The organism is Mucilaginibacter lutimaris, from assembly GCF_042676625.1.
In the GTDB taxonomy this organism is placed as follows: domain Bacteria; phylum Bacteroidota; class Bacteroidia; order Sphingobacteriales; family Sphingobacteriaceae; genus Mucilaginibacter; species Mucilaginibacter lutimaris.
In genome coordinates this window covers 346,029-403,699 of the sequence record NZ_JBHTIA010000003.1, presented here as the reverse complement: position 1 = coordinate 403,699, position 57,671 = coordinate 346,029, and the positions used below count along the sequence as shown (strand labels likewise).

Sequence of the window (57,671 nt, the reverse complement as noted above, 5' to 3'; positions counted from 1 at the left end):
TCTAACAATACCGGTTTACATTTTGGCAATGCTTCGCGGTAAGCAGAACGACCAGCGATCTCGAATGATAACGCGTCCGAATCGACAGCGTGGAATGAACCATCTATCAAACGTACTTTTAAGTTGGTAAGCGGGTAACCGGCCAATACACCATTATCCATAGCAGCTTTAAAGCCTTTCTCTACAGATGGGATAAACTCGCGAGGGATAGAACCACCAACAATTTCGTTAACAAATTCTAAACCTTCTTTACCTTCTTCTCCCGGAGAAATAACAACCTGTATATCGGCAAATTTACCACGACCACCGGTTTGTTTCTTGTAAGTTTCGCGGTGTTGAGTAGAACCGGTAATAGCCTCTTTGTAAGCTACCTGTGGGGCACCTTGGTTAACCTCTACTTTAAACTCACGTTTTAAGCGGTCCATCAAAATGTCGAGGTGTAACTCACCCATACCAGATATAACAGTTTGACCTGTTTCCTGATCTGTTTGTACGCGGAAGGTTGGATCCTCTTCGGCCAGTTTACCTAAAGCGATACCTAATTTATCAACGTCGGCCTGAGTTTTAGGCTCAATTGCCAAACCGATAACCGGATCAGGGAATACCATTGATTCCAGAACCAATTTGTGTTTCTCATCGCAAAGGGTATCACCGGTTTTAATATCTTTAAAGCCCACTACCGCAGCAATATCACCTGCACCTACATTAGGTATAGGGTTTTGCTTGTTAGCGTGCATTTGGAATATACGGCTAATACGCTCTTTGTTATCAGAACGCATGTTATAAACATACGAACCTGCATCAAGGTTACCGGAGTAAACACGGATAAAACACAAACGGCCTACAAATGGGTCTGTAGCGATTTTAAATGCTAAAGCTGCAAACGGCTCTTTAACATCCGGTTTAACTAATATCTCGGCTCCCGTGTCAGGGTCAGTACCAACAACACCTTTTGAATCCAGTGGCGAAGGCATTAACTCCATCACGTAATCCAACATGGTTTGTACACCTTTGTTCTTGAATGAAGAACCACAAGTCATCGGAACAATTTTACCGGCCAATGTAGCCTGGCGTAAAGCGTCTAATACTTCGCGCTCGGTAATAGTGGTTGGGTCGTCAAAGAATTTCTCCATCAACGTATCATCAAAATCAGCTACGGCTTCAAGTAATTTTTCTCTCCACTCGGTAGCTTCTTCCAGCATATCGTCAGGGATTGGCACTTCGGTAAAGGTCATACCTTTATCGTGCTCATTCCAAACCACACCACGGAAGTTGATCAGATCAACCACACCTTTAAACTGGTCTTCGGCACCAATAGGTAATTGCAACGGGATAGCAACACTGCCCAACATTTCTTTAACCTGTTTTACCACGTTAAGGAAGTCTGCACCGCTACGGTCCATTTTGTTAACAAAACCAATACGGGGCACGTTGTAGTTGTTAGCCAAACGCCAGTTAGTTTCTGACTGTGGCTCAACACCGTCAACCGCGCTAAATAAGAACACCAAGCCATCCAATACACGTAATGAACGGTTTACCTCTACGGTAAAGTCCACGTGTCCTGGCGTATCAATAATGTTCATGTGGTAATTTTGGTTGCGGTACTTCCAGTTAACGGTAGTTGCAGCCGATGTAATGGTAATACCACGCTCCTGCTCTTGTGCCATCCAGTCCATAGTAGCTGCACCTTCGTGCACCTCGCCTATTTTGTGGCTTACACCGGCATAGTATAATATACGCTCGGTAGTGGTGGTTTTACCGGCATCAATGTGAGCGGCAATACCAATGTTTCTTGTATATTTTAGATCTCTTGACATTTCTTTTATTTTTTGGATCTCACTGATGTTACTTAATGATTACACCGATAATGCAATCATAACAAAATCGGTGTAATCGAATATTAAATCTGTGTAATCCTTTTTTTAGAATCTGAAGTGTGAGAACGCTTTGTTGGCTTCAGCCATTTTGTGCGTATCTTCTTTTTTCTTCACAGCAGCACCCTCACCTTTAGCGGCAGATATGATCTCACCTGCTAATTTCTCCATCATGGTTTTTTCACCACGACGACGGGCATAGCTGATCAACCATTTCATACCTAAGGCTACTTTACGCTCGGGGCGAACCTCGGTAGGTACCTGGAAGTTAGCACCACCAACACGGCGGCTTTTAACCTCTACAGCAGGCATCACGTTGTTCAAAGCTTTTTTCCAGCTGTCTAAGCCGTTTTCGCTTGTTTTTTTCTCTACAATTTCAATAGCGTTGTAGAAAATGGTGTAAGCGGTAGATTTTTTACCGTCAAACATCATGTTATTTACAAACCTGGTTACCAAAATATCATTGAATTTTGGATCAGGAAGAAGGATTCTCTTTTTTGGTTTCGACTTTCTCATTTTTACTATCCTCCTTTAATTATTTCTTTTTACCTTTTGCTGGAGCCGCTGCTGCTTGTCCTGGTTTAGGGCGCTTAGTTCCATATTTTGAACGACGTTGGTTACGACCGGCTACGCCAGAAGTATCTAACGCACCACGGATGATGTGGTAACGTACACCCGGTAAGTCTTTAACACGACCACCGCGGATCAAAACAATAGAGTGTTCCTGTAAGTTGTGGCCTTCACCAGGGATGTAGGCGTTAACTTCTTTACCATTTGTAAGGCGCACACGTGCAACTTTACGCATTGCTGAGTTTGGTTTTTTAGGGGTAGTGGTGTATACACGGGTACACACGCCTCTTCGCTGTGGACAGCTGTCCAACGCTGGCGACTTACTCTTGTCAACCAGAGCTACTCTACCTTTTCTAACTAATTGTTGAATAGTAGGCATTCTTTGCTTTTTGTTTTTACAGTTTTATCCTTATTTTAAGGACTGCAAAGGTAGGTACTATTTTTTGATTTTCAAGTGCTTAAAAGAAAAAGTTTTTTGTAATGGGTTGAGGGAGTGGAGGGAGTGAGTGGATGTTATTAGAAATTGCTTGTTAACAGCCTTTTTCAGCGATAGTGAATAACTTTAAAATCGAATGATATGTAAAGCAGTTATAGTGGTGCTATCTTCCGCCAGCCCCGCTTTTCGCTTTTACTGCACAGGCTTGGGGCGCTGGCCGGTATCCGCTGCAATAGGGTTTAGTTATTCAAGGGTTACTTAAATGGTAAATGAGAAATAAATACATCTGGATTGAACCCTTCTTGATCTAAAGTATAATAGAAAGCTGATGCCCACTCATCGGCTTTTTCAACTTTGGGTCCAAATGTTATTTTTTTAATTAGCGGATTGACCTCAACTAACTCCAAATATACTCTTGGTGGCACAAACTCATTATTAATTATTTTATTTAAACCAGTTCCTTTAACTATTAATCTTAATTCGTGTTCATATTCGTATTCAGCACTTTTAAATAAAAAGGCGATTCCATTTAACAACGAAATTATATCTTTTAAATCTTTATTATCATTTTCATCTAAAAATCCTTTTACAGTTTTTAGCAATTCAACCATTAATTTGTTTAGACTTGCCTCATCTTTCTTGGGAGCACCTGGAATTGTAAAATGATCCTTGGTACCCTTTCTTCTATATGCAACTTTAAAAAAACTAAACTCTTCATCAATCTTCTCAGCATTGTTGTTGTCAACATTTAATAATTCTCTTACACTTTCTAAAAAGCCTATCCTATCAATTGTTATCGCACACCCTCGTGCCTCTACTTTATCCTCTTTCCCATACATTCTCCATAGAGTCAGATCATCATGTTTACTTTCCGAAACGAAACTGCCTATAAATGGTTTAATTGCAAACGGTTGAGCTACTGTATCACCGTATTTAAAAACTTTAGTATTAAAGGAGGGTAAGAAGTTAAATAATTCACGCCCTTCTGATGTATCATTGAGATATGTGCCTTCTGACAATCTAAATTTACTCTTGTTAAGAATTAGTGCTTTGGTTACAGAAAACCCTGTATAATGTGTCACACATACCTCTTTATAAAGCAATAGTTTTTTTATTGAGTCTACCAATTCATTTACAACACTGTAGCCTGGGCTTTTTAAAACTTTAGTTAAATCAATTAATTTATTTTTTGCCAATGATCCAAAATAATCTCTTTCGCCTTGTGATAATTCTATCCTTTTCTGATAATTTAAGATTGCCTTGTCATACTCTTCAATCTTTTCATACAACTTAGCTCGATTAAAGTACGCAGCCTTATATTTAGAATCGATTTTTAATGATTTATTGTAAAACTTCAAAGCATTTTTGTAATCTTTCAAGTCGCTGTAAGTATTACCTAATCCATTGTAGGCGTATGCCGCACTACCATCAAGTGAAATTGCCTTTTTGTAGCTATCAATCGCTTTTTTATAATCTTTAGCTTGCCTATATAAATTCCCTAAACTATTATATGATGTAGAAAAGCTTGGATCAATTTTTAATGCTTTGTTATAAAATTCTACAGCTTTGCTATATTCTCTTAATTTGGCATAAGCATTACCCAATCCATGCCAAGAGTAGGGAGATTCTGGGTTTATTTCGATTGATTTTTGATGATAAAGAATTGAATTATTGTAATCTTTTAAATCAAAATAAATACTTCCTAATCCACTATACGAAAAAAATGAATATGGGTCGTAGGAAATTGCCCTGTTATACATTTCAATGGCTTTATCGTATTTTTTTTCTTGCCAGTAACATCCACCTTTCAGGCTTATTGCTTTAGAATTTTGAGGATCAATCTCTAACGCAAACTCAGCCATTTCAAAACATAAATCATATTTTTTTAATCTCCAAAATGCTAAAGCTTTTTCTGCATATAAATCAGGGCTGTTGAATTTTTTGAGCAAAGCATCGGTTAGAAAATTAGTGATTTCTAAATACTCTTTACGATGCATTAGTGCTATTACTTCATTTAGCAAATCTTTAAGAGATAACATAAATAGCTTGAGATAAGGTTACGAATGTTAAATATAAAAAACAACAGACAAATTTCATAAATGTCATTTCAAGATTACAATAAACTTTGCTTGGACTTAAAGTCAACAAATATTAACCTCATAATGCATTTCCATTTTTTAATTTTTTCAAATATTTTTTTGCTATTTAAACTAAAATTATACTTTTGCCACCCCAACGCGAAAGTAGCTCAGTTGGTAGAGCACGACCTTGCCAAGGTCGGGGTCGCGAGTTCGAATCTCGTCTTTCGCTCAAAAGCCACCGTTAACACCGGTGGCTTTTTTATTTATTGCGTCTGCAATGCATTGCTTTTTAACTATCATCATGAATAAACCATTAAAATCATGAAGACAGACCTATACACTAAGATCATCCTGACCATTATCGCCGTAGCTTTAACCCTTAACCTGGCAAAAAGCAGCATTACACCTGCCATGGCGATAGCAGAAAATTTGTTACCCTGCCAACCAACCTTGATGGCAGCATTAACGTAAATATTAATAAGATGCCCGAAACAATGGATTTAAACATTAAAAACGTTGATAGAAGCGCGTTTTACTATGTTACACCTATTCCGGTTAAAGTAACTCAGTAAGCTACTCTTTTTGAGGCAATTGTAACTATATTGTAATTTCAAATACTTAATAAACTTAATTTTAATGATACAAATTTTATTATTAGGATAATTATTATATTTGTATCAACTAACAGATTTAATCAACTGTCGGTTATTAGTTAATTAAAAGAATTCTGAGAGCAGGTATAGCGCAAGGCCAAGCCTGCTCTTTTTGTTTAAAATCCTTCCGCTACGATATATTTGTAATAAGGTGAGGTTTCAGGTGTACAATCCTTAGCTTTCATCATCCATATTTTGTATTCGGGTAATTTCTCTTGCCGTTTATAGATTCTGGCGGAATTGAAAGCCGCCTCGCCTTTGGCTTCAGATTTTTGTTCCGTAAATGCATTGTATGCACGTAAATAAACTGCTAATGCCTGTTCAAGGGCGTTCAATTTCAAATAAGCATACCCAAGCTCTTTGATCAAAAGCGGATTATCAGGATTTTTATCTATAGCAGGTTTTAAAACTTTAACGGCATCTTCATAACGTTTTAAAACATTATACGCATACGCCATCTCAAACTCAACGTCCGCCTTGTGTGGGTTGATCTGATAAGCCTTTTCAAGATATTTTAGCGCTGTATCGCATTCGTTCGCGTCGTTATAAACCCAGCCCAAACGATAATTGTGGTACGCTGTATCAGTATAATGATAGTAATTTTTTATCCAGGCAGGTTCTATAGGCAACTTAAGTTCTTGCAAGTGTTTAACCGGAAGTAATGCGAGCGGCTTCCAGTTAGGGGCAATCCTATATTTTATAGAGCCCGTTTTTTTTAAAAGCATTGTATCGCCAACATACCTGCCTTTTTCATCTACAGCAAATGCCCCTTGCAAATCAAATGTAAATCCAGCCTGTTCGTCAATATATACATAGCCATAATTGTATTTTTTTGCTGTATCAACTTTTGATAACACTACCCATTTTTTCTCACATTGTGTGTAACGTTTATCAAACTTTAAAGCAGTATCAGCTTTTTGTGAATAAGCCTGCTGTATCCAGCAAACAAATAGAAATAGTATTACTTTTTTCATATCATAAATATAATCATTGCTTCTCTAAGTATTCCATTCAACAAAAAAGGGCTTGCAGTAAAACTGCAAACCCCGGGTATATAATTGATCAGTATAGTTTCTTACTTTAACACCTCGCGACTGATCACGATCTTTTGTATCTCTGATGTTCCCTCGCCTATGGTACACAATTTGGCGTCACGGTAAAACTTCTCTACCGGGAAATCTTTGGTGTAACCGTACCCGCCAAAGATCTGCACCGCCTCGTTAGCGCAGCGTACCGCCACTTCTGATGCGTAATATTTTGCCATGGCAGATTGTTTAGTAACAGGCAAATGGCGGTTCTTAAGGTCGGCGGCTTGCATGATAAGCAGTTCGGCGGCTTCAATTTCGGTAGCCATATCGGCCAGCTTAAATGCAATACCCTGGAAGTTGCTGATGGGCTGCCCAAATTGATGGCGTTCTTTAGAGTAGGCAACTGCCGCCTCGAACGCGCCTTTTGCAATCCCTAATGATAGCGCAGCGATAGAGATACGGCCACCATCAAGCACCTTCATGGCTTGTTTAAAGCCTTCGCCTTCTAAACCTAAAAGGTTCTCTTTTGGTACACGGCAGTTATCAAAGATCATCTCGGTAGTTTCTGACGCGCGCATGCCCAGTTTATTCTCCTTTTTACCGGCGCTAAAGCCCGGCGTGCCACGCTCTATCACTAATGCAGAAATCCCTTTGCTATCTCCCTTTTCGCCGGTACGCACCATCACTACGGCAATATCGCCGCTTTTACCGTGGGTTATCCAGTTTTTAGATCCGTTTAAAATATAATGATCGCCATCTAAAACGGCGGTGGTTGCCATACGCATGGCATCGCTGCCTGTGTTAGCTTCGGTTAAACCCCAGGCACCAAGCCACTCGGCAGTAGCCAGTTTTGGTAACCAGCGTTGCTTTTGTTCTTCGTTGGCAAATGCCAGGATATGACCGGTACAAAGTGAATTATGCGCCGCGACCGATAAACCTATCGATCCGCAAACCTTAGCGATCTCTACAATTATGGTAACATATTCAGCGTAACCAAACCCCGAGCCGCCGTACTCTTCAGGTACCAGCACGCCCATCATACCCTGTTCTCCAAGTTGTTTAAATAACTCTAACGGGAACTTTTGCTCCTCATCCCATTGCATTACATTTGGGCGGATGTGCTTCTCGGCAAAATCTTTGGCCATCTGGCCTATCATTTTTTGGTTTTCGCTTACAGAAAAATCATAGCCGGCAGGGCTATCAGTTAACAAATGCTCCATGTAAAAAGTAGATTTATAATTGGTTTTTGGTAAAGCTAACAATTAATTTGCCCAAAGTTTTATGCTGCAAATGCCGCAAAATCAACACCAAAACGGTATATGGTATAAATAATAGCTTTAAACGCTGTGAGATAAATTTATTATGCATGCATAGCAAATAATAAATTTTGAAAAAAAATATGGGGGAATTATATGTCCTCGCTTTTTAGAATAGCCTTGATATCATCTTTCTCAATAGATGCTTCTTCAGATTTATCAAAAATAGTTATAAGATAAACTTCTGTAGAATCAGATGTTTCTTCGATCAGATAAGTGATTACCCTGAAGCCGCCGCTTTTGCCTCTTCCTTTAGATGGATCAGCAAGGCGGATTTTATATATACCCGCACCATAACTTTCACCTGTTCTGGGATTGGCAACTAGCGTTTGTTCTAATTTTTTTAAGCTATCGCCTAACGAATGATACTTTTTTAGTAAACGTTTAGCTTTCTTTAGGAAATATGAAGTAAGTATTATTTTATTTGCCATCAAGCAGGTCTGACATTGAATAAGAATCAGCCTTACCGTCGCGTATTGCTTTTACCTCTCTTATCCCTTCTTTTATCTCTTTTAAAAGCTTGGCCTTTTTTAAAGCAGGTTTATCAGATGTTATCGAAATTATTTCACCGCCAAGTTCTTTTACCATTTCTGATAATTTGCTTTGGGCTTTTTCAGGTAGTTGTATGGTAATAGTGGTCATATTCAAAGATAGTTAAACTTTAACATTTATTTTTACTAAATATGCCTGTTCTACTCAACCGTTAACTTCACAATAGTATCTACCCCATCCATCCCCAGGCCGGTGGTATAAATAAAGACACCCTCCGGCTGCTGCTTATACTTAACTGCGCTGCCATTGCTTAATAAAACCGCCTTGCTTACTTTCTCCTTTAATTTGGGGATAAAAATATAGCCCTCGCCTTGCGGGCTGGTAATATGGGCATAAACAGTTTTAGCTTTTACAGTAAGCACACCCCATGGTTGCGGTGGTATGTAGCTGCCGCGGGTGCCATAAATACTTTCGCCGTTCTTTTTTATCCAGGCGCCCACAATAGCTAATGTGTCGGTAAATTCCGGCTGGATCTTTCCGTTAGGCATGGGGCCAATGTTGAGCAAAAAGTTGGCATTGCGCCCGGCATCGCCCACTAAATAATGAATGATCTGTTTAGATGATTTAAAGCTTCTGTCTGTAATGTTAAAGCCCCAACTGTTGTTGATGGTCTCACAGGTTTCGAGCGGTAGTGTACCTATCGATTGATCCGGCGCGAAGCCTGTTGTGTTGTTACCCGGCAAATCCTTTTCAAACATCTGGAAATCCTCGCCATCCTTTACGGCGACGTGGTGATTGTTACCTATCAGTATCGCCGGGTTTAATTTGTGGATCAATCCGTAAATTTCATTATAACGCCAGTCAACTTTGGTGCGTTCCCAGTCGCCGTCAAACCAAATACCTTTTACGCCGGGATATTTGGTTATTAACTCCGTTAACTGGGCTTTCATAAAATTAATGTAGCTATCCCAGTCGCCTTTTGCAGGTTTACCATTAACTATAGGGCTGCCAAACGCGTAATCGGGCCTGCCCCAATCCAGCAGCGAGTAATAAAAGTGCAGCTCAATGCCTTCCTTTTCGCACTCTTTAGCCAACTCCATCAGCGGGTCTTTATGGTAAGGCGTAGCATCTACAATATTATAGGGCGACATCTTAGTGCCAAACATGCTAAAGCCATCGTGGTGGCGCGAGGTAATGGTGATGTATTTCATCCCCGCTTGTTTGGCAAAAGCTACCCACTCTTTGGCGTTAAACTCCTGCGGGTTGAAAAACGCGGCTAAGCGCTTATAACTATCATAAGGGATATTCTTATTATGCATTACCCATTCCCCATCGCCCAAAATACTGTAGATGCCCCAGTGAATGAACAGGCCAAATTTCATATCCTGAAATTTTTGCCTTTGTGCAAGGTTATCGGCAGTAGGTTTATATTGCGCCAATACATTAATGGTAACGGCACCTATAAGGCATAACGTTAAAAAAACTCTTTTCATAATTAAGATAGAAGTTGGTATAGCTATATTTTTATAATTGAAAGATCTTATCCATCAGCACCCACTTTTCGCCGGCAAATGCGCCTTTTATTGGTTGCTGGTACTTCCACATCAGGTCTTCCCACTCCTGCACTTTGGCATTTCCTGCATCCATGGCTGCTTTTTTAGAAAAGCTGAAATCGGCGTTGGCCTCAACTACCATAAATAGCCTTGTACCCAGCCGGTATATTTCCATATTGGTGATGCCTGATGCTGTAATATTATCTAATATTTCGGGCCAAACGGCTTTATGGTGTTCATCGTACGCGGCCACAAGGTCGGCATCATCTTTAAGGTCGAGGGTAAGGCAATATTTTTTCATGGGCATGCGGCTAAATAAACAAGATGGGGTACAACGTTAACACAAGTACGCAAATGTTTGTGGCAAAAACAAGCCTTTAGGGCACATGCAGTCATTGAAATTTATAGCTTAGTATTAATGAGCAATATTTTACATACTTCGTTAAACATAAGCCTCCGCCGCTTTACGCCTAACGATGCGTCGTTTATATTTGACCTGTTAAACTCGCCCACCTGGAAACAGTTCATTGGCGACCGCAATATCCTTACCCCGGGCGATGCTGTTAATTATATTTTAAACGTATTAACCCCTATTTATATCCAATACGGGTTTGGACCATGGCTGGTGGTACTAAACAATACCCATGAGGCCATCGGCCTGTGCGGCCTCTTCAAACGCGATTACCTTGACCGGCCCGATCTTGGCTTCGCCTTTATGCCCGGTTTTGAAGGCCGGGGGCTGGCTTACGAAGCGTGCCGGGCAGCGTTAACCTACATAATTCAACAATATCCTATAGATAAACTTTACGCTACAACCAGTGATGGTAATTTACGATCGCAGCGGTTATTAGAGCGCTGTGGTTTTGCCATATCAGGCTCGGTAACGCCACCCGGGTGCAATGCGCTTTTGCTTTATACATTAAATTTAAAATAACATTATCTTTCCGTTACAATACATTACAGATATTTGGGCGGTTTATAAGTTATCACCATGTCAGATACACGCAGAGATTTCCTTAAAAAAGCGGCTATGCTTGCCGGTACCGCGAGCCTTGCCCATATATTACCGGCCTCTATCCAAAAAGCAATGGCAATAAACCCATTGCCCGGCACTACCTGGGCCGATGCCGAACATATTGTTTTCTTAATGCAGGAAAACCGCTCGTTCGATCATTGTTTTGGTTCGCTAAAGGGCGTAAGGGGTTTTAACGATCCGCGTGCTATAGAGCTGCCTAATGGTAACCCTGTTTGGCTGCAATCAAATAACGAGGGCGAAACTTACGTGCCGTTTCATCTTGATATACATAACACACGCTCTACCTGGATGAGTTCGTTACCGCACAGCTGGAGCAACCAGGTTAATGCCCGTAACGATGGCAACTTTGACCAGTGGCTAATAGAAAAACAGTCGGGCAATAAAGATTATAAGGACATGCCTTTAACGCTTGGCTTTCATAACCGCGCCGATCTCCCCTTTAATTATGCCCTGGCAGATGCCTTTACCGTTTGCGATCAAAACTTTTGTTCGTCGTTAACCGGTACTACGCCTAACCGAAACTTTTTTTGGACGGGCACCATCCGTAAAGAGCAAAATGAAACATCGCGCCCAAATGTTTGGAATGAGGATTCGGACTTTGAATCATTAACCTGGACCACCTTCCCCGAGCGGCTGGAAGAGGCAGGTATATCATGGAAGTGTTATCAAAACGAGATCTCAGTTGGTGTGGGTTTTGAAGGTGAAGAAGATGCGTGGCTATCAAACTTTACCGATAACAACCTGGAGCTTTTTAAACAATATAATGTTAAGCTGCACGATAAACACATTGCTTATTTAAAAAAGCAGCTTACTATACTACCGCAACAAATTGCCCAAACACAGGTTAAAATAGATGGTTTGCCGACTGGCGATGCAAGCCTTGCCAAACTTAAAAAGCAACTAAAACGACAAAAGGCCGAATTGGATAGCATAAACAGTAATAAAGCTATTTTAGAGCCCGGCGCATTTGACAAGCTGAGCGCTAAGGAAAAAAACCTTCACTTAAAAGCCTTTACTACTAACAAAGCCGACCCTAACTACCATAAATTAACCACCCTTAAATACAACGACAATGGGATACAGCGCGAAATGCTGGTGCCCAAAGGCGATGTGCTTTACCAGTTTAGGCAGGATGTTAAAACAGGCAAGCTGCCAACTGTATCGTGGTTAACCGCGGGCGAGAATTTTTCTGACCACCCCGGTGCGCCGTGGTATGGGGCCTGGTACACATCAGAAGTCCTGGATATTTTAACACAAAACCCCGAGGTTTGGAAAAAGACCATCTTTATTTTAACCTACGATGAAAACGACGGATATTTTGACCATATCCCACCATTTACAGCCCCTCATTCGCACAAAAAAGGCACCGGAAAGGTATCTGACGGTGTTGATACCCGGGTTGAGTTTGTAACCGTTGAACAGGAGCAGGAACGTAAAAATTTCCCTATGGACTATGACCGCGAAAGCCCTATTGGCCTTGGCTACCGGGTGCCCATGGTAATAGCCTCGCCCTGGAGCCGCGGCGGGTACGTAAACTCCGAGGTGTTTGACCATACCTCGTCGCTGCAATTTTTAGAAACCTTCCTGGCTAAACAAACAGGCAAAAAAATAAAAGAACATAACATCAGCGATTGGCGCCGTACAGTTTGCGGCGACCTTACATCGGCATTTCGTCCGTACCATGGAGAGCAATATGCCAGGCCAACCCCCTTAAAGAAAAACGAGTTCGTAGAAGGCATCCACAAGGCGCAGTTTAAGAAGCTGCCTTCGGGGTATAAAAACCTATCGGCAGACGAAATAGCTGTTATAAAAAAACATCCGGCTACCTCACCCTATATGCCCAAACAGGAACCGGGCATTAAACCCGCCTGCCCCCTGCCCTATGAACTTTATGCCGATGGAAGTTTGAATGATGATAAAACCGCATTTGAAATAAAATTTAAAGCGGGTAATAATGTTTTTGGCGACAAAGCGGTTGGCGCACCATTTAATGTGTATGCACCGGGCAAATATGCCTCTTTTAACAATCCGCAGAAAATGGAAGCTGTACGTACCTGGAGCTATGCTGCCAAAGCGGGCGATACCCTTACCGATGCCTGGCCGTTAAACGAATTTGAAGGCGGCAATTACCACTTGCGTACCTATGGGCCAAATGGTTTTTACCGCGAGTTTAAAGGCAATGTCAATGACCCGGGCATTGGCATAGAAGCATCATACCAGACAGTAGGCAAAAAGCCGAACGGCGACATTACCCTTACCTTTTGGCTAATTGGCGGCAAAACGCCGCTTGCTGTAGAGGTGGTTGATAACTCCTACAAAACAGGCACTAAACAAATGACCATTCAGCAGGAAAGCTTTGCGCCCCAAACCATAAAACTCGATTTAAGCAAAAGCCACGGATGGTATGATTTTACCGTGAAAGTAAAAGGTTTTAGTGAGTTTGAAAAACGCTATGCCGGCAGGGTTGAAACCGGGCAAGCCAGCTTTACAGACCCATTGATGGGCAGGGTTATTTAGAAACTTTTATGACTTCCATTTGCGCAACCTCTTGCTTGCGGGTGGCCGCATTTAAAAACTTGGGCTTAAGGCGCGATATATGGTAACGCTGGAATTGCGCCAGCTTTTCAACCTTAAATCCTTTAGCTGTGAATGATTCGGCAATTTCTTTCGGGCCATAAAAAATAAATGGTGTTGCAGGCAAGTTGCCGCTGCCATCTTCGTTCAATTCAATAATTGGCTGCTGTAGGTAAAACTCCATCGGGAACGATGCGAACTCAAAGCTGCGGGCTACGGGTAACTGGTCGGTATTATGCTCTTTAATCCAAAAGGCCGCCTCGCTCCCTGCCTGGTATTTTAACAGCGAGGGGTAAAAAGCAAGATTCAGATATAGGTTTACCACAAATGATATAATAAGTGTTCGGAATGCGGTTTGCCTGAAATCGGCATTACCAAAATTACCGGGCAGGATAACAAGCAACCCCAGCCAAACCAATAGTGTAAGGCCAATATCCCAGCTAAACTGCTGCGGTTTAAAAAAATAATGCAATGTGCCTACTACCAGCAACATCAAGACAACCAGGCCAATTTGAATTATACGGATGGTATTTATGGTGCGTGCCGATTGTAAACCCACCAGGTACTGCGCGGTTATAATAGCGAAAAACGGGAATACGATGTTGAGATAATGCGGCAGCTGGAATTTAGATGCCGAGAAGAGCAGGAAGGTTAGCAATGCCCCGCTTATACAAAGCCATTCGCGCTTTTGCACATTTTTTAAGCCTGTTTTAACAAAGTGCCATATAGCAGCAAACAATATTAACGACCATGGCAAAAAAGCCCATAACGTGGTATGGATAAAAAACGACGGATCGCCGTGGCCTTTAATGGGGCCGGTATTAAAAAAACGTCCAAACTGGCTATCCCAAAAAAAGAATTTAATGCCCGATACATTGTGCGTATCAAAAACAAGCTTTTCGGGGTGGCTGTCAAACTGTACATACAGGCAGTAGATCTCGGGAAAGATAAATACCAGTATCAGCAAAGCGGCCAACAACCAGCGCAGCTTAAAAAGCTGCTTCCATTGTTTGGTGATGGCTAAATGCCCCGCAATAGCGCCACCTATAGGTACTAAGGCGAACATCCCCTTGGTCATGATAGCACAAGCGGCAAATAGCGAGCCCAGTACCAATTGCCAAAATTTATTGCGCGTGTAAGCTATATAAAAATAGTATACAGACGCGATGATGAGGCCTGTTAAATATGGCTCGGCACGCGCATCGTTATTGGATAAAATAATATGCTGCGAAGTAAGCAGTATCAGTACCGCCCATAGTGCTATTTGCCTGGTGTAAAGCTCTTTTGCCAGTTTATAAGTGTACCATGCCCCCATCAGCATAAACAGGATACCCGGCAGCTTATACGCCCAGGTGGTGATCCCGAAGATCTTAAGGGATAACGCGGCCACCCAAAACGGGAAGTGCGGCTTATCCAGCCAGTCGGTGTTGTTTACAATGATATTTACGTAATCGTTACGCTGCACCATGGTTTTGGCAATAACGGCATACAGCGTACCATCGGGCGCCAGGATAGGGATAAACAAACCGGTAAAGTTTAACAGCACAGCCAAACCAATAAACAGGTACAGCCATTTGTATTTATCTTGCCCGGGTTGTTGCATGCGGGGTAAAGTTAAGGAATGTTTGCTGATAGCCCTATATGTTCGTCAAAGCAGCATGTGCGTACTTCAGGCTATATCATTTTTAACGTTACTTGTGGTGACGCTACGCTGTCACCACTTTAAAGTTCAAATAACTGATTATCAACTCATCCGAAAAAACAGCCTGGTTGTGCAAACGTGAACGTGAACATTTTCTGCCTAAAACTGATTTTTTGGGGATGGAAAACCTCATTTTTAAAATTTACGGTCCATTTTCATTTTACATCAATTTTTCTATTTAAATTTAACCTATGCAATATCCCCTATTGCACAACCAAACAATTAATCTCTAACCCACATATGGAACGCCGTAAATTTTTAAAAAACACCGCTTTAACAGCAGGCTCACTGGCTTTATTAGGTAATAAAAGTATTGCAGGCATACTTGCCATGCCCGAGTATAAACTAACACCGCTGCGCAACAATGTGGGTATTTTTACCGAGCAGGGCGGTACCATCATCTGGATGGTGAATAAGGAAGGCATTGTTTGCGTTGATGCCGAGTTCCCTGATCCGGCCACACACCTCATAACCGAACTTAAGAAGAAAAGCGAAAAGCCCTTTCAATGGCTCATCAATACCCACCACCACGGCGACCATACCAGTGGTAACATCTCCTTTAAGGGAATTACGAAGAATGTAGCGGCTCACGCAAACTCGTTGACTAATCAAAAAGCCGCTGCTGCCAAACAAAAAACAGAGGATAAACAACTATACCCCGATACTACTTTTAACGATAAATGGAAAGTAAAAGTAGGCGACGAACATATTACAGCCCATTACTTTGGCGCGGGCCATACCAATGGCGATAGTTTTATCCATTTCGAAAACGCCAACATTGTGCACTGCGGCGATCAGGTGTTTAACCGTATGTATCCATACATTGACCGTAGCGCTGGTGCCTCTTGCAAGCACTGGGCAATAGCTTTAGAGCAGGCGCAAAAACAATTTAACAAGGATACCATATTTGTTTACGGGCATGCCTTTGACCCGGCAAAAGTTACCGGCATCATGGATGACCTTAAAGCCATGCAGAACTTTATGGAAAAATTGGTGGCTTTTGTTGACAGCAGTATTAAAGCCGGCAAAACTAAAGAACAGATCCTGGCTGCTACTTCAATCCCGGGTGTTCCCGACTGGAATGGCGACGGTATACAACGCGGACTTACTGCTGCATATGAAGAATTAACCGCTTAACTATGAAACACCTGCTCTCTATCATCACATCAATTGCTACCCTCTTATCGGTATGGGGGTTTACATCGCCAAAGCAGTTAACATCTGCCGATGTAATAAAAAGAATGTATGCCCGCTATCATAACAAGTGGCATACATCATTAACATTTACCCAAACTACCGGGCGTTACCGTAACGATACTTTGGTAAAAACAGATGTTTGGCACGAGCGCATTGTTTACCCCGATATGTTGCGGATAGACTTTGGTGAAAAAACAGGCAATGGCGTAATTTACCGGGGCGATTCTTCCTACTACTTTAAGGATAATAAGGTAGTGCGCGCCAATAAAGATGAGAACGAATTGATCTTCTTTTTAGGTGGGATGTATTTCAGAACCATCGATAAGGTATTTGAGCACTTTAAAACATTACAGTTTGACCTCAACAAATACCACGAAAGCACATGGAAGGGTAAAGCAGTTTACGTATTAGGGGCTGCGAAGGACGACGACAAAGTAAACCAGTTATGGATAGACAAAGAAAAACTTGTGCCTGTACGTTACTTTAAATACGACCCGCATGGCAAAATGGAAGCAACCTTTGAAGAGTACAAACCGGTAGCAGGCGCGTGGAGCGAAACCCTTTGCAAGTTTTACGTTAACGACAAATTGCTCCAAACCGAGGTGTATCATGATATAGTGGCTAACAAACCTATAGACAAAAGCGTGTTCGACCCGGCTATGATCGGGAAGTAGTAAAGTTACTATCTGGAATGCGATGGGTTAAACACTGAAAGTATTTGATCAGTAACCAGCAAATTCTTTTTGATTGATTACCACCTGGCCTTTGTTTTCGGTGGTGCTGATGGTCATGGTTATAAAGTAAAACTCGTTGTCAAATTTGTAGATATTGTTGTATTGATCCTGCCCCTGAAACTTCAAAACCAGCTTAGAGCGGCGGGCTTGTGCTATAAGATTTACAATATGCTGCGGGTCGGTAGTATCATAGGTGACCGTGCGTAGCACAGTGCCGTTAGACAGCTTTGTATTTTCGCCAATAGTTATGCTTTGCAATTTCACCTTTGGTGATATTGAGCGGAAGTGTTCGATCTTTTTACCATCCTTCTCTTCTAAGTACTGATGTTTAAAAACATTACCAAGGGTAAGATAGGTATGTGCCTGTCCATCGCTTAAGTTGGTAAGGTTTGTAAGGTCGAAAAAAGAAATGCTCTGTGCCCGCGCTCCAACAAACAGGCTAATGAATAATATAATTAACGAGAATCTTTTCATGTACTTGAAACTGAAACAAATATAAACTATTTTTTTAAGCCCATATGCTCACCCTTATCCCTTTTAAGAATAGACACTGCATTGTTGCGGCCAGATAAATATTGGTTATTTCAAGTTATTATTACACGCTATGTATATTTTAAAGGGCGTCCCATCTCTTTATTAATTTCCTTAAATAATTTATTCAAGTTTTAAAAAAAATATAACTGTAGCACATACATTTGTCGCTACGTATTAATTAAACTGTATTTTTCACAGTTTTGTAACTTTTACATGTTTAAACAGTCTTTTAGTAGAATAAGTTTTATGATACACGCTCAATGTGTATATTTGACACTTTAAAAATTAGGAACACTTTTTGCACAGTAACTAGCACAAAAAGAATATATTAAGAAAAAGCAACCCTTAGGTTTGCTGTAAGGGCTTGGGTAATTTTTTAGACATGTTATCTGAGGTTTAGTTGATCAACATTATTTGAATAGTGTTGTAATGCGTTCCGGGGTGAGATACGGAACGCATTTTTTATTTAGGTCTATCGATTTGGCTTTTCGCAGATTGATTATATTGATCTCACAGATTTAAAATCACTCACTATTCATTTTTCTCTGTACATCGCCATTACCAATAATACCATGCGGTTATAGGTATCTAAGCCCTGGGGTTGGTTATTGGCTTTTAAAAAATTATCGTAAAACACGCTGGTTATGGTATTGATCTTATTTTGATAAGATTGCCAGTACAGGCGTTCCTCTTTAAAATCGGCCAATACTTTGGGGGCAATGCGTGTTTTTAACTGCTTAAACACCACAGTATCCGTATAACGCATAGTGTGCATAAACTCGTTTACGGCAAGATTATACGCCGAGTACCTTAGCAGCCTGTCTGTAGAGCCTGTTGCCGCCACAAATCCCACAAAGTTTGCTTCATCTTCGGGCCCGTAACCCATCTGGTGGCCCATCTCGTGGCTGGCTACAAAAGGGCGGTTAAACACCGGCATCTGATAATTCATTTGCGCTTCGCCGGTAAAAGGGTTATAATAACCCGATGTGCCAATGTAATTTAGTATCCCTGTTAATAATGATGGCTTTATTTTAGGCTTATAAGTATAGTAAGCCGTGTTAGTATTTGATAATTTGATAACCGCCCGGGTTGCAATGTAATATATAGAATCGTTGCTTTGCTTCAGGTCAGCATCGGTTACCCTTGCCCGGGTAACGTTGGCGCTGTCAATAAGTATAGCTGTAACCCTTTGCAGTTCGGCCTTGGTGTAGGTACTATCGCGCAGATTTAAACGCTCCCCTGCCGATGGGCGGAAATAATTTAACCCCCAAAAAAGGTAAAAGACAAGTATACCCGTCATAACGCCGATCACCATGCCTGCCGCAAAAATACCGGCGTTTAAAAACTTCTTTTTAATACATAATGCCACAAGCTTAATGAGTGCATAAGCCAGGTAGCCCATTACAAAAAGGTATATCAGGTCACCAACACTAAAAGGGAAAATGTTAAATACAGGATGCAGTATATGGCAGATAAATGGGTATAGCTTAGTTGAGTAATATTTTTCAACCGCCTGCGGGTGGTCTGCAAAAACAAGCAGAAGGTTTACGGCCAGTATAAGGCCGATAATAATTAGTCCCCTCCTTATTAAAACCTTGCCCGGCTTTTGTTTTCGCATTTTTGTTAGGGTATTATCTGATGGCAATATTAGCTTTATTTTTAATTATTGCACAACAAAAAACCCCGACCTGTTGGCCGGGGTTAATTTTATTTATAGCGGGTACTATTTTATTTTAACCGGTACAGTTAATTTATCCCAGGTAAGTGTAAACCCTTTACTATTTATCTTGTATACTAAATGCTCGGTAGGTTTTGCAGCAACCGGCTTTACAGTTACGCGTAATGCATCCTGTGCAGCATCATACTTAAACGCGCCCCATTGTTTAGCTGTTTTGTTAAATATGATCGTCCAGGTAGTGGCGGTTGGGATGGCGAAGAAGCTGTAAGTGCCTGCCGGTAATTTTTTACCCTCAACCAAAATATCAGCTGTTGTAGTAAATACGGTAGCTTCGTTAGCACCGGTGCGCCATACTTTATCAAACGGCACCAATTCACCATATATTTTACGGCCTTTCACCGCTGGGCTGCCATAGTTTATGCTAATTGTTGATTTACCTATTTTAGCACTAACGCTATCGCGCGGGCTTTCAGCAGGTTTATTTTGTGCAAACGTAACGGATGCAAACAGCATAGTAAATGCAAGTAGCATTGCCGATTTTAATTGGAATGTTTTTTTCATAACGGTGTAGCTTGTGGTTTATATGGTGCTAAAGATAACGCATTAACGGTAACATCTAAAAAAATTACTTTAATACTTTAAGCCTTAAAACTTTCGACACCACAGGGTGTTATATAGGCTGAATTCACATTGCAGTTAGGAATTGACCGAAAGGTTAAACAATTGTTGTGAGTTTTTGGCCCCTGCCGCAAGGCGGGGGTTTTTTATGCTGTATATCACCATAAATATTTGCCTGCATTAGCGTTATATTTGTGCCAGCAATGGCCAATTATAAGCCCTTTTATATATTATTATCTGTGGTGGCACTGGTGGTTAACTTCATTGGCATCAGGGCTGATTTTTTTACCGACGACCCCGGGCTTTACGCGTCTATCGCAAAAAACATGCTTTACAGGCATGATGCCCTCCAGCTATTTACCTACAATACCGATTGGCTTGATAAGCCGCATTTCCCATTTTGGGCAATTTTAGTGAGCTTTAAGCTATTTGGGGTGAGCGCCTGGGCTTATCGTTTACCCGCGCTTCTTTTCTTTTTGTTAAGCCTGTTGTACACCTACCTTTTTACCCGCAGGTTTTACACTAAAGAAATTGCGCTTGCCGCTGTTTTAATATTGATGACAGCCCAACACCTGCTTCTGTCAAATTTAGATGTGCGGGCCGAACCATACCTGATGGCGCTTATTATTGGCAGTATCTATCACATTGCCCGTTATAACGTTAAAGCAACAGGTAAGCATTTATTGCTTGCCGCCCTGCTCACAGCCTGCGCCATCATGACCAAGGGCATCTTTGTTATTGTAGCTATTTACGGCGCGCTTGTGGGACAGTTCATCGCGCAAAAAAAAATATTGCACCTATTTCATCCAAAATGGTTGTTGTTATACTTGCTTACCTTTCTGCTTACTATTCCCGAGCTTTATGCGTTATATGTTCAGTTTGATGCTCACCCCGAAAAAACTGTTTTTGGAAGGCAAAACGTTAGCGGGATACGATGGTTTTTGTGGGATAGCCAGTTTGGCCGCTTTATAAACCAAGGGCCTATACAGCAAAAAAAAGGCGGCGATAAATTCTTCTTTGTCCATACACTCCTTTGGGCCTTTTTGCCCTGGTGCCTGTTGTTTTATTATTCGCTATACCAAACTTTTAAAAGTATCTGGCGAAAGGTAAAGTTACCCGAATATTATACACTTAGCGGTGGTTTGCTCTTGTTGCTCCTATTTTCACTTTCCAGGTTTCAGTTGCCGTTTTATACCAACATATTGTTCCCCCTGTTTGCCATTATAACCGCTCCTTATTGTTTTAAACAATTAACCCGTTCGGGAGAAACTTACCGCAAAGTGGTCTTATTACTTTTCGCTATAGCGTTACCCTTAATAATAGTGGCCATACACCTACTTGCAAAGCCGGCGTCTAACCTATACTTTATTGTAGCACTTATACTTTTTGGATCAATTGCCGCGGCAATTATTATCAAGGTAAAAGAAACGCCATACAAGATATTTATGCTTACCTGCTGTTCGGTGCTGTTCGCAAACTTCTATCTTAATACGGTAATATTCCCGCTTGTTGCCTCTTATAACAGCCAGATACCCGCGGCCAAATACGCGAACCGGCCAGAGTTTTCCGATGCCAGATTATATTCGCTGCGCATGTCAAACAACTCATTCCAGTTTTATAGTAATAAGCCAGTTGAGTTTATACCACTGGAGAGATTTAAAGATTTTAAACCCGCCGGTAAAACGTTATTCTTTGCAAGCCAGGCATCGGTAGATTATCTTAATAATACACACGCAGATTTTAAGATCATCCGGTCGTTTATAGATTATCCTCAGGAAAACGTGTTACCAAAATTTATAAATGTCGCTACACGCGGCCAGGTATTATCTAAAGCTTATCTAATCAGCAAATAACTTACTGTACAGTATATTTGTATACAGCATGGCCAATATTACCCGCGTTATCAATCCCCTCTATCGTAACACGGTATTGACCCGGCCCGGCATTAAAATAACTAAAAGACGCATTACCGGCAGCATCTGTTATTAAGTTAGGCTTCCAGTAAATTATGCTGCGATTATCGGAGGATGCTTTTTTAGTTACATCGTAAACAGGCGAATAAAACTCACGCGCTATATAAAACCCTTTGGGTGATAAGGTAAAGATACCCGGCGACATTTCCTTACTTACATCGGCACCTTCGCCACCTTGCCTGGTTGTTATCACCATAACGCCGGCACCGGCCCCCATTCCATAAACAAAAGCATTTGCTCCTTTAAGTATCTCAACCGATGAGACATCCGCAGGCTGAATATTATCTATCGAACTTGTGGTGATAGCTCCGTCAATTATGATCATCATGGGCTCCGCGATATTAGCCCCTCCCTTTACCGAAGTAGATGTGCGTTGAAAGGCTTTTCCATCCATAAAATAGATATTACGTGCAATACCACTTAGCCCCTGCGACAATGTAGAGTAGTTTTTAAGATCTTTCGCGAAGAACACCTGGTCGGCATTACCTGCACCCGCAAGGCTTAGGGTATGGTAGCTGCCAGGCTTATCTTTTACAAATACAGGTTTAAGTTCTCGTGCCCCACTGGGTTGGGCATATTGTTCAGCGCCCGTTATTGTGTAAACAGGTAAGTTGTCATTAACCTTTACCATGGGCTGGTTGTCAGCAGGCACACCAACGGCTATACTTTTATTATCTATTAAAACTTTAACCTTATTACGAAGCGATCTATTATCTACGTTAAGAATAAATTGCGACTTATCGGCATACTCAAGGTCGGGGAAATTAAACCTGCCCGCGGCGTCTGTTATCGCGGTCATGCTTTGGCCGGTGGCTTGTAGCATCAGGGTAACTTTTTCGTTAGCGATAGGTACGCCCGCTTTATTTAAGAGCGACCCTTTTATCGGCAGCCCAATCTCGGGCTTGTAGGCCAATGGGGTTTGTGGCCCGTTCAGTAGTTCTTTCCACTGCACCCGGCGATAACCCTGTGTAAGCATCAATATATCCAGGTTGCTGCGTGTATCGGCATTTACATTATTAAAGTAATAGCCGGGTTGTTCTACATATCCCCTTAATTCGGAGGTCAGCAACAGATCGGCAATGATGGAATTTTCCATGCCCTCGTTGCCCTGTACCTTACTTTCATCAACCACCGCTACCGAAAAGTTACCTGCAGAGGCTTGTCCGGCAATGTTGGCGTTCAGGGTAATGGTTGCTTTATCGTGAACGGCATAGGTTGTTTTATCGCTACTTACAGTAAGGTTTACACCGTCTTCATTTTGAATAAATACCAACCTTTCGCAAACCGGCATACCGTTTTGAGCGAAAACTGTTATTTGAGTGATGCCGCTCCTTAAATCTTTTTTTGGCAGGTCAAACCCTATCACCTGGTTATCCAATACCGTTTTAACAGTTTTTACAACCCCTGCCGAATAGATCACCACATTTAGCTCTTTATCCTTATTTTCTAAATAGTAAGGCTTGTTGGCATTTATATCTATAGATAGTTTACTTACATCGCTGTTATTAACGGTAAGTATCATACCCTTTTCCTGGGGTACCGGCAGCGCAACTGTATTTACCGAGCCATCCGGATAGGTTACTTTTGCCTTGTATGTTTTACCGGCTTCGGCAGTAATATAAAATTGGCCCATGCCTAAACGCGCGGAAGCAAATTTAGCGATCTCCTTATTATCGCTATCAACCACGGTGCCTTTTACATATGCCGCCAAGCCATTGCTACCAACGGCTTTAAAGGCCATACGGCAAGGCACAGCAGTTACAAAGGTGCCCCCTTCAGGAAAAAACTCCACATCGGTTTTATTATCTGTTACTTTAGCGGGGTATGCCTGCGCAATGCTTTTACCATTAACAGGTATGGTTTTATTAAAAACATAGGCGTTCCCCGCGTTTTGCATCCATTGGGTATAAGCCCTTATCCTGTAATTCCCTTTTGAAAGGTAGTTGGGTAAAGCAATATCACCCCAGGCAAGCCCGTTTTTTAATTGCAGGATAATGGATTGCATCACCGAGTCGCTTTTGCTCAGGAGGTCCACATGCAGCACACCACTAATTTTAGATAACTGATGCTGTTCGCCTGCGGTAACATACGCTTTAAAATAAACCGTATCGCCCGGGTTGTAGTAGGGCTTATCGAAATGGAGATAGGCTTTCTCAATAACCCTATCAACAGATAGCGATTGCAGTTTGGCAACAATACCTTTAAGATCGTTTTGAGGTGCAACCTGTGCCTGCACTGCCGCGTTTACGCAACAGGCAATAAACAACATGCAGAAAATTTTTTTCATGGTGCGGGATATTTATATGCGGTATAAAATTACGGACGGTTGATCCGCTACAATTGGCATATAAATATACTGATATTCAAAAGAATACAAACAAGCCCAATGGTAAAGATTTATGCAAAACGGTGATTTACTCGTCCTTTACCTCTTCCCAATATAAAGTACCCTCGTAAATACGGTTCTTTATTGCAACCTGCGCTTTAATTTTTTCGAGTTCGGCTTTGATTTCTTCAGGGCTTAGTTTGGTGCTCAGCGATGAATAGAAAATTACATAACCAGTCCTACTGTTTATGCATTTAAAGTGTTTATCAGCAGTATTCATAACGATAATGCTTTTAGAGATATATCATTATAGTAATACTTTTAAACGCTTAATTGTTTTTTAAATTACCTGCCCGATGGTTCTGATGGCATATTGTTTCCGCCTTCGTCATGACCATCCTTTTCTTTGTCTTTGGAAAACTCCAGCTTACCAAATTTATAGCTTAACGTTATACCAAACGAACGGAAAGGCAGCTGCCTGATGCTTGCCTGGTTAAAGCCCGGGCCTTTAGTGGTTGATTCCTGGTTGATGTATTGGCTAAACGCGTTGTTAGCAACCAACCCTATACTTGCCTTTTTATCCCAAAACTGTTTGCGCACAGCCATGGTGTAAAAAAAGAAGTGTGGCCGTGTACCCTGCAGCGTGCGCGATGATGAGTTGTAGTTACCAAATGCCTCGGCCATAAAATTACCCGGAAACTGGTAGCTGGCATTTAAGTTAAACCTGTATTGGAATGCCTTGATAGAATCTAAACCCGGCGCTTTGTTGCTGCGCTGCGCCAGGAATATGTTGGTACGCAGGTTAAGCTTTTTAGTAACCGGCACCGATGCAAATATATTACCACCCAAAGTTGCCTGTGTACCCAGGTTGGCACGCTGGTTTAACAATACGTTGGTATAATCTTTACCGTTTATGGTTAGCAGATCGTAACGGGTAGTGTATTGTTGTATGTCGTCGGTATTATGGCGGTAAAAACTACCCACATATATATTGGCGCCCCCATCAAACGATTTGTTGTAGCCCAACTCAAAAGTGTTGCTTTTTTCGGGCTTTAAATTGGGGTTACCTGTACTGATGTTTTTAGGGTCGCTGATGTTAAAGAATGGGTTTATCTCCCCATAATCTGGCCGCTCTATACGGTAGGAGTAACTTAGCTTAATACTTTGTGTTGGCGATAATTTATGGGATATAACTGCCGATGGCGCAAAGGTATTATAACCGGGTATTAAAACACCCGCCAGGTTGGATTTAGTAGTAGTATACTCGCTCCGTAGCCCTGCCTTAACATCCAAAAAGTTATTGAACAGTGATGTTGATACCGAAAGATATCCCGCGTAAATATTGCGTTTATAATTAAAGCCATAAGTTTGCTCGGCGTTGTTTACATAGTTACCACTCAGTAAAGTATCGGTAACAGTAGTGTTGGTAAGGTTTTCAATAACGGCCTTTGCACCTCCTTCAATGGTAAAGGATTTGGTTATAGGGTGTGTATAATCAATAGAGATGTTGGTCTCCCTGTCGTTACCCGGGTTATTACCACGTATACCTGTAGTTTCCCTGTCATTATTCAGGTAATCCTGCGTCTGTGAATACTTCGCGGTGTTCTTACTGTAACTGCTTGTGAATAACACCTCAAGCGACTGGCCTTCTTTCTTAAAATTCTTTTTATATGCAAGGCTATAATCGGTAGCGTAGGCGTTAAACCGGCTATCCGAATTACGCAGGCTTAGCAGGTTTGTTATTAAATTACTGCTTGCATCTGTAATACTTTCCTGCTGGTTTGTTAAGCCGTTGTTATGATTGCCAAAATGATCAAACCCTACAGCAGCGGTTAATACATCCTTAGGTGTAATATCCCAGTTTAAACTTAAGCCGCTTTGGTAACCGCTCCTTTTAGAGTCAGAACTGCCTTTTTGAAACAGGCGGGTTATGTTCCCCTGCCCATCGGCAGATGAACGATTGTTAGTGGTTAGCACTGTAGTATTAAGCTGTGCGTTCCCGCTAAAAAAGGCATTAACGCCAAAATTACCTTTACGGGCATTAAGGTTAAAAGAGCCATTTTCCTGGCGGGTACCGGCCGTTAGGTTAACGCTGCCGTTTATCCCCTGTACTTTACTATCCTTTAAAATAATATTGATGATACCACCCGTGCCGGCGGCATCGTATTTTGCACCGGGGCTGGTTATTACCTCTATGCTTTTTATCTGGCTGCCTGGTATGGCCTGCAAGGCATCGGCAAGGCTTGCACCAAAAATACTGCTGGGTTTACCATTTATAAGGAAACGGATGTTAGCATTTCCCTGCAGCTCCACATTGCCATCAATATCTACGGTAACCTGCGGCACTTTCTTTAGCACATCAATTGCAGCCCCGCTTTGCGCGGTAAGGTCATTTTGCGCATTATAAACCATTTTATCTATCCGGTTTTCAATAACCGGGGCTTTGGCCACAATTTCAACCCCCTTTAACTGATTTTGAATAGGCTCCAATGCTACAATGCCTAATGCAACTGTACCGCCATTACCAACAATAACGTGCTCAACAACGTGCTTTTTATACCCTAAAAAATCTATGGTTAAACGGTAATCACCTGCCGGGATGTTATTTAGGCTAAAATCACCTTTAGGGTCGGTACTTAAACCATTAAAGGGGCTCGCGCTGCCTTGTTTAAATATCGAAACGGTTGCATAGTCAACCGGTTGTTTGCTAACAGCATCAGTAACCCTGCCTGTAATTTTAGCTTTACCACCCGCATTTTGGGCATTAATATTTAATGTTGTAACAAACAGAAAGACAAGTAGAAAAAACGTCCGCATATAACCTCTTTATTTCGAGATGCAAAACTGACAAGAAACTTTGGATTTAAACTTATTTTTTAGTTAAGTTTCGTAAATGTTACATTGCTAAAATATTAGGACCAACGTACCGGATATGATGAGCAAGGCCCCCAGCCCTGTTTTAAGCGTAAGCGGCTCGCCCAAAAACAAAACCGATAAAATGATAGCGATGGCTACGCTCAGCTTATCAACCGGTGCTACCTGCGATACTTTGCCCACCTGTAGCGCCTTAAAATAAAAGATCCACGATAAACCGGTAGCACAACCGGAAAGAACCAGGAACGTCCAGTTTAACTTTGTTAATCCATTTATACCGTGCTGTGTTCCCTTAAACAATACAATAGCCCATGCAATTAACAATATTACTACTGTACGTATCGCGGTGGCCAGGTCGGTATCAACCCCCTTTATCCCGATTTTCGCGAAAACTGCGGTTAAGGCTGCAAACAGCGCCGAAAGCAAAGCATATATCCACCACATAATATTAATAACTAATTAAATATCTGACCATTAGAATTTAACAAATCAACTTTAAAAAGAAATACCTTTCCTTGTGATTAATTTTAACGAATGCATGATGGATAAATTTGACAATTTTTACAAGAAAATGATTTTTATGGCACGTAATTCTTATCTTCATCGTTTTAACCAAATATGAAGAAGACTGATTTTGTTTATTCCCAAGAATCGGAACCGCATCGCATACGTACAAAAAAGATACTAAAGCAGTTTCCGCAGCTAAGGAATTTGATAGGAAAGAACCCAAAAACAATTTGGGCGATAATTGGACTGGTAGCCTTTCAGGTTATACTGGCATGGTTCCTCCGCGACCAATCGTGGTGGTTGGTTTTTGGCGCGGCTTATTTGTTAGGCGCCTTTGCAGACCACGCGCTTTTTGTTATGATACACGAATGTACCCACCAGTTATTATTTAAGAACCGTAACGCAAACCGTTGGGCATCAATGTTTGCTAACCTACCGCAAATATTGCCAAGTGCTATATCTTTTGAAAAATATCACATTAAACACCATTCCTTCCAGGGTGTGCATGAGTTGGATGCCGATCTGCCCAACCGTTGGGAAGCTAAACTTATCAGTAACTCATTCTTTGGTAAAGCAATATGGTTATTGTTCTTCCCAATTTTTCAATTGTTCCGTTTATCTCGTCTTCGCGAGATACACCCGTTTGATGGCTGGATACTAACCAACTGGGTATTGCAAATAGCTTTTACGGTTGTAATTTATCAGTTTATGGGCTGGCATTCTTTAGCGTTTTTATTGCTAAGCTTCTCATTCTCGGTAGGCCTGCACCCGCTTGGTGCACGCTGGATCCAGGAACACTATTTAACCCACAGTGTTGAGCAGGAAACATATAGCTACTACGGTAATTTTAACGCGGTAGCTTTTAACGTAGGTTTCCACAACGAGCATCACGATTTCCCTTCTATACCTTGGAATAAATTACCCGAGATACGGAAAACCGCGCCTGAGTACTACGATACTTTATACTATCATACCTCGTGGACCAAATTATTCTTCCGGTTTTTATTCGACAGGGAGATCTCTTTATTCAACAGGATATTACGCCGCGAGCGTGGCAAAGTAGCCATTACCGACGTATCTAAACCGGATGCCGAAATGAGTTTTGGCAAAGAGAATGCTATGGCGCCGCAAAACTCATAAGTGTCAATTTAAAAGCATAAATAAAACGGCCCATAATAATATGGGCCGTTTTTTGTTTAAGTAGCTTAATTATGTTTAAAAGTAAAGCCTTAAAAATATTTGTACCTGTATTGTGCCTATTGTTTATTGCGGCATTTGCCAAACACCGTTTGGTGGACAACAAGCACCTGCCCGAAAGCCATTTATACGCTAAAGATATGGATGAAACATCGGGCCTGGTAGCATCAGCTTTAAACCCCGACATTTATTACGCCCATAACGACAGTGGCGACACCAGCCGCTTTTTTGCCATGACACCCGATGGTAAACTTAAAACAACCATTTTTTTTACGGGCGATAAAAAGGAAAGATTTGGTGTGCGCGATTGCGAGGACATTGCCGTTGGGCCCGGCCCCGTTAAAGGCAAAAGCTACGTTTATATCGGCGACATAGGTGACAATGGAAGTATCAGAAAGTTTATTACCGTTTACCGTGCCGAAGAGCGAAAAGCATGGGGGATTGATAGCCTTGCTAACATTACACCTGTACCTGTTAATCTAAAATATCCGGATGGTGCTAAAGATGCCGAGGCCATGACTATTGATCCGATTGAAAAACTACTTTATATTATTACTAAACGCGGCGACAGTGTAGGCGTTTATACATCCCCATTAAAATATAATGCCAATGATACGCTTACCCTAACCTTTAGAGGTAAGCTATTCTTTAGCGGCATAAAACCTTTTAAGTGGATAACCGCTGCCGATGTATCTGCTGATGGCAAACAGATACTGGTAAAAAGTTACGAAAAAGTTTATTACTGGCAGCGCCAAACCGGCCATCCTATTTGGCAGGTACTTAAAACCGCACCCAGAGAATTGGTGTACAAACAGGAAAAGCAAGGCGAAGCCATTGCCTTTACACCCGATGGTAAAGGATACTATACTACAAGCGAGGGTGTTTATGCCCCAATCTACTACTATAAAATACCGGGTAATTAAAGTCCCTTAATCAGCTTTTTATAGTCTATTTTTTCAAAATCATACTCCGGCATTTTATCTGTTTTGCAATAGTTAACCACCATATCAAAATTGGTGGCATGCTCTTTAGCCACATACATGGTATACCGATAAGCTAACGGCAACGATGCATCTTCCCAAACGGTTATCATATTTTGGGGATCGATAACATAAATAGTAACGTTAGATGACCGCACAAACTGGTAAAACGGCGGCGATTTTAAGAAATACTTATTGGCCTTAAGTTTTTTAAAATTCAGCAATGCCTGCACAGTAGGCCCGTCCATATCGTAGTATATGATAGTACTATCTGTAATTGCTTTTATCCTGGTGTTGCCGCCATCACTTGGGGCATACAGGTAATATTTACCCTTATATAAATTTAATGGCACCCATTGCTTAGGCAAACCCGCCAGATCATATTTTCTGAGTGGCTTAGGGTGCTTAATCTTCATTATTTTGTACGTTTCCTTATAATTTATGCTGTCGTAATGGTCATACTTAAAACCCAGCAACCATTTATATTGCGCAGCGTTACGGTCCTTTTCTATATATACCGCATGATAAAAATCCCTTTTTGCTTCTCTTACTATAAAATTAGTATCGGCTGCCTTTGTTTTTTGAAGGGTATCCTTTTCAACCGTTACAACTTTTTTTTCGGGGCTTTTGCAGGCCGCAAAAAGAATAAATAGAAAAATAACTTTCTTCATTATTTAAATATAGCCAATTGGCAGTATCATCTACATGAATTTTTCTCTATTTTTCTTTAGTAAAAATTCAATGCATCAATAATTCAATAAATCAATAAATTTTTCATAATCGTGGCAACCTTTCGTCGCGTTTTATCGTGATATAGGCAGATAAGGTAAAATTTAAGGTAAACCAGAACCCGAAATATGGGCGAAGAAGAACTACATCAACTGGTAAGGGGCTGTTTAAAAGATGACAGGCTTTGTCAAAAGCTGCTATACAAGGCTTTTCACGGCTTTGCAATAGGCATCTGTTTACGGTATGCCAATAACCGGTACGAAGCTTCGGAGATCATGAACCAGGGATTTTACAAGGTGTTTAAAAACTTATCGAAGTATGACCTTGCCAAGCCCTTTAAAGCATGGCTTGGCCGTATTATGGTTAATACCTCTATAGATTATTACCGGGCAAATCTAAAGGTGGCTTACACGGAAGAACTCGACAAAGCCGAGCATCTTAACGACACGGAGTTTGCCGACAAAAATTTAAATTATAATGAATTACTGGATATGATAAGTCAGTTACCTCGTGCATACCGCACTATATTTAACTTATTTGCCATAGAAGGTTATACGCACGAAGAAATAGGCGAAATGTTGAATATTAGCGTCGGCACATCAAAATCAAACCTGCATAAGGCGCGCGAAAAATTAAAAATAATGATAGCCAACAGCAATAAAACGCCGGGCACAATTAATAAACAAGCAAACGATAACATAGTACCAATTAACCATAAAAATACCCCCAACCTGTCCATATCGTTTATAAACAACGTAACCAAGCGATGAAAGAAGAAAACCAAGATAGTATTGACAAATTGTTTAGCCAGGGCTTAAGCGAGCCGGGCGACAACGCGCAATATCGCGAGGAAGACTGGGATGCTATGGAAGCCATGCTCGATGGCAAACAGCGAAGGGGCCTTGTGTTTAATTTACTGGTACTGGCCGGCACTATCGCGGCCATGTTTGTATTGATTATTGGCTGGTTGTACTTAAACCCTGCACCAAAGCCTGATAAAAACACTCAACAGGCTGTTAAAAAAGAACAGCCTATGCAAAAAGACTCCGGTAAATACGGCCCGCCTGTACAGCAACTGGCAGATCTCAAAAGTAATACGCTTTCGGCAAATGATAGTAGTGCGATGAGTGCAAATGAATTGAGCCGTAAAAGTAAATCGTTCTTCACCTTATCTGCTGTACCGGGCGGCCGTAATACTACCGGTAATGGCTTTAATCAGGTAGCGCCCCATCTAATATCGGGTACCAAACAGGATGCTGCTGTAAATCATAATGCCTTAGCCGGGGCAGATAGCGTAACAACGTACAAAAACATCCCTGCGCTGGTAAATAACAAAGCGGCATTAGATACGCTGATTACCGGAAAAGCTGTTGTACTTGCTGCAAATAATACTTTGAAAGATAGCGCTGTTGCGCAAAAGAGGCCGCCGCTAATTTCGGTAGTGGATGATATTAAACCTGATAAAAAACAGGTAAGGGCTGGCGGGGGCAGGTCGGGCCCGGCGGCTTACGCTTTCAGGCCTACATTCTCGCTTAGTTTTATCGCGTCGCCGGATATTAACAGTACCAAGGGTTTTGCAGATAATAAGGTTGGTACAAATGCAGGGGTATTGTTAACCATGGGCGTATCGCGCAAGTGGAGCATCACTACCGGTGCAATATATGCCGATAAACCGTACATGACTGATTTTGCAAACTATGCTACTGCATACAAGTTTACCACCAACCCGGTAAGCGTTACCGCAAGTTGTACAGTATTAGATATACCTATAAACCTGGGCTACCAGCTTTACAACAACGGGCGTAACAAGCTTAGCCTGGGCACAGGCCTGTCATCGTACTTTATGCTGCGGGAAGATTACACTTATAATTATGCGGGGCCGTATCCGGGCGGGCCTACAAGCTATAATATACGTAACCAAAACAAACATATATTGGGTGTACTAAACCTTAATGCTACTTATCAGCGCGAGATAAGTTCAAAATTTGGTGTGGGTGTGCAACCATATTTTAAAGTACCGCTCACAGGTATTGGTTACGGGCAGGTAAATCTAAAATCGGCAGGGGTTGCCGTGGGGGTAACGTGGCATATTAATACGGGAATAAAACCTTAGAGAAAACATGAAATATATCGGAGTAATATTACTCGTTTGGTTTGCAGCAAACCAGGCGGGGCAGGATACCTATGTCTGTAAAAACGCGGTGGTAACACTCTATTCAAAGGCGCCGATAGAAGATATTGATGCCCGGAGCGATAAGGGGACATCGGTATTAAACACCGCCACCGGCGATGTAGCTTTTAGCATACCTATCCGGTCGTTTAAGTTTGATAAAGCCCTGATGCAGGAGCATTTCAATGAAAATTATATGGAGAGTGATAAGTATCCGCAGGCAACATTCAAAGGCAAGTTAACCAGCAAACCCGATCTTAGCAAAGACGGAACGTACCCGGTAACGGCCAGCGGAGTGTTTGAAACACATGGTGTAAAGAAGGCCCGCACAATACCGGGCACCATTACCGTAGCCAATGGTGCCATCAGCTTAAACTCAGAGTTTATGGTTGCCTGTAAAGACCATAGTATAGACATCCCCAAACTGGTATTTCAAAACATTGCCGAAACCATCAAAATAAAGGTAACTGCGGCGTACATGCCTTACAAATAGTAAACTTCAATTTCAACTATCATGAAAAAATCCCTCTTCCTTATTTTGCTGCTGCTTACGGGCGGCCTCTTAAAAGCACAAACCAAAACAGATTTGACAGCTGCCGCGGCAAGCAGTACCGATTCGCTGATGAAAACCCTTAGTACGCCCACTAAAGGCGAGCCGGTTATAGCAACTTTTAAGGCTACACGCCTCATTTTATCGCAAACTACCGAAACCGTTAAAAAGAAAGAACTTAACTTTTTGGTGATACACCGTTTTGGCGACATTGGCGGTGCGGCCGGTGGCGGCAAAACCCTTTGGGGGCTTGATAACTCATCAGACATCTACATTGGTTTTGAATATGGCCTAACAGATAACCTGAACATTGATTTTGGCCGAAGCAAAGCCGAGCAATTGATAGAGCTTGGTTTAAAATATAACATCCTGCATCAAAAAACAGATAACAGCATACCCGTAGCTGTAACGCTGATAGGCAAAACAGCGCTTAAACCCTATCATGTAAACACCAACGTTTTTGATGATTACAGTAACCGTTTCAATTACCTGGCGCAAGCTATTATAGCGCGTAAATTTTCACCGGCGCTATCCTTACAGGTGTCGCCCATATTTGTGCGTACTAACTTACCTTACCCTTTTATAACCGGTAACGAGCAAAACATTTTTGCCCTCTCGGCAGCAGGCAGGCTAAAATTCAGTAAACGCTTGGGGTTGGTGTTAGATTATGTGCACCCTTTCTCCAACTTTAGAGATAACAGCATAGACCCTAAATTTTACGATGGCCTTGGCGTAGGTATCGAGATAGAGACCGGCGGCCACGTGTTCACTATTAACTTTACTAATGCCGAGGCTATATCTGAATTTAACTACGTAACCAACACACAATCCAGTTGGAGCAAGGGCCAGTTCCGTTTAGGGTTTACCATATCCCGCATTTTCGATTTTAACAAGAAACATAAATCAAATTACTAAATACATTTACTATGGAAAGGCACGAGTTTTTAGCAAAATTAGGGATTGGAGTGGCGGCAGTATGTACCGGCTGTAGTATAGTTGGCTGCGGCTCCAAGGTTACCGACCCAACCCCGGGCAACGGCGATAATAATCCGCCTAACAGCGGCAACATATTCTCGGTGGATCTCAATAGCGAATTACAAAGTGTGGGCAGCTCTAAAGTTTCAAACGGAGTTATAGTGGTTCGCCTGGCTGCAGGCTCCGAAGCAAGCGCCTTCACTGCGGTACAGGTTGCATGCACACATCAGGGCACTAATATTAATTATAACAATGCTCAGGGCATATTTATTTGCCCCAACCACGGCAGCGAATTCAACACATCTGGCGCGGTAGTACAAGGCCCGGCCGTTACCTCACTTAAAAAATACACTGTTAACGTAGTTAATAATACGCTAACTGTAAGCGCGTAAGCTCTTCTACCCCTATGTGCCATTAAAGTACACATAGGGGTTTGTCCCATTGCTGTAATAAGGCAAGTACTCGCCCAAAATGTTAGGGATTGATCTCTCGTAACCGTTTCGACTCCCGGCTCTTTTTTCCTCTCCCCGCTATTTCTAAAGCTTTTCATAAAAATTATTTCATTGATTATCAATTATATAAAATTAATAATAGTACTATGTATTGCATGATACTATATAAAACATATATCTTTACAAAAATTAATGAAGAATTTAAAGAACGCCATTGTTACGCTCCTACTAATGCTTGCGGGTGTAACCACAACCTTAGCGCAATGCGACAAAACGGTAACTTTTGAGGCATTAGCTTCAACATACCTGAATGACAAAGGCGCAATAGAGAAGACAAAAAATGAAGAGACCATAGTAAAGCTCGACAAAAAGGAGATCAGCATTATTACCAACGGAAGAATTGAACTGGCTGGCGCAGTAAAATCTTACATCTGCAATTGGGCTGATCCTTTTAAAACCGGGAAAACCATTGTTAATACCACTATGGTTGATGGCGGCAACGAGCTACACTGCGTTATCACCATCGAAGGCAAAGAGGGTAAGGTAACCCTAACTTTTGAGGCAGCAGAAATGCCCGGCAAAAAGATTGTATTAATTGCAGATAAATTCGAATAACTAAACTTTATAAATATATCAAAAAATGAAATTAAACTTAAAAACAACTCTTCTCACCCTGTTACTTTCGGCAGCAGGTAGCGTATCGGCATTTGCGCAATGCGATAAAACAGCAACGCTTACATCATCAACCACCAGCTATGTAGACAATACAGGCGCTATCTTAAGAAGCAAGGATGAAGATACAAAAGTGACCATCACTAAAACTGATTTGACCATAGCACCGGGCGAGGGTGAGATGACCGGTAAGATCAGCTCAAGCACATGCGATTGGAAAGTGCCCTTTAAAGAAGGTAAAACCGTTATTAAAGCCCTTATGACCGGCGATGGCCCCGACAAACATGTTACCGTAACCATTGAAGGCAAGGAAGGCAAAGTAACCCTAACATTCGAAGCCGAGGAAATGCCCGGCAAAAAGATACAAGTAGTGGCCGATAAGTTTGAATAATTATTGGTATTGCTTTTTGGATGGCGGGATGGTGCAGTGCATCTCCCGCTATTTTATTTTAAGATTTTGATTATTTAGAATTAATGAACGGGAAGCATTAATTTTATATAAAAACGTTATATTTAGGACTATAAATTATAACCAATATGAAAAGAAAGATCTTTACAACAGCCCTATTATCATGCTGCTTTATGATATGCATGGCAGCAGCAGTTTTTGCCGACCTTAATGGTAAATGGACAGGAAACTTAACCATGAGCGATGGCAACACCTTCCCGGTAAGCTATGAATTTAAAGTAGATGGTGAAAAATTAACAGGTACCGCACAATCGCCACAGGGAGATGTAAATATTGAGGATGGGAAAATTAAAGGCGATGATTTTAGCTTTAATGTGAATGTTAACGGCATGGATGTACCGCACAAAGGTAAAGTGTATCCGGATTCTGTCTCGATGAACCTTACTGTAAGTGCCGATCAATTGCACTTTACTTTAAAACGCGTTAAATAAATATTAAATCTATTGGCCGGTTGGCCAACCAGAAGCCTCGTTTAACGGGGCTTTTTTATTTATTGGCAAAAAAAGCCACGCCCCGCATAATAAACTTCTCGCGAAAGTAAAGGAATATGCACCTAAGCACATACCGCCATTTGCCGGGGCGTGGTGTTAACAAATATATTATTAAATTATTATTTGTTTAAGATTTTTATAAAAGTTAGCCCCTCTTGCAAATTTTACATACAGCACCCAAAAAATTAAAAGAGTTAACATTCTTGTTAATTGATATTTATAAGAATTTACACTTGCAATATTGCTTATAAATAAATGCATTTATCACACGAGGCAATAATAAACCCTATAAGCAATATATGTTGCTTATAGTATATTCTACCCTTGTTTCATCCCCTAAGACTAAAAGCAAATAACTGCTGATACAGCAATAAAATACTTCTCGAGAAAGTGAAGAGCATGCATTTATGTATGTCGCCGGTGCCGTGGCGTGGTTAAGGCAGGTTGTTAAATAATAATTTTTTTATCGATGTCAAAATTTGCAAAGCTCAGCAGAGCAGAAATGAAAAATGTTTTGGGTGGTGGCCTTCCTCTAGATCCCACTAACCCCAACCCTTCGTGCCAGTTTATAGTAGTTTGTGGCCACAATTCCGAAGGCTACGATACGTTTTGGGGCGTATGCTGTAATACAGTTGGCGATGCCCAAACCTATTGCCGCTCGCATGGGTACCAGGGTATTTACGGATGCATTGTTAACCCATACAGTAATGCGGTGTAACAAGCCTAACACTTGTTTACTTGCGGAGAGCAATAGTCATGCTTGATAATGGCAAATACATTCACTTTAAAACTAAACTTATGTCGAAATTTGAAAAACTCAGTAGAAAAGAAATGAAAAACGTATTAGGTGGAGGCCTCCCGCCCGATCCTACTCAACCAGGGCCACATCCATGCGTAAATTATGTGTCGTGTGGTGTTACATCAGACCCATTGAGCGAAATTATAGCATTCTACGGCATATGCTGCGATTCGCTTGCCGATTCGCAGACCTATTGCAGGTCGCATGGTTATACAGGCGTTTATGGATGTACCTCGGGCCTGGCCGATTAATAATTTGTTTAAACTATTAAGCCCTGCCAACCCGGCGGGGCTTTTATTTGGCACACACTTTTAAATTGAATTAACTTAAAGGAAAAATTACAAATTTTATTATTTAAACCACGTAAAACTACCCGATTTGAAATTAATTATGTTTTATTGCTTATGGGCATTTATCTTTATAAAGCTGGAAAAAGTATGCATTAATCACTTATTATATTTTCCAAAAATCATTCATAAAACCAGCCAATAAAAGATGTTACAAATTACTATTATCTACAATAACAAAATACTTCTCGAGAAAGTAAGGAACATGCACTTAACATACATGTCGCCAAAATATCCTGGCGTAGTTAGGAGATTTAATCAACAATAAATTTAAGTGCTTCAGCAAGTTCAAGTGATTGCTCATCAGCATGTAAAAGTGCTTGTGACGGAGCACCACTTTGCTCGGCATATACATCAACTTATGCTTCTTCTACGCCTTAATAAATTCATACAACTATTGCATACTTCCATTAGTATGCAATAGTTGTCAATTTTTGCTTTATGAAATTTTTTAGAATATTTCCCCTTTTTTTTATTCTATCATCTACACTAAACGCACAAGTACATTTTGAAATAAAAGGCGATGTAAAAAATCCGCCTGCTTTTAAGGGTGCTTTAAATGACGGTGATACTGTCTACTTGTCGATTTCCAAGCTTAAAAAAACTTTTCGTTCAGTGATAAAGAAAAATAATTTCCTTATAAAGGGCGAAATTGCGGAACCGGTTGCTGGCATGCTTGAGTTTAAAGGCTCGGGGTTAAAGTTTTTCTTGGATAGTACCGCTTATAATGTACACCTTTTTTTGAAAGAAATTAGCCCGGGACGTTATTCATATGAAACAGATATTGCTACTAATTCTACTATACATAACAAATGGAAGAAATTTGTTGCGGAACAAGTAACGTTTTTCAGCCAAAAAGCTAACTACTTAAATAAGGCAGATTCTTCGCAAAACCCAACACTCACTACAGAATACAAAAGAAAGGCAGCAGAAGTAGATTTGGCTATAAGACAAGCATACAAAACGCTGGCGGAGAACGAAAAAAACAATCCGGCTACGGCTTATTTACTGCCATCTGCCCCCGATTTTTCTTACAAAAAATATATAGCCCTTTATAACGGGCTTACGTTCAAACTAAAAAGCAGCATTTACGGCAAAGAATTGTTTGATAAACTTAACTTATTAAAAAACCTTGATAGCCCCACCGCACAACCAACCTATGCGGGCAAACAATTGTCATTCCCACTAATAAATGTTGTTGACACACTTGGTAAGGTTACACATTTAGATAAAAACTTTTTTAAACAGCAGCGCTTTACATTAATAGAAGTATGGGCAAGTTGGTGTGGGCCATGCAGGCTTATTAATATAGAGTTACGAGGTAAAGAAGCCGAATATGCCAAGCGCGGGCTAAAAATTATTGGCTTTTCATTAGACAATGGCATATCATCGTGGAAAAAAGCCATTAAGGACGATAATGTTAAGTGGCCGCAATACTCCGATCTTAAAGCTACTAACTCGCCACTTGCCATTTTCTTTGAGCTTAAAGAAATCCCGGCAAACATACTGGTAGACCGAGACGGTAATATAGTTGCCCGTAACGTTTACGGCCCCGCTATTGACGGTTATTTAAAATAACACAGTTGCCAACCCGGCGGGGCTTTTTAACGTATTGTAAATAACAAGCTTGTTAAATAAATAACAACGCTTACCTTTGCGCTGCATGTTACAACGTTTAACCGCATATTTATTAATTGTATCCCTGGTTTCGGCCAACTTCACGCGCTTTTTTGTATACGCGGGGTTCGAGCTGAACAGGAATTACATCGCGACGAAACTTTGTGAGAACCGCAATAAACCGCAGCTGCATTGCAACGGCAAGTGCTACTTTATGAAAAAAGTAAAACAAGCCGAAGAAAAGCAGAACACCGAAGATAGACAGGCACAAAAAAACCTGTTTCAGGAGGCCAATTACAATCAGCCTGTTAAGGTTAAGTTTTACCCGGTTTTATTATCGGTAACCAAAGTTCCCAACTACCGTATCCAACTGCCGCAACAAGTGGCAAGCATCTTCCAGCCGCCGCGGCTCGCATAAAAACATCTCTTCTATTCAATACAGTTTATAGTACCGGCTATGGCCCTTACCTGCTATGCTTTTGCATGCGCTGTAAATTATTTATGCCTGGTTGATACACCAGGTTACACACGCTTTTATGAAATTATTTACGCAACTATATATCCTGTTGTGTATTGCGCCAATGTTATGCTTTGGCCAAAACAAATTAACAGGCACCATTACCGATGCCCGCACACACGAGGCTGTGCAGGGCGTAATGATTAGCAATGCCGATAACGGCACCATGCTTTCCACTACTAACGCCAAAGGCAAATTTATTATAACTACCGATGGCGTAAAAACCCTCCGTTTTAAAATGGTAGGTTTTAACGACAAACTTTACGCTTTAACAAACGCAACTTCAATAGAAATTACATTAGACCCCTCTACAATAGATCTGCAACAGGTGGTTGTATCGGCCAGCCGCGAGCGGCAGGCCAGGCAGGATGCGCCAATTGCCATAAGCAAAATTAACGCCACCCAAATACATGATACTAAGGCTACCGCCCTTTACCAGTTATTAAACAAAGTAACCGGCGTTTACATGGTTGATCTGGGGAACGAGCAGCACACCATGGCCATACGCCAGCCCATCACTTACAACGCGTTGTATTTATATATGGAAGATGGGTTGCCGATCCGCCCAACGGGTATATTCAACCATAATTCGCTTTACGAAATAAACATGAGCGGCGTGCGCGATATTGAGGTGATAAAAGGCCCGGCATCGTCACTTTATGGCAGTAACGCCATTGGAGGGGCCATCAATTTTATTACACAAGGCCCGCCGGCGGGGTATGCAGGTAATGTATCGGTACAAGGCGACAATTACCACTACCGTAGGGTTGATACCGACGGCGGATTTAGCACAGGCAAATTTGGCCTGTATGTAGGCGGTTACGTTGCCAAATTACGCGATGGCTGGCAAGATTACAGCGACTTTGACAAATACTCGGGTAACTTTAAAACCACGTATGATTTTGATGCCGCTACCCGTTTAACCACATCTGCAGCTTATAATTACCTTAATACCCAAACCCCGGGAAGTTTGGATAGCGCCAAATTTTACAGTCGCGCTTATGGTGCAAACCAGCGCTTTACCTACCGTAAGGTGAAGGCCTTTAGGGCTAACACCAAACTGGAGCATACTTGGAACACACAAAGCAGCACGTTCCTCACGCTGTTTTACAGGAATAATTCTACCGCGCAACTGCCAAGTTATTTTATATCTGATGTAAGGGACAACGCGGGCAATTACCTAAGCTCTAACGGGCAGGAAAACGACCAGAGCTTTCATAGTATTGGTTTATTGGCTCAGCACAGGCAAGATTTTGATTTCCTGCATTCAAAGTTGATTCTGGGAGTATATGCCGATAACAGCCCAAGTAGCTACTACGCCAAGTTTTTAGATATACAAAAAGATGTTGCCAATAACACTTATACCGGCTACACCCCTACCGGGAGTTACATCGATAATTATCGTATCAAATTGTTCAACACCGCTGCTTACGCCCAGTACGAACTTAAACCTGCCGAGCCTTTGCGTATTGTAATGGGACTGCGTTATGATCGTATCCATTACAACTTCACTAATGGCATAGCTGCCGGCAGTACCAAATACAAACAGCAAGAAACTAACAATTTCAATATTGTAGCGCCAAAGCTTGGGCTTACCTATAACTTTGGTAATAACAAAGGTTTGTATGCCAATTACAGCGTAGGTTTCCAACCACCGGAAACTGGCGACCTTTACAGCGCACGACAGCTTACCCCGCTTAAACAAGCAACTTTTAACAACTACGAGGCAGGCGGTTGGTTCACGGCACTTAACAAAAAAATGTATGTGGAGGTTACCTTGTATGATCTGGAAGGCCGTAATGAGATAATTAACCAACTACTGCCTGATAATACTACCCAAAATCAAAATGCCGGTGCAACACGTCATCGCGGTATCGAATATTCGGTAGCATATGCGCCGGTTAGCGAATTAGGGTTCAGGTTCAGCGGCACAAACGCCAGGCATACGTATGTAGATTATAATGAAGTGGCGACCAACTTTAGCACAGGTGCAAGTACGGTTAATGTTTATAATGGCAACCGCATGAGCAATGCCCCAAATTGGATAGCCAACTCAGAAATTACCTATAAACCGGCTTACATCAACGGCTTCAGAATAGCGGGTGAGTGGCAGCACATCGCATCTTATTTTACAAATCCGGCTAACACCAAAACATACTCAGGGTACGATATTTTCAACCTGCGCACGGGCTTTGATGTAAAGAGCGGATTGTTGAAAGGGGCGGGCATCTGGTTTAACGTACTTAATTTAACCAACAAGCTTTACGCCACTACAGTCACCAGCAACCAGTATGGCGATACCTATAACGCCGCTCCGCCAAGGGTTTATACACTGGGCCTTAGCTATTCATTTGCAAAACATTAAATTATGGCAACAGCAAAACAAAACTTTTATAAATGGCACAGGATATTGGGCTTAATAGCCCTTATCCCTGTTATGATGTGGACGCTGAGCGGCCTTTCACACCCCTTTATGTCGAACTGGTTCAGGCCAACAATTGCGAGGGAAACCTACAAACCACAACAAATTGTAAAGCCCGCGCTCTCCATCAGACAGGTGCTTGATAAAAACGCGATAAGCCAATTCATCAATTTTGGGTTAATTACTTTTAATAACCAGGCTTACTACCAGGTATTGGGGAAGGATAGCATCACAAACTATTATTCAGCCTCGAGTGGAGATCTCTTAAAAGACGGCGACAAACAATACGCCATTTACCTTGCCCGGTACTTTACGCAGGATAACACATCAAAAGTAAAAAGCATCACTATGCAAAAAAACTTTGATGCGCGTTATCAGCCGATAAACCACCTACTGCCCGTTTGGAAAGTAGCGTTCGACAGGCCGGATGGCATGGACGTATATGTAGAAACCTTGCAAAGCCGCATGGGCACGTTCAATAACAATTCCCGTAAGGTAATGCTAACCATTTTTGAGCAACTACATACCTGGGAGTTTTTGTCGGATATAGGCGGCGAGCAATTTAGGATAGTAGTGCTACTAGTTATTATTAGTGTGATGCTTTTATCACTACTTACCGGCTTAACCGTATATGGTTTGTTTTGGAAAAAATTTAAAACCGCAACAGAAAATCGCCGGCGTGATGATCGGACTGATACCCGCTTCATACATCGCTATCACAGGCAGTTAGGGCTTATTGTTTCCTTTGTGATGTTAACGTTTATTATAAGCGGTGCATTTCATTTAGTTGTTAAAATGCATAACATAAAACCGCAGGCTAAAGCGTACAACCAGGTCATCAACACAAAAGACCTCGCCGTCTCTAACCTGCAATTACCTGTGGATAGCATGAAGACCATCGGACTGATAAAATATGCAGATAGCTGCTACTACCAGCTAAGCGACTTTAAAAAGAATGTTTACTACTATAACACATCAACTGGAAACCAACTTGCTGATGGCGACGCTATCTACGCCAACTATCTAAGTGATTTTTACAGAGCAGGTGAACCACCTGTAAAGGTAAAAGGTAAAAGCACAATCACCCAAATCCGCCAGTTTGATAACGAGTATGGGTTTATAAACAAGCGCCTGCCGGTACAAAAAGTGGCCTATCCTAACGGCGAGAACTGGTATATTGAAACTACTACCTCACAGTTAGCTACCAAAGTTGCAGGAATCGACCGCGCCGAAGGATTATCTTTTATATTTTTACACAAGTATTTTGGCATGAGCTGGGCCGGTAAAAACATTCGCGACATTGTAAGCATGCTTGCAGCGCTGGGTGTATTTGTAGTATCGGCATTTGGCTTTTCAGCATTTCTTAAAAACAAATAATTATGAGAAGATCCATTATCATTTTAGCAGTAGCAGCATCATTAGGGTTTGCGGCATGCAACTCATTGGCAACAAAGGATGCCAAAGCAACTGAAGATGCCAAGCCCAAAGGCAAATATTATTGCACTATGCACCCCGAGATAACATCAGACAAACCCGGTACATGCAGTAAATGTGGGATGGATTTGGTGGAACGGGATACGAAATAGCTTTCCACATAATACACGCGTCATCCTATGTTTGCATAGGATGACGTTTTTATTGAGCGATCCTGAGAGTCACGGGTTCAGGAACCTAAAACAGTCACTCCTCCTTCCAGAACAGGGTATTGGGATGAAATTGTTTCCATGAGCGCCAATACTCCTGGTATGCCTGTATAGTTGCTAACTGGCTACCTTTATATGAGCCCGCTGTACACAGTCCTTTCCAATCCCAAATAGAGGAGGTTTCATCGTCGGTAAGGTGCCCGTCCGCATTCACCTGGAAATGCAGAGGCTTGCCATTTACGGTACTGTTCCAGGCATGATAGTTCATGCTGTCCTTTTCAACAGCTATGAGCAGGCTGGTATTTTTAATTTTATCATTATACGTACGTTTACGCACCATTGCTCGCCAATCATAGGCCTTGGGCTGGCCTTCAACAATAACGCCTAACATCCAGCTCTTCCGCATCAACGAATCTTTGTTCCGAAGCGTGGTATCTTTATCAACCGCCTGTTTGCGGTCGTAGTCTTTCAGGTCGGCATAATCGTTACTGTAAATGGCATCGGGCTGCAAAATTTGCGATCCCGGGTACTTGTTAAGCCATGCGCCAAGGGTTAACTGCTCATAAGGCACCTCGGCTAATTGCGCGCCTTTTAATTTGCCAACAGCAGCTTTCCCTGTAGATTGATACCACCAGCTTTTTGTGGCTTCGTCCTCAATAATGGCATTATAATGCCTTGCCCCAACCAGCCTAAAGGTTTGCAGTTTGCCATTGATAACCGGGTTATAAACACGGCCGGTACGGCACATGGTGCAGTAGGTAACCAATATGGGCTTGCCGGCAATAGTATCCAATACTTTATGGTGATAACCTAAATATATAATAGGATAAGCTTTTGCCACACCTTTATAAACCACACCAATTACCAAATAGCTATGCGGTACGCGGCTTTTTATGGCGTTTGCAAATGCCACTTTGCGCGACTCTTTAAACATGATCTCGGCCTTGTACATATTATCAGTAAAGTAAAAACTGATAAGGCACAGGGCCAGTACGCCAACTTTTATGATTTTTTGTTTAGTGCTATCTTTTATGAGGTAAAGCCCCAGGTAGGCCAATATTAATATGGCGCCTAAAATGCGTAGCGGCTGTATCACCTTTTCAAGGTAATAGCAAAATGTAATAGCGTTAATACCCTGGCTGCCGGGGAATGGCATTAACAAATAAGCATGTATAAGCCCCGGAATTAAGAGCAGTATAATACCGGCCCAAAACAGCAATGGTTTAGTTTTTTTATTCATGCTTATCCGTAAAGGCCTGCTATAGTATAAGTTAATTAGGTTACTAAGCCTAAATTATAAAAAAGATATTTAAATATCTATACGGCGTTTTATTAATTTTTCTATCAGTATCCTTTTGGTTATCGGCTTTGTTTTTGACTTTGTGCTTACGTTATTAACCGCCAATACCCGTAATTTTATGAAAATTTGAAAATAATGAAGATCGAGATCTGGAGTGATGTAATGTGCCCGTTTTGCTATATTGGCAAACGCCGTTTTGAAGATGCATTACAACAATTTAAGCATAAAGACCAAGTAGAGATCGAATGGAAGAGCTTTCAGCTTAACCCAGATATGGTTACTGATCCTTCGGTGAACATCAGCCAGTACCTGGCAGATGCTAAAGGGTGGACTTTGGAATATGCCCGGCAAATGAACAACCATGTTACGGAAATGGCCGCCGAAGTTGGCCTTACTTATAACATGCATAAAGCCGTTGTAGCCAACAGCTTTAACGCCCACCGTTTTACGCATCTTGCCAAAACACACCATCTGGGTGATGCCGCCGAAGAAGCACTTTTTAAGGCCTATTTTACAGATGGCAAAAACATGGATGATGTTGATACGCTCGCAGAACTTGGCGCGTCTATCGGCCTGTCTGCCGACGAAGTAAAACAAACACTTGCCACTGATGCCTTTGCCGATAACGTGAAGCACGATATTGCCGAAGCGCAATATTTAGGCATCCAGGGTGTGCCATTTTTTGTAATGAACAATAAATATGGTGTATCCGGCGCCCAGGCGGTACCGGTATTCACTCAAACCTTAGAAAAGGCTTTTGGTGAATGGCACGATGAGCAAAACAAACCCAAATTGGATGTTATTGAAGGCCCGGCATGCGGACCTGATGGCGACTGCTAAGAGTTAACTCATATATTAATCAGCAGTATAGGTAAGAAATTTATTAGCGCTGCGCATTAATTAGCCCGAAATATATTTTATATTTATACCCTGATTAATTGAATAACTATATGAATAAACTCTACTCCAAACTATTTATAGTTCTTGTTCTGGCGTTCGCAATTGGCGGATGTAAAGTTGACGCACCGGTATATCCCGAGGGTACCGTTTCTACTGTTGGTAAACCCAAACCTGCTACCGGTACAGATAATGGAACTGGCACGGGTACAAACCCGGGTACTGGAACAGGGACAAACCCGGGAACCGGAACTGGCACAAATCCCGGAACAGGGACAAACCCGGGAACTGGTACTGGCACAAATCCCGGCACAGGTACAAACCCTGGTACTGGTACTGGAACAAACCCCGGTACTGGCACTGAAAACACAGGAGATGGCCTGCCTGTTGGTGCAACAAACACCATCCAAATTAGGTATACCGCGGGCGGTGCAATTAAAACCTACAAAAACAATGTTTCTATAACAGCCTTAATGGGATTTATAACTGTAGGCGCTATTGAAAGCCAATCATCTATAATTACATTCGGCCTTACAGATACAGCGGTAGGCACCTATGATCTTTTTGCTTTGCAAACCGAAAACTATTACATGGATCCACTCTCTATTGGCAAAGTAAAGGTAACCGAGTCTTCCTTTAACCAAAGTACAGGTAAAGGAACTATCAAAGGAACTTTTAGCCTTGATATGACCGATGGAACAACAACTTACAAGCACGTTTTAGGGTCATTTAATATCAGCAAATAACCTTATATATCAGTTACAGAAGCCTGCTTATTACACAGGTTTTTTTAATGGAATTAAGATAGTAACTTTGCGTATTAGTGTAATAATTACACAAAGTTACCATCATAATTTTGGAAGCAATAACCCCGGTTTATAATTTTTCGCGCACAACATTACGCATGGCGGTGGGTGCCATGTTTTTTATGGCGGGCATTTGCTTTGCCAGTTGGGCATCGCGCATAGCCACCATACAACAAAACCTTAACTTAAGCGATGCCGGGCTTGGGGGCGTGTTATTCGCGCTGCCGGTTGGGCTCATGTGTTCCCTTCCATTCTCGGGATGGATAATTACCCGTATAGGCAGCCGCAAACTGCTTATAAGCGCTTTAGTAGTATATAGCCTTTCGCTGGTATCATTAGGCATAGCGCAAAACGCGGTTCAATTAATTGCTTGCTTACTGCTGTTTGGCTTTTCGAGCAATGCTGTAAACATAGCTGTTAATACCCAGGCCGTAGCTGCCGAAGAGCTTTACCAACGCCCTATTCTTGCATCTTTCCATGGCTTATGGAGTTTGGCCGGTTTTACAGGCGCCGCCATAGGTACGTTCATGATTGGCAAGCAGGTAATTCCGTTCAAACATTTTAGCCTTATAATGGCGCTGGTAATTGTAGTAGTGATATTTACTTCGCGCTATCTTAAAAACGATAAGCCAACCAGCACCGGCCCTGTATTTGTAATGCCCGATAATTCGCTTATTAAATTAGGCCTCATCGCCTTTTGTTCGATGATATGCGAGGGTGCCATGTTTGATTGGAGTGTTATTTACTTTAAAAAAGTAGTACTTGCCCAAAGCGCCTTAATGGGTGCCGGCTACACCGCGTTTATGTTTACCATGGCTACCGGCCGTTTCGTGGCCGATAAATTCGCGCATCGCTTCGGGCTTAAACGCACCCTGCAAATAAGCGGGATGCTTACCGCAACAGGTTTGCTTATAGCTGTGGCATTCCCGTATATTTATACAGCTATTTTTGGCTTTTTACTGGTAGGCTTCGGTGTATCGTCTGTTGTGCCATTGGTTTACAGCGCAGCAGGTAAATCAAAAACCATGTCGCCCGGGGTAGCATTGGCCGCGGTGTCTACCATTAGTTTCGCAGGCTTTTTAATTGGTCCTCCTGTAATTGGATTTGTGGCCGGCATAGCTACGCTAAAGGCATCATTTACCCTTATAGCTGTAATGGGGCTTTGCGTAACCATTTTTGCTACTAAGGCAAAAATATAATTACTCCTTTGTCAGGTCTGCTTCGTTAGGGTTAAGCACGTACTCAAAGTTCTCGTAACCATTATGAAATATAAACTTAAGGCGCTCGTGCGGCAGGTTAATATCCAGTGATATAGCGCCTAATGTGGCAGGCAGGTTGTCTCTGATCAGTTTCAGATCGGTAACATGGGGCATATCTATAGCAATATCTTCGCCACGTGCCTCTATCTTCCAGTCCTTTAGGCCGGCGCCCTGTAATACATCCAACCACTTTTGCTGATAAGCATTCATAATATACAATTTGCTTATTAAACAGGTTACCTCACATTAAGTTTTATTGACCGGAAACTATGGTGCCGATATATATCTGCCATAAACCCCTAAGCGGGCCAGCCTATCTTCAAAAATAACCCTGCCATCGGCAAAAAACTTCTTAAAATCCTGCTCGCTAATTTGGCCGGGGTATGGTACATAATAATGATCGGGACGGCCGTTGCGCCAGGCCATTACATAGGATGCTTTGTGCCCGGCAAGTGTGGGTAATAATACTTTTGTCCACCAGTCGGCTTGTGGTATTTGTTCATAACCTGTTTCGGGCAGGCAAGCCAGCTTATGTGTTTTGGCAGCAACAGCATCAACTATCCCCAGGCGCATATCCAGCTTTTGCCGGTAATCCTCAACATCCTGGTAACAGTAGTTATCAAAGCCAATAAAATCGGTATAATCATTACCGGGGTAACGCAGCATAAAATCTGCCTCACTATTAAAATCTGCCGCCGAGTATACAATGAGCAGGTTATGCAGTTTTTTAGTATCGCGCAGGTAATTAATGGTAAACCGCCAAAGTTCTATAAATTCCGCGGGTGTGCTGGTGTTGGCGCACCACCAAAACCAGTTGCCGGTGAGTTCATGAAACGGTCGAAATAAAATGGGTATCGGCTCTCCGTTTTCCCCTCTCAGATCGGCCAGGTGATTGGCGCCTTTTTCCAGCCATTTTACGTAAGTATCATGATATGCACCGCCTGGTAAAATATCTTTTATGGTGCGGTTGGTAGTGTCCCAGGCAGTTTTACCGTTGGTTGGGTTATCCATATGCCAGCAAAAGGTATTGATGCCCCCACGGCTGTAGGCTTCGCGTACCAGCTTCTTTTGCTGTTTAAAAAGCATTCCGTTAATATCCCGGGTACTGTCATGCTCAATCTTGGCAAGATCCCACCCGTATAATGCGGGGTATGATCCGGTTACACTTTTCACATCAGATCGCCCCTCCTCGTAACACCACCCTATCCCGTAAGCAGTATCGTCGTGATGGCCAAAAATAGTACCCGCGCTAACTAAACGTTGCATACTGTAATATAGCTGCCGTGTCTCGTGCGTAGCCTGTTTATCGCAAGGGTTATATAGTTGTGCCATAGCAGGAGCATTACATATTAATAATATTATAATTAAGCCGTTACGGTAAATGCTTTTCATAATTAAATATACAATGCCCTAAATTACCACAAAATTATTGTGCCTGTACTATTATGCTTTGTTTGTTAAGTTATAGCCATGCGTTTTGTAACATGTAAATAGTGCCTTTTAAGCATAATTATTACATTATACTGAATATCTTTTTAAAACAAAATGGGGCATTCAAGTATCTATATCTTACATAAGTTATACCTTTGCCCAATTAATGGATAGCGTAGATACATCTTCAAAACCTGCACCTAAACGTTTTATACAAACGCGGAGTAAACTGGCAGAATTCTTTTTAATGCTGCACAGGATATATGTTTTTATCCTGCGCTTTTTTAAAGAAGTTTTTTTACCTCCTTACGAGTTTAGGGAAGTTGTAAGGCAATGTTATGAAACGGGCGTTAGGTCGTTTACCCTGATCACGCTTACCGGCTTCATTGTTGGGGTAATATTTACCAAACAAAGCCGCCCCTCTTTAACCAATTTTGGTGCCGAGTCGTGGTTACCGTCGCTGGTTTCCATCGCTATCATGAAAGCCCTTGCACCGCTGGTTACGGCGCTTATAGCGGCCGGTAAAGTAGGATCAAGTATTGGTGCCGAGCTTGGTTCTATGCGTGTTACGGAGCAAATAGATGCCATGGAGGTATCGGGCACAAAACCCTTTAAATTTTTGGTTTGTACCCGGGTTATCGCTACCACTATAACTATACCGCTGCTAGCTACCTATGTTGCGTTTATCGCGCTTCTGGGCGGATACTTAAACGTTAGCCAAAATGAAGGCACCAGCTACGCTACTTTTATGGAGCAGGCATTTGAGCCCCTTACTTTTGTTGATTTTTGGGCATCGTTAAGTAAGGCTATTGTATTTGGTTTTACAATTGGTATTGTGGGATGCTATCAGGGATATAACTCTACCAAAGGCACAGAGGGTGTTGGTAAGGCGGCAAATGGCGCGGTAGTAACGGCTATGTTCCTGGTATTTATTGAAGAAGTTTTAATTGTACAGATAGCCGGATGGTTCCGCTAAGTTATGGAAAAGCAAAAGGCAAATATTGACAGGACTAACGCAGTAGTAAAACTACGCGGGGTTGAAAAATCATTCGCGGATTACGATGTGCTGCGCGGTATAGACCTCGACCTTTTTCAGGGCGAAAACCTGGTAGTGCTTGGCCGTTCGGGTACCGGTAAATCGGTATTAATTAAACTTATATCAGGCCTTTTAAGCCCTGATGCAGGCACAATAGAAGTTTTAGGTAAAGAGGTTACTACCATTAGTGAAAAAGAACTTGAGGAACTGCGCATCCGTATTGGATTCTCTTTCCAGAATAGTGCATTATATGATAGTATGACGGTGCGTAAGAACCTGGAGTTTCCGCTGGTGCGCAACCGTAAAGGAATTACCCGGGCCGAGATAGACAAGAAAGTGGCCGAGGTTTTGGAGGCCGTTAGCCTTTCGCAAACTATTAACCAGATGCCATCAGAGCTTTCGGGCGGGCAGCGTAAACGTATTGGCATTGCCCGTACGCTGATACTAAACCCGGAAATAATGATGTATGATGAGCCAACAGCCGGTCTCGACCCGATTACCTGTATTGAAATAAACGAATTGATAAACGAGGTGCAGCAACGCTATAACACCTCATCCATCATTATAACGCACGACCTTACCTGTGCTAAGATGACCGGCGACCGTGTCGCGATGCTTTTAGACGGGCAGTTTCAACGTGTGGGCACGTTTGACGAGGTGTTTAACACCACCGACCCGCGTGTTACACCCTTTTATGATTATAATTTTATACAATAGATATTAGTACCCTATATAATGGATGCAGCAGAAAATAGAAGATCGATAACTGTAGGCGTATTTGTCCTACTCGGCGTGGCCGTTTTTGTAATAGGTATACTTACGCTTGGCGGTCAGCAAAAAACCTTTGTTAAAAGCATAACCATCAGCTCGATATTTAATGACGTTGCGGGTTTAAAGAAAGGTAACAATGTTTGGTTCTCGGGCGTTAAGGTTGGTACCATTAAAAATATCCATTTTACCGGCCCTTCGCAGGTGGACGTGATCATGAGCATTGAATCGAGCTCGCAGCCATACATACACCGTAATGCGGGTGTACGCATCAGCAGCGATGGATTGATCGGTAACAAGATCATCGTAATTGATGGTGGTTCGCCGCAGGCACCGCCAATACAGGACGGCGCGGTTTTACAGTCGGAAAAAATGCTATCTACCGACGATGTGCTTAAAACCTTACAGCAAAACAACCAGAACCTGCTGGCTATTACTACCGATTTTAAAGCGCTTAGTCACCAGATACTGGCAGGTAAGGGCACAGTTGGGGCCTTATTAGCCGACAGCACTATGGGTAACCAGTTAAAACAAACTATGCGCAACTTACAGGCCGCAACACAAAACGCGGCCAAAATGTCGTCGCAACTGAATAGCTTTAGCAATAAAATGAATACAAAAGGCGGCTTTGCAGATAACCTGCTTACCGATACTGTTACCTTTAACAGAATCCGCGCATCGGTTGGCCGTTTAAAAGAGGCTGCAGATAATGCCAGCATTTTAACCGATAACCTTAACAAGGCAAGCAATAAACTAAATACAACCGATAACGCCCTTGGAGTGCTTTTAAACGACCCTAAAGCGGCGGTAAAAGTACAGAGTACGCTTAATTACCTACAGCAGAGCTCAGTTAAGTTAAATGATGACCTGGAAGCAGTGCAACATAACTTTTTGCTCCGCGGATTCTTCAAGAAAAAGGAGAAGGCCAAACAGGATAGTATTAAAAAAGCGATGTAAAAATTTGAAAAGCGATGTTGATCATCGCTTTTTTTGTTTGATACAGTTCGCAGATTAATGGATTATCCCAAACCATCCACTCACTCCCCTGTTGCTTATATATCAGAACAAAACACTATGCAAAGCAACAGACCAGTTTGGCAAACTTTAGGATTAGGCGCAGTAGCAGGCGTACGTGCCAGTGCCGCACCGGCTATAGCTAATTATTACAGCAATGGATATTACTCCAGTCCGCTAAGCATAATCAGGTTTGCTCAATCGCCTATAACCAGTATAGCAACTTCTTTATTTTCTGCGGCCGAGAATGAAAGAAGGAGATTAAGGAAAGCGACAGATATTTTAGACATGCGCCAGTTAGGTTGGCATGTTGCATCAGGTGCTTTTGCAGGGGCAGCAGTGTTCCGTAAGAATAAACAGAGTATTTTTAAAGGTATGCTGATAGGGGGTGCAGCGGCATTGTTAACAGGTATTGCGGGGCATTACATCCGCAAAAATGCTGATAAACTTCCTGTTGTTATACCACAATTTACAGGTGCTTTTAATGACGCTTTCACTTATAGCAGTGGTATTGCGTTATAAATAATCACTCGGTAAGCTTTGGTGGCTGGCGTTTATCTGGCGGTAGCTTCTCATACTTTTTTAAGCACTCGTTAAGGTAATTGACCAGGTTAAAATCTTTTTCGGTTACTATTTTGGGGGTTGGGGTATACAGGGTTATAAAATTATTCAGGTCCTCTCCCGTTAGAGGAATATACTGAGCAATGATGCCGGGTTGAAACACCGCCTGTATCTTATCCATCACAGCAAATTTTTGTTGTAACTTTTCAAGTTTGGATTTTTTATTTTCATCTTTTTTCCACCACCACAAGCGCCATATAATGCCTCCCACAGGCCTTTGCTCCCGGTCGCGTTGGTAAACTACCGGCTGGCCATGGTAAAGCGGGTCATAATAGGTATTAAAGTTTTTAGTTACGGTAGTATTAATATTTACCTGGTTAAGCTGGTTAGTAACAGGTTCCATAAAAATTTCCTGTTCATTCATCTTCGTCAACACCAGGGTATCAACCTGGTAGGCAAAGCCTTTAAAAACAAGCATATCGCCGTTTTTGGCAGGGATTGCAAAATTACCGGTATTATTGGTAAGTGTGGTTTTATTGTTGTTTAAATTATCTACACGTATCCCTGCCAGGCCAATGCGGGTTTTGTTCTCAAATACACGCCCTTTTAAAATAAATTGGGCCCGAGCTGAGGTTGATATCAAAAACGCGAAAATGATAAGGCAGCGTTGCATGCTTAAAACTATACAAAACCGGCCATACTTACTTAAGGCAAATGCGTATTTAACGTTAATTAACATTTTATAAATCACCCGTTTGGGCACAAAAAGAACAACTATTAAAGAAATTTTTTTAACTATACCTTGTTTTTAAATATCTTTAGGGTGATTATATACCTTTGCAGACCCTTATTAAACCAACTGATTAAACTTGAAACAGCAGTTAACATATACTGAAGCTTCATCGCCCGCCATTAAACAAAGCAAGCAGAGTTTGTACGCCAAGTATGGAGCTATGCTTTTGGGTTACATTAAAGAGGTTGTAAAAGAGATCAACGTTGCCGAACAATATCTTGTAGAGATTTTTAACGACCTGCAGCATACAGATATTGAAGAAATACTGGCACCCGGCGCAAATTCATTCCTGCGTTTGCAGCAACTTACCCGTAAAAAGTTATCGTCATTTATAAGCACGGTTGAAGATTGTACTGATGAAGCTGAAATAACTTCTAAAAAAGCTATAACCGGCAATAAGTTTATAGACATGATGGATAAGGAACAGCAACTTGTTTTTTGTGGTGTACACTACCACGGTAAAACAACTGCTAACTTAGCTACAGAATTAAATAAAACAGAAGACGCCATAAGGCAACTATTGAGAGAATCGTTCACTATTATCAGGAAAAACCGTAATGATACAGCAGTACATTAATAGCGGCATATTGGAAGCATATGTAACAGGTTCTGCCTCCGAACAAGAGGTACAGGAACTGCTGCAAATGAAAACGAAGTATCCTGAGGTAAACAACGCACTTGAGGAATTAGAGAAAGATATGGAACTGCTTGCCCAAAGCATGGCCATAACCCCTCCCACGCACACCTGGGGTAGAATATCTAACAGCATCGATGAGATCATGATGCGCCAACCCAGCGATGCAGTGTTATATAATCAAACAAAGGAAACTAACCAAAATGGATATGCTAAGCCTGATAACGGCCCGCACTACATAGAAGTAGAAGCTGCTAACAGCTACATGAAAGTGCATAAGGCATGGAAATGGGTATTTGCGGCGGTGTTTATTTTGGGTAAGATATTTTTGGGGTGCGCCATTTACTTCTACCTCGAGAACAGGCAGGCCCAACAGCAAATTAACCAGCTTAAGACTGAGCTCCGCCAGTTAAAAAAATAATTTACTATTTCAACTTTCACGCACAGGAATAGGTGTTTAAACGCGCTTAAAAATTAATTTTTATAAACTTTTTATATCTCTTAAAGTTATTTAACCAGGAGGATATAATATGGCAACATCACAAAGCAAGCCGGCTACTACAAAAAAAGCCACCACCAAATCAGCTTCAACTGCTAACCACGAGTTGGAAACAGACAGACCCTTAAGCGAAAAAGACGAGGTAAAAAATGCCGAACGCAAAACAATAAAATCGCTTAAAAAATAGATCAAACAAAGAGAGCGCCTTTAAGGCGCTCTCTTTGTTAATATTATCATTCAAATATAAGCCGCTTACCAGATCAATATATTGTTGCAGCGCCGCTGCCAGTATAAAGCATTATTCCTAAAAAATACGTTTATGAATGTAACGCTTGTTGCTGTAGCTTCACATTCGGGCAGCATAGCAGTTGGCAGAATTGTTCGCGATATTAAATATGCACTATTTTAATATCGCTACCGCTAAATTTTAATGGGCTGCAAACGAAGAAACCTTAGATTCTAACCTTTCTTTTATATTTCTCCGCCCAATTAATACTACAAAAAGGGCCAGTGATGATGCCGCCAGCATAATTGCCGACATTGGTATAGACGACTGACTTTTAAACAAACTAATACCTACCGATACTACCGACCCAATACACATTTGAAAAGCGCCTAAAAGAGCCGACGCCGTACCTGCGTTTTTTTCGAACGGGGCTAAGGCTAAAGCCGAGGTGTTTGGGCTGGCTATCCCTACGCAGCATAAAACCAAAAATATCATGATGATAGTACCTGCAAGCCCTAATAAGTTTTGCAAAGAACCAAAAACAAACAAAGCCGAAATAATAACCATGGCAATAAGTGCCACATTCACTATTTGCGCGCTTTTATATTTCTTAACCAGTAAACTGTTTACCTGGCTGGCTCCAATAAATCCTACAGAGAGTATAGCGAAGATCCATCCGTAAACTTTACTACTTACTTTAAACACTTCCATAAATACCAACGGCGATGAAGATATATAGGCAAACAACCCCGAAAAGGCTATACCCCCGCTAATTGCATAGGTATAAAATTGCGGTGTTTTAATAACGGTTATAAAACCGCTTATAATTGGCCTGGGTTTAAGAGAATAGTTTGGGTCGGCTTTATAACTCTCGGGCAGGAAAAAGAATACCGCCAATATTATAAGTACTGCAATTACAGCCAGGATAATAAATATCAATTGCCAGCCAAAATATCCGGTAACGTACCCGCCAACTGTAGGGGCTATCATGGGCGATGCCCCCAAAACCAAAATAAGCAAAGCAAAAACTTTGGCGTTATCTTCCACCGGAAAAATATCGCGCACCATTGTAATAGATGCTACCGTTGCAGCACAGCCGCCAATAGCTTGTATAAAACGCATGGCAATAAGCATTTCTATACTTGCCGAAAAATAACAGCCTATTGATGCCGCAATGTACAACGCCAAACCAAAATACAAAGGTGGTTTGCGGCCGTATTTATCAAGCAGGGGGCCATAAAGCAACTGCCCGGCAGATATGCCGATAAAAAAACTGGATAACGACAAAGCCACATTCTCGGGGCTGGTATGCAGCGATCTGGCAATATCCGGGAAGCCAGGCAAATACATATCTATTGAGAAAGGCGCGAGTGCGGTAAGAGAACCCAATATCAGTATCAGGAAGAAATAGCGTTGGCTTGTCATAAAGCAAATAAACGGAGTTTAATTGAATGAAAGTGGTAAAGCAATTGTAAAATAGTTTACTACTAAGCCTTTAACAGACAATTTAATGAAAGGCAGAAATGCGAACCATCCAATTAATATAATTACTACATTAGTTGCATCGGCTTCTTAAGCAAGCAATACAATTATAAATTTTAATACAAAACAATGCTGGTTATCCTGTTCTGCATAGTACTGCTCATATTATTGGTTAGCTGGGCTAAGGTGAACCCTTTCCTGGCTTTCCTGCTGGTATCCATAACCGCAGGCTTAATGCTGGGTATACCTGTTAATAAAGTTACGGCATCGGTACAAAAAGGCATTGGCGATATATTGGGCAGCCTGCTCATCATTATATGCCTCGGGGCTATGCTGGGCAAACTGGTAGCGGTAAGTGGTGCAGCGCAAAAAATTGCCGAAGTATTGGTAAATGCGGTGGGCAAAAAATACATTCAATGGGCGTTGGTGGCGGCAGGCTTTATTATTGGTATACCTCTGTTTTACGGTATCGGCTTTGTGCTGATGGTACCGTTAATATTTTCGGTAGTTTATAAATATAAGCTGCCCGCGGTTTTTATTGGCCTGCCTATGATAGCTTCCCTATCTGTTACGCATGGTTTTTTACCTCCACACCCATCGCCATCGGCGTTAGTAGCATTATTTCACGCTAACATGGCTACCACCTTTATATATGGCCTTTGTATAGCTATACCAACCATTATCCTTGCAGGGCCGGTATTTGCAGGTTTCCTGAAAAAGATCCCATCTGAACCGTTGGCAACGTTCCGCGCCGAAGAAATGCCAGCCGATAAGTTACCAAGCGCCTTTATAAGCTTTTTTACAGCATTGCTACCGGTAATTTTATTAATGCTGACAGCATTTTTCCCCTACCTGGGCATTAAGGACGAAAAGGCTTTAAAAGTAATGGCATTTCTTGGCGACCCGTCAATTGTTATGCTTATAGCCCTTTTGGTTGCTACGTATACACTCGGCATAAAACAAGGCCGCGGCATGGGCCAGTTAGGTGTAAACTACGTTGATGCCGTAAAAGACATTTCGCTTATACTGCTTATTATAGCCGGATCCGGCGCGTTTAAAGAGGTGCTAACCACCAGCGGCGTAAGTAATGAGATTGCTAACAGCCTTAAGGCTTTTAATATGCCTCCCCTGCTTTTGGGCTGGGTTATAGCGGCCATCATCCGCATCAGTTTAGGATCT

The 57,671-nt window shown here is 41.8% G+C and carries 58 protein-coding genes and 1 tRNA gene (2 of these 59 cut by a window edge); 35 read left to right on the top strand and 24 right to left on the bottom strand.

Annotation, left to right across the window (positions count from 1 at the left end):
• From fusA to ACFQZI_RS02495, 4 genes are all read right to left on the bottom strand, one after another.
• Positions 1 to 1,817, bottom strand: the 5' portion of a protein-coding gene (gene fusA, locus ACFQZI_RS02510) for an elongation factor G (RefSeq protein ID WP_377138046.1). It extends 295 nt beyond the left edge of the window; the window shows 1,817 of its 2,112 coding nt (coding positions 1-1,817); the start codon lies at positions 1,815 to 1,817; its stop codon lies beyond the left edge, outside the window.
• Between the two features lie 105 nt (positions 1,818 to 1,922).
• Positions 1,923 to 2,390: a 30S ribosomal protein S7 gene (gene rpsG / locus ACFQZI_RS02505; protein WP_377138044.1), complete on the bottom strand. Its 468-nt coding sequence runs from the start codon at positions 2,388 to 2,390 to the stop codon at positions 1,923 to 1,925.
• 19 nt (positions 2,391 to 2,409) lie between these two features.
• Positions 2,410 to 2,823, bottom strand: coding sequence for a 30S ribosomal protein S12 (gene rpsL, locus ACFQZI_RS02500; RefSeq protein WP_002993550.1), 414 nt, complete (start codon positions 2,821 to 2,823; stop codon positions 2,410 to 2,412).
• Between the two features lie 311 nt (positions 2,824 to 3,134).
• Positions 3,135 to 4,919 (bottom strand): tetratricopeptide repeat protein, encoded by a 1,785-nt coding sequence (locus tag ACFQZI_RS02495; RefSeq protein WP_377138042.1) that lies wholly within the window; start codon positions 4,917 to 4,919, stop codon positions 3,135 to 3,137.
• Between the two features lie 198 nt (positions 4,920 to 5,117).
• Here ACFQZI_RS02495 and ACFQZI_RS02490 point away from each other — a divergent pair.
• A tRNA-Gly gene (locus tag ACFQZI_RS02490) sits at positions 5,118 to 5,190 on the top strand.
• 92 nt (positions 5,191 to 5,282) lie between these two features.
• Entirely contained in the window at positions 5,283 to 5,432 is a 150-nt protein-coding gene (locus tag ACFQZI_RS02485) for a hypothetical protein (protein WP_377138040.1), read from the top strand.
• A gap of 298 nt (positions 5,433 to 5,730) precedes the next feature.
• Here ACFQZI_RS02485 and ACFQZI_RS02480 read toward each other — a convergent pair whose 3' ends face one another.
• The 6 genes from ACFQZI_RS02480 to ACFQZI_RS02455 form a co-directional block, all read right to left on the bottom strand.
• Complete coding sequence (locus ACFQZI_RS02480) at positions 5,731 to 6,588, bottom strand: tetratricopeptide repeat protein (RefSeq protein WP_377138038.1); 858 nt, start codon at positions 6,586 to 6,588, stop codon at positions 5,731 to 5,733.
• Between the two features lie 101 nt (positions 6,589 to 6,689).
• Positions 6,690 to 7,862: an acyl-CoA dehydrogenase gene (locus tag ACFQZI_RS02475; protein WP_377138036.1), complete on the bottom strand. Its 1,173-nt coding sequence runs from the start codon at positions 7,860 to 7,862 to the stop codon at positions 6,690 to 6,692.
• A gap of 188 nt (positions 7,863 to 8,050) precedes the next feature.
• A complete protein-coding gene (locus tag ACFQZI_RS02470; protein WP_377138034.1) occupies positions 8,051 to 8,389 on the bottom strand; it encodes a type II toxin-antitoxin system RelE/ParE family toxin in 339 nt (112 codons plus the stop codon).
• Complete coding sequence (locus ACFQZI_RS02465) at positions 8,379 to 8,600, bottom strand: hypothetical protein (protein WP_377138032.1); 222 nt, start codon at positions 8,598 to 8,600, stop codon at positions 8,379 to 8,381. Before ACFQZI_RS02465 ends, ACFQZI_RS02470 begins: the two co-directional genes overlap by 11 nt.
• Before the next feature lie 50 nt (positions 8,601 to 8,650).
• A complete protein-coding gene (locus tag ACFQZI_RS02460) occupies positions 8,651 to 9,943 on the bottom strand; it encodes an alpha-L-fucosidase (RefSeq protein WP_377138030.1) in 1,293 nt (430 codons plus the stop codon).
• Positions 9,944 to 9,974: 31 nt separating this feature from the next.
• Positions 9,975 to 10,304 carry an L-rhamnose mutarotase gene (locus ACFQZI_RS02455; RefSeq protein ID WP_377138028.1) on the bottom strand — a complete coding sequence of 110 codons (330 nt, stop codon included), beginning with the start codon at positions 10,302 to 10,304 and terminating at the stop codon, positions 9,975 to 9,977.
• Between the two features lie 117 nt (positions 10,305 to 10,421).
• On the opposite strand from ACFQZI_RS02455, the gene ACFQZI_RS02450 reads away from it, so the two are divergent.
• Both ACFQZI_RS02450 and ACFQZI_RS02445 read left to right on the top strand, forming a co-directional pair.
• On the top strand, positions 10,422 to 10,937 hold the full coding sequence (locus tag ACFQZI_RS02450) for a GNAT family N-acetyltransferase (RefSeq protein ID WP_377138026.1): 516 nt from the start codon (positions 10,422 to 10,424) through the stop codon (positions 10,935 to 10,937).
• A 57-nt stretch (positions 10,938 to 10,994) separates the two neighbouring features.
• The gene (locus ACFQZI_RS02445) at positions 10,995 to 13,556 is read left to right on the top strand and encodes a phosphocholine-specific phospholipase C (RefSeq protein ID WP_377138024.1); all 2,562 of its coding nucleotides are present in this window, start codon (positions 10,995 to 10,997) and stop codon (positions 13,554 to 13,556) included.
• Here ACFQZI_RS02445 and ACFQZI_RS02440 read toward each other — a convergent pair.
• Complete coding sequence (locus ACFQZI_RS02440; RefSeq protein ID WP_377138022.1) at positions 13,549 to 15,216, bottom strand: ArnT family glycosyltransferase; 1,668 nt, start codon at positions 15,214 to 15,216, stop codon at positions 13,549 to 13,551. The genes ACFQZI_RS02445 and ACFQZI_RS02440 overlap by 8 nt on opposite strands.
• A gap of 339 nt (positions 15,217 to 15,555) precedes the next feature.
• On the opposite strand from ACFQZI_RS02440, the gene ACFQZI_RS02435 reads away from it, so the two are divergent.
• Both ACFQZI_RS02435 and ACFQZI_RS02430 read left to right on the top strand, forming a co-directional pair.
• On the top strand, positions 15,556 to 16,452 hold the full coding sequence (locus tag ACFQZI_RS02435; RefSeq protein WP_377138020.1) for an MBL fold metallo-hydrolase: 897 nt from the start codon (positions 15,556 to 15,558) through the stop codon (positions 16,450 to 16,452).
• Between the two features lie 2 nt (positions 16,453 to 16,454).
• Positions 16,455 to 17,186 (top strand): hypothetical protein, encoded by a 732-nt coding sequence (locus tag ACFQZI_RS02430; RefSeq protein ID WP_377138018.1) that lies wholly within the window; start codon positions 16,455 to 16,457, stop codon positions 17,184 to 17,186.
• 48 nt (positions 17,187 to 17,234) lie between these two features.
• Here ACFQZI_RS02430 and ACFQZI_RS02425 read toward each other — a convergent pair whose 3' ends face one another.
• From ACFQZI_RS02425 to ACFQZI_RS02415, 3 genes are all read right to left on the bottom strand, one after another.
• Positions 17,235 to 17,720 carry a hypothetical protein gene (locus tag ACFQZI_RS02425; RefSeq protein ID WP_377138016.1) on the bottom strand — a complete coding sequence of 162 codons (486 nt, stop codon included), beginning with the start codon at positions 17,718 to 17,720 and terminating at the stop codon, positions 17,235 to 17,237.
• Between the two features lie 595 nt (positions 17,721 to 18,315).
• Entirely contained in the window at positions 18,316 to 19,398 is a 1,083-nt protein-coding gene (locus tag ACFQZI_RS02420) for a DUF3810 domain-containing protein (RefSeq protein WP_377138014.1), read from the bottom strand.
• A gap of 105 nt (positions 19,399 to 19,503) precedes the next feature.
• Complete coding sequence (locus tag ACFQZI_RS02415; protein ID WP_377138012.1) at positions 19,504 to 20,019, bottom strand: DUF2911 domain-containing protein; 516 nt, start codon at positions 20,017 to 20,019, stop codon at positions 19,504 to 19,506.
• A 260-nt stretch (positions 20,020 to 20,279) separates the two neighbouring features.
• Between ACFQZI_RS02415 and ACFQZI_RS02410 the strand changes: the two genes are divergently transcribed.
• The gene (locus tag ACFQZI_RS02410) at positions 20,280 to 21,929 is read left to right on the top strand and encodes an ArnT family glycosyltransferase (protein ID WP_377138010.1); all 1,650 of its coding nucleotides are present in this window, start codon (positions 20,280 to 20,282) and stop codon (positions 21,927 to 21,929) included.
• Between the two features lies 1 nt (position 21,930).
• Here the strand turns inward: ACFQZI_RS02410 and ACFQZI_RS02405 are convergent, their stop codons facing one another.
• The 4 genes from ACFQZI_RS02405 to ACFQZI_RS02390 all read right to left on the bottom strand — a co-directional run bounded on the left by ACFQZI_RS02405 (position 21,931) and on the right by ACFQZI_RS02390 (position 27,693).
• On the bottom strand, positions 21,931 to 24,336 hold the full coding sequence (locus ACFQZI_RS02405; RefSeq protein ID WP_377138008.1) for an MG2 domain-containing protein: 2,406 nt from the start codon (positions 24,334 to 24,336) through the stop codon (positions 21,931 to 21,933).
• 127 nt (positions 24,337 to 24,463) lie between these two features.
• Positions 24,464 to 24,655 (bottom strand): hypothetical protein, encoded by a 192-nt coding sequence (locus ACFQZI_RS02400; protein WP_377138006.1) that lies wholly within the window; start codon positions 24,653 to 24,655, stop codon positions 24,464 to 24,466.
• Positions 24,656 to 24,720: 65 nt separating this feature from the next.
• Positions 24,721 to 27,192, bottom strand: coding sequence for a TonB-dependent receptor domain-containing protein (locus tag ACFQZI_RS02395; RefSeq protein WP_377138004.1), 2,472 nt, complete (start codon positions 27,190 to 27,192; stop codon positions 24,721 to 24,723).
• Positions 27,193 to 27,279: 87 nt separating this feature from the next.
• Positions 27,280 to 27,693 carry an EamA family transporter gene (locus ACFQZI_RS02390; RefSeq protein WP_377138002.1) on the bottom strand — a complete coding sequence of 138 codons (414 nt, stop codon included), beginning with the start codon at positions 27,691 to 27,693 and terminating at the stop codon, positions 27,280 to 27,282.
• 174 nt (positions 27,694 to 27,867) lie between these two features.
• Here ACFQZI_RS02390 and ACFQZI_RS02385 point away from each other — a divergent pair, with 174 nt between their 5' ends.
• Together ACFQZI_RS02385 and ACFQZI_RS02380 are read left to right on the top strand one after the other, a co-directional pair.
• Positions 27,868 to 28,896: a fatty acid desaturase gene (locus ACFQZI_RS02385; RefSeq protein WP_377138000.1), complete on the top strand. Its 1,029-nt coding sequence runs from the start codon at positions 27,868 to 27,870 to the stop codon at positions 28,894 to 28,896.
• Between the two features lie 71 nt (positions 28,897 to 28,967).
• Positions 28,968 to 29,876: a hypothetical protein gene (locus ACFQZI_RS02380; RefSeq protein WP_377137998.1), complete on the top strand. Its 909-nt coding sequence runs from the start codon at positions 28,968 to 28,970 to the stop codon at positions 29,874 to 29,876.
• Here ACFQZI_RS02380 and ACFQZI_RS02375 read toward each other — a convergent pair.
• Positions 29,873 to 30,604, bottom strand: coding sequence for a hypothetical protein (locus tag ACFQZI_RS02375; RefSeq protein WP_377137996.1), 732 nt, complete (start codon positions 30,602 to 30,604; stop codon positions 29,873 to 29,875). The genes ACFQZI_RS02380 and ACFQZI_RS02375 overlap by 4 nt on opposite strands.
• A gap of 186 nt (positions 30,605 to 30,790) precedes the next feature.
• Between ACFQZI_RS02375 and ACFQZI_RS02370 the strand changes: the two genes are divergently transcribed.
• From ACFQZI_RS02370 to ACFQZI_RS02300, 15 genes are all read left to right on the top strand, one after another.
• Entirely contained in the window at positions 30,791 to 31,432 is a 642-nt protein-coding gene (locus tag ACFQZI_RS02370; RefSeq protein WP_377137994.1) for an RNA polymerase sigma factor, read from the top strand.
• Entirely contained in the window at positions 31,429 to 32,775 is a 1,347-nt protein-coding gene (locus ACFQZI_RS02365) for an outer membrane beta-barrel protein (RefSeq protein WP_377137992.1), read from the top strand. The genes ACFQZI_RS02370 and ACFQZI_RS02365 overlap by 4 nt, the downstream gene beginning before the upstream one ends.
• Before the next feature lie 7 nt (positions 32,776 to 32,782).
• On the top strand, positions 32,783 to 33,325 hold the full coding sequence (locus ACFQZI_RS02360) for a YceI family protein (protein WP_377137990.1): 543 nt from the start codon (positions 32,783 to 32,785) through the stop codon (positions 33,323 to 33,325).
• Positions 33,326 to 33,346: 21 nt separating this feature from the next.
• The gene (locus ACFQZI_RS02355; protein ID WP_377137988.1) at positions 33,347 to 34,297 is read left to right on the top strand and encodes a DUF5777 family beta-barrel protein; all 951 of its coding nucleotides are present in this window, start codon (positions 33,347 to 33,349) and stop codon (positions 34,295 to 34,297) included.
• Positions 34,298 to 34,308: 11 nt separating this feature from the next.
• Positions 34,309 to 34,749, top strand: coding sequence for a QcrA and Rieske domain-containing protein (locus tag ACFQZI_RS02350; protein ID WP_377137986.1), 441 nt, complete (start codon positions 34,309 to 34,311; stop codon positions 34,747 to 34,749).
• 252 nt (positions 34,750 to 35,001) lie between these two features.
• Entirely contained in the window at positions 35,002 to 35,424 is a 423-nt protein-coding gene (locus tag ACFQZI_RS02345) for a hypothetical protein (RefSeq protein ID WP_377137984.1), read from the top strand.
• A gap of 25 nt (positions 35,425 to 35,449) precedes the next feature.
• Positions 35,450 to 35,872, top strand: coding sequence for a hypothetical protein (locus tag ACFQZI_RS02340; protein ID WP_377137982.1), 423 nt, complete (start codon positions 35,450 to 35,452; stop codon positions 35,870 to 35,872).
• Between the two features lie 146 nt (positions 35,873 to 36,018).
• On the top strand, positions 36,019 to 36,381 hold the full coding sequence (locus tag ACFQZI_RS02335; RefSeq protein WP_377137981.1) for a hypothetical protein: 363 nt from the start codon (positions 36,019 to 36,021) through the stop codon (positions 36,379 to 36,381).
• Positions 36,382 to 36,910: 529 nt separating this feature from the next.
• Entirely contained in the window at positions 36,911 to 37,159 is a 249-nt protein-coding gene (locus ACFQZI_RS02330) for a hypothetical protein (RefSeq protein ID WP_377137979.1), read from the top strand.
• Between the two features lie 113 nt (positions 37,160 to 37,272).
• Positions 37,273 to 37,491 (top strand): hypothetical protein, encoded by a 219-nt coding sequence (locus tag ACFQZI_RS02325; protein ID WP_377137977.1) that lies wholly within the window; start codon positions 37,273 to 37,275, stop codon positions 37,489 to 37,491.
• 711 nt (positions 37,492 to 38,202) lie between these two features.
• Positions 38,203 to 39,165, top strand: coding sequence for a TlpA family protein disulfide reductase (locus ACFQZI_RS02320; protein ID WP_377137975.1), 963 nt, complete (start codon positions 38,203 to 38,205; stop codon positions 39,163 to 39,165).
• A gap of 85 nt (positions 39,166 to 39,250) precedes the next feature.
• Positions 39,251 to 39,622 (top strand): hypothetical protein, encoded by a 372-nt coding sequence (locus tag ACFQZI_RS02315; protein WP_377137973.1) that lies wholly within the window; start codon positions 39,251 to 39,253, stop codon positions 39,620 to 39,622.
• A gap of 118 nt (positions 39,623 to 39,740) precedes the next feature.
• Complete coding sequence (locus ACFQZI_RS02310; protein WP_377137971.1) at positions 39,741 to 42,086, top strand: TonB-dependent receptor; 2,346 nt, start codon at positions 39,741 to 39,743, stop codon at positions 42,084 to 42,086.
• Positions 42,087 to 42,089: 3 nt separating this feature from the next.
• A complete protein-coding gene (locus ACFQZI_RS02305) occupies positions 42,090 to 43,520 on the top strand; it encodes a PepSY domain-containing protein (RefSeq protein WP_377137969.1) in 1,431 nt (476 codons plus the stop codon).
• Between the two features lie 2 nt (positions 43,521 to 43,522).
• Positions 43,523 to 43,729, top strand: a complete 207-nt coding sequence (locus ACFQZI_RS02300; RefSeq protein ID WP_377137967.1) for a heavy metal-binding domain-containing protein — start codon at positions 43,523 to 43,525, stop codon at positions 43,727 to 43,729.
• A 94-nt stretch (positions 43,730 to 43,823) separates the two neighbouring features.
• Here the strand turns inward: ACFQZI_RS02300 and ACFQZI_RS02295 are convergent, their stop codons facing one another.
• On the bottom strand, positions 43,824 to 45,026 hold the full coding sequence (locus ACFQZI_RS02295; protein WP_377137965.1) for a DUF3179 domain-containing (seleno)protein: 1,203 nt from the start codon (positions 45,024 to 45,026) through the stop codon (positions 43,824 to 43,826).
• Positions 45,027 to 45,221: 195 nt separating this feature from the next.
• Between ACFQZI_RS02295 and ACFQZI_RS02290 the strand changes: the two genes are divergently transcribed.
• The 3 genes from ACFQZI_RS02290 to ACFQZI_RS02280 all read left to right on the top strand — a co-directional run bounded on the left by ACFQZI_RS02290 (position 45,222) and on the right by ACFQZI_RS02280 (position 47,988).
• Positions 45,222 to 45,926 carry a DsbA family oxidoreductase gene (locus tag ACFQZI_RS02290; protein ID WP_377137963.1) on the top strand — a complete coding sequence of 235 codons (705 nt, stop codon included), beginning with the start codon at positions 45,222 to 45,224 and terminating at the stop codon, positions 45,924 to 45,926.
• 110 nt (positions 45,927 to 46,036) lie between these two features.
• Entirely contained in the window at positions 46,037 to 46,729 is a 693-nt protein-coding gene (locus tag ACFQZI_RS02285; protein WP_377137961.1) for a hypothetical protein, read from the top strand.
• Between the two features lie 110 nt (positions 46,730 to 46,839).
• Positions 46,840 to 47,988: an MFS transporter gene (locus ACFQZI_RS02280; protein ID WP_377137959.1), complete on the top strand. Its 1,149-nt coding sequence runs from the start codon at positions 46,840 to 46,842 to the stop codon at positions 47,986 to 47,988.
• Here the strand turns inward: ACFQZI_RS02280 and ACFQZI_RS02275 are convergent, their stop codons facing one another.
• Positions 47,989 to 48,258: a hypothetical protein gene (locus ACFQZI_RS02275; protein WP_377137957.1), complete on the bottom strand. Its 270-nt coding sequence runs from the start codon at positions 48,256 to 48,258 to the stop codon at positions 47,989 to 47,991.
• A 57-nt stretch (positions 48,259 to 48,315) separates the two neighbouring features.
• Positions 48,316 to 49,440, bottom strand: coding sequence for a glycoside hydrolase family 26 protein (locus ACFQZI_RS02270; protein WP_377137955.1), 1,125 nt, complete (start codon positions 49,438 to 49,440; stop codon positions 48,316 to 48,318).
• Positions 49,441 to 49,645: 205 nt separating this feature from the next.
• Here ACFQZI_RS02270 and ACFQZI_RS02265 point away from each other — a divergent pair, with 205 nt between their 5' ends.
• The 4 genes from ACFQZI_RS02265 to ACFQZI_RS02250 all read left to right on the top strand — a co-directional run bounded on the left by ACFQZI_RS02265 (position 49,646) and on the right by ACFQZI_RS02250 (position 52,819).
• Positions 49,646 to 50,455 carry an MlaE family ABC transporter permease gene (locus tag ACFQZI_RS02265; protein ID WP_377137954.1) on the top strand — a complete coding sequence of 270 codons (810 nt, stop codon included), beginning with the start codon at positions 49,646 to 49,648 and terminating at the stop codon, positions 50,453 to 50,455.
• Between the two features lie 3 nt (positions 50,456 to 50,458).
• Positions 50,459 to 51,232: an ABC transporter ATP-binding protein gene (locus ACFQZI_RS02260; protein ID WP_377137952.1), complete on the top strand. Its 774-nt coding sequence runs from the start codon at positions 50,459 to 50,461 to the stop codon at positions 51,230 to 51,232.
• A gap of 18 nt (positions 51,233 to 51,250) precedes the next feature.
• Positions 51,251 to 52,240, top strand: coding sequence for an MlaD family protein (locus tag ACFQZI_RS02255; RefSeq protein ID WP_377137950.1), 990 nt, complete (start codon positions 51,251 to 51,253; stop codon positions 52,238 to 52,240).
• A gap of 117 nt (positions 52,241 to 52,357) precedes the next feature.
• Positions 52,358 to 52,819 carry a hypothetical protein gene (locus ACFQZI_RS02250; RefSeq protein ID WP_377137948.1) on the top strand — a complete coding sequence of 154 codons (462 nt, stop codon included), beginning with the start codon at positions 52,358 to 52,360 and terminating at the stop codon, positions 52,817 to 52,819.
• Between the two features lie 4 nt (positions 52,820 to 52,823).
• Here the strand turns inward: ACFQZI_RS02250 and ACFQZI_RS02245 are convergent, their stop codons facing one another.
• A complete protein-coding gene (locus ACFQZI_RS02245) occupies positions 52,824 to 53,531 on the bottom strand; it encodes a hypothetical protein (protein ID WP_377137946.1) in 708 nt (235 codons plus the stop codon).
• 196 nt (positions 53,532 to 53,727) lie between these two features.
• On the opposite strand from ACFQZI_RS02245, the gene ACFQZI_RS02240 reads away from it, so the two are divergent.
• The 3 genes from ACFQZI_RS02240 to ACFQZI_RS02230 all read left to right on the top strand — a co-directional run bounded on the left by ACFQZI_RS02240 (position 53,728) and on the right by ACFQZI_RS02230 (position 54,971).
• Complete coding sequence (locus ACFQZI_RS02240) at positions 53,728 to 54,228, top strand: hypothetical protein (RefSeq protein WP_377137944.1); 501 nt, start codon at positions 53,728 to 53,730, stop codon at positions 54,226 to 54,228.
• Positions 54,209 to 54,706 (top strand): hypothetical protein, encoded by a 498-nt coding sequence (locus ACFQZI_RS02235; protein ID WP_377137942.1) that lies wholly within the window; start codon positions 54,209 to 54,211, stop codon positions 54,704 to 54,706. Before ACFQZI_RS02240 ends, ACFQZI_RS02235 begins: the two co-directional genes overlap by 20 nt.
• Before the next feature lie 109 nt (positions 54,707 to 54,815).
• Positions 54,816 to 54,971, top strand: a complete 156-nt coding sequence (locus tag ACFQZI_RS02230; RefSeq protein ID WP_377137940.1) for a hypothetical protein — start codon at positions 54,816 to 54,818, stop codon at positions 54,969 to 54,971.
• 240 nt (positions 54,972 to 55,211) lie between these two features.
• Here the strand turns inward: ACFQZI_RS02230 and ACFQZI_RS02225 are convergent, their stop codons facing one another.
• Positions 55,212 to 56,435 (bottom strand): multidrug effflux MFS transporter, encoded by a 1,224-nt coding sequence (locus ACFQZI_RS02225; protein WP_377137938.1) that lies wholly within the window; start codon positions 56,433 to 56,435, stop codon positions 55,212 to 55,214.
• Between the two features lie 186 nt (positions 56,436 to 56,621).
• Between ACFQZI_RS02225 and ACFQZI_RS02220 the strand changes: the two genes are divergently transcribed.
• A protein-coding gene (locus ACFQZI_RS02220; protein WP_377137936.1) for a gluconate:H+ symporter crosses the window boundary here: on the top strand, positions 56,622 to 57,671 show its 5' portion. 258 nt of this gene lie beyond the right edge of the window; 1,050 of the gene's 1,308 nt are visible here — the first part of the coding sequence; it begins with the start codon at positions 56,622 to 56,624; the stop codon falls past the right edge of the window.

Coding starts and splice junctions, on each gene's coding strand:
- rpsG (WP_377138044.1), bottom strand. CDS start 2,390: ATGAGAAAGTCGAAACCAAAAAAGAGAATCCTTCTTCCTGATCCAAAA.
- rpsL (WP_002993550.1), bottom strand. CDS start 2,823: ATGCCTACTATTCAACAATTAGTTAGAAAAGGTAGAGTAGCTCTGGTT.
- ACFQZI_RS02495 (WP_377138042.1), bottom strand. CDS start 4,919: ATGTTATCTCTTAAAGATTTGCTAAATGAAGTAATAGCACTAATGCAT.
- ACFQZI_RS02485 (WP_377138040.1), top strand. CDS start 5,283: ATGAAGACAGACCTATACACTAAGATCATCCTGACCATTATCGCCGTA.
- ACFQZI_RS02480 (WP_377138038.1), bottom strand. CDS start 6,588: ATGAAAAAAGTAATACTATTTCTATTTGTTTGCTGGATACAGCAGGCT.
- ACFQZI_RS02475 (WP_377138036.1), bottom strand. CDS start 7,862: ATGGAGCATTTGTTAACTGATAGCCCTGCCGGCTATGATTTTTCTGTA.
- ACFQZI_RS02470 (WP_377138034.1), bottom strand. CDS start 8,389: ATGGCAAATAAAATAATACTTACTTCATATTTCCTAAAGAAAGCTAAA.
- ACFQZI_RS02465 (WP_377138032.1), bottom strand. CDS start 8,600: ATGACCACTATTACCATACAACTACCTGAAAAAGCCCAAAGCAAATTA.
- ACFQZI_RS02460 (WP_377138030.1), bottom strand. CDS start 9,943: ATGAAAAGAGTTTTTTTAACGTTATGCCTTATAGGTGCCGTTACCATT.
- ACFQZI_RS02455 (WP_377138028.1), bottom strand. CDS start 10,304: ATGAAAAAATATTGCCTTACCCTCGACCTTAAAGATGATGCCGACCTT.
- ACFQZI_RS02450 (WP_377138026.1), top strand. CDS start 10,422: ATGAGCAATATTTTACATACTTCGTTAAACATAAGCCTCCGCCGCTTT.
- ACFQZI_RS02445 (WP_377138024.1), top strand. CDS start 10,995: ATGTCAGATACACGCAGAGATTTCCTTAAAAAAGCGGCTATGCTTGCC.
- ACFQZI_RS02440 (WP_377138022.1), bottom strand. CDS start 15,216: ATGCAACAACCCGGGCAAGATAAATACAAATGGCTGTACCTGTTTATT.
- ACFQZI_RS02435 (WP_377138020.1), top strand. CDS start 15,556: ATGGAACGCCGTAAATTTTTAAAAAACACCGCTTTAACAGCAGGCTCA.
- ACFQZI_RS02430 (WP_377138018.1), top strand. CDS start 16,455: ATGAAACACCTGCTCTCTATCATCACATCAATTGCTACCCTCTTATCG.
- ACFQZI_RS02425 (WP_377138016.1), bottom strand. CDS start 17,720: ATGAAAAGATTCTCGTTAATTATATTATTCATTAGCCTGTTTGTTGGA.
- ACFQZI_RS02420 (WP_377138014.1), bottom strand. CDS start 19,398: ATGCGAAAACAAAAGCCGGGCAAGGTTTTAATAAGGAGGGGACTAATT.
- ACFQZI_RS02415 (WP_377138012.1), bottom strand. CDS start 20,019: ATGAAAAAAACATTCCAATTAAAATCGGCAATGCTACTTGCATTTACT.
- ACFQZI_RS02410 (WP_377138010.1), top strand. CDS start 20,280: ATGGCCAATTATAAGCCCTTTTATATATTATTATCTGTGGTGGCACTG.
- ACFQZI_RS02405 (WP_377138008.1), bottom strand. CDS start 24,336: ATGAAAAAAATTTTCTGCATGTTGTTTATTGCCTGTTGCGTAAACGCG.
- ACFQZI_RS02400 (WP_377138006.1), bottom strand. CDS start 24,655: ATGAATACTGCTGATAAACACTTTAAATGCATAAACAGTAGGACTGGT.
- ACFQZI_RS02395 (WP_377138004.1), bottom strand. CDS start 27,192: ATGCGGACGTTTTTTCTACTTGTCTTTCTGTTTGTTACAACATTAAAT.
- ACFQZI_RS02390 (WP_377138002.1), bottom strand. CDS start 27,693: ATGTGGTGGATATATGCTTTGCTTTCGGCGCTGTTTGCAGCCTTAACC.
- ACFQZI_RS02385 (WP_377138000.1), top strand. CDS start 27,868: ATGAAGAAGACTGATTTTGTTTATTCCCAAGAATCGGAACCGCATCGC.
- ACFQZI_RS02380 (WP_377137998.1), top strand. CDS start 28,968: ATGTTTAAAAGTAAAGCCTTAAAAATATTTGTACCTGTATTGTGCCTA.
- ACFQZI_RS02375 (WP_377137996.1), bottom strand. CDS start 30,604: ATGAAGAAAGTTATTTTTCTATTTATTCTTTTTGCGGCCTGCAAAAGC.
- ACFQZI_RS02370 (WP_377137994.1), top strand. CDS start 30,791: ATGGGCGAAGAAGAACTACATCAACTGGTAAGGGGCTGTTTAAAAGAT.
- ACFQZI_RS02365 (WP_377137992.1), top strand. CDS start 31,429: ATGAAAGAAGAAAACCAAGATAGTATTGACAAATTGTTTAGCCAGGGC.
- ACFQZI_RS02360 (WP_377137990.1), top strand. CDS start 32,783: ATGAAATATATCGGAGTAATATTACTCGTTTGGTTTGCAGCAAACCAG.
- ACFQZI_RS02355 (WP_377137988.1), top strand. CDS start 33,347: ATGAAAAAATCCCTCTTCCTTATTTTGCTGCTGCTTACGGGCGGCCTC.
- ACFQZI_RS02350 (WP_377137986.1), top strand. CDS start 34,309: ATGGAAAGGCACGAGTTTTTAGCAAAATTAGGGATTGGAGTGGCGGCA.
- ACFQZI_RS02345 (WP_377137984.1), top strand. CDS start 35,002: ATGAAGAATTTAAAGAACGCCATTGTTACGCTCCTACTAATGCTTGCG.
- ACFQZI_RS02340 (WP_377137982.1), top strand. CDS start 35,450: ATGAAATTAAACTTAAAAACAACTCTTCTCACCCTGTTACTTTCGGCA.
- ACFQZI_RS02335 (WP_377137981.1), top strand. CDS start 36,019: ATGAAAAGAAAGATCTTTACAACAGCCCTATTATCATGCTGCTTTATG.
- ACFQZI_RS02330 (WP_377137979.1), top strand. CDS start 36,911: ATGTCAAAATTTGCAAAGCTCAGCAGAGCAGAAATGAAAAATGTTTTG.
- ACFQZI_RS02325 (WP_377137977.1), top strand. CDS start 37,273: ATGAAAAACGTATTAGGTGGAGGCCTCCCGCCCGATCCTACTCAACCA.
- ACFQZI_RS02315 (WP_377137973.1), top strand. CDS start 39,251: ATGTTACAACGTTTAACCGCATATTTATTAATTGTATCCCTGGTTTCG.
- ACFQZI_RS02310 (WP_377137971.1), top strand. CDS start 39,741: ATGAAATTATTTACGCAACTATATATCCTGTTGTGTATTGCGCCAATG.
- ACFQZI_RS02305 (WP_377137969.1), top strand. CDS start 42,090: ATGGCAACAGCAAAACAAAACTTTTATAAATGGCACAGGATATTGGGC.
- ACFQZI_RS02300 (WP_377137967.1), top strand. CDS start 43,523: ATGAGAAGATCCATTATCATTTTAGCAGTAGCAGCATCATTAGGGTTT.
- ACFQZI_RS02295 (WP_377137965.1), bottom strand. CDS start 45,026: ATGAATAAAAAAACTAAACCATTGCTGTTTTGGGCCGGTATTATACTG.
- ACFQZI_RS02290 (WP_377137963.1), top strand. CDS start 45,222: ATGAAGATCGAGATCTGGAGTGATGTAATGTGCCCGTTTTGCTATATT.
- ACFQZI_RS02285 (WP_377137961.1), top strand. CDS start 46,037: ATGAATAAACTCTACTCCAAACTATTTATAGTTCTTGTTCTGGCGTTC.
- ACFQZI_RS02275 (WP_377137957.1), bottom strand. CDS start 48,258: ATGAATGCTTATCAGCAAAAGTGGTTGGATGTATTACAGGGCGCCGGC.
- ACFQZI_RS02270 (WP_377137955.1), bottom strand. CDS start 49,440: ATGAAAAGCATTTACCGTAACGGCTTAATTATAATATTATTAATATGT.
- ACFQZI_RS02265 (WP_377137954.1), top strand. CDS start 49,646: ATGGATAGCGTAGATACATCTTCAAAACCTGCACCTAAACGTTTTATA.
- ACFQZI_RS02260 (WP_377137952.1), top strand. CDS start 50,459: ATGGAAAAGCAAAAGGCAAATATTGACAGGACTAACGCAGTAGTAAAA.
- ACFQZI_RS02255 (WP_377137950.1), top strand. CDS start 51,251: ATGGATGCAGCAGAAAATAGAAGATCGATAACTGTAGGCGTATTTGTC.
- ACFQZI_RS02250 (WP_377137948.1), top strand. CDS start 52,358: ATGCAAAGCAACAGACCAGTTTGGCAAACTTTAGGATTAGGCGCAGTA.
- ACFQZI_RS02245 (WP_377137946.1), bottom strand. CDS start 53,531: ATGCAACGCTGCCTTATCATTTTCGCGTTTTTGATATCAACCTCAGCT.
- ACFQZI_RS02235 (WP_377137942.1), top strand. CDS start 54,209: ATGATACAGCAGTACATTAATAGCGGCATATTGGAAGCATATGTAACA.
- ACFQZI_RS02230 (WP_377137940.1), top strand. CDS start 54,816: ATGGCAACATCACAAAGCAAGCCGGCTACTACAAAAAAAGCCACCACC.
- ACFQZI_RS02225 (WP_377137938.1), bottom strand. CDS start 56,435: ATGACAAGCCAACGCTATTTCTTCCTGATACTGATATTGGGTTCTCTT.